Genomic DNA, 44121 nt, shown 5'->3' on the forward strand with positions numbered 1-44121 from the left:
GGTGGGGGTCGGCCCCGGCCCGGCCCTCTGCCGGGGGCTCGGTGGCGTGGGTCAGGCTCGGATGACCTCGGCGTGCTGGGAGGTCGCGACAGAGGCGTACAGGGATGTCCAGGCGTCGGTGGAGCGCACGAGGGCGTCGACGGCGTCATCCAGGTAGAGGATGTCGGCACTCACGCCACGGGCACCCTGGCGGTACGAGCGGATGAAGACCTCTCCCCCTGTGGTGGGGTAGCTGATCCTCTCCGCGCCGTTCGCTCGGCGGACCGTGATGTCCACGCCGAGAGGTGCGGCCTGAGCGATCTGCTCGAGCGCCTCCCGCGAGGCCTTCCCGTCTCGTGTGATGACGATGATGCGCTTCCCTTTGAGCGCGTCCCCGTTGATCCCTGCGGCTGCGTATCGGTTCATGAGAACCACGCGTCCCCGGCGGGGCCGTCGAGGTGCATCACCTGCATGGCGTTCTCCTTGGTCGCGTGCTCCTCGCAGAGCACGGCGAGTGCGTACCCGTCGCCCTCGATCTCGAAGACACGCCGCGCGGGTGCGGTGCAGCCCTTGAGCATGCAGGTCGTCCAGCTCGCCTGGCCGCGCTCGCGCACTCGATCGCGCTGGTACTGGCCGAAGCACTCGCGCGCCTCCGCCTCCGTTTCATGCGGTGCGTGGTCGGCGCAGTAGCCCACCGGGTGGCGGCCGTTGACGACCATGTGGAATCCCGAGTGGTCGGCGCGCTCCAGGACGGTGCGGTGGTTCATGGGTGTCTCCTCAGTCGTCGAGGTCGTCGCCCATCTCCAGGCGAGCGAGGCTTCGTTCGGCGCGCTCTGCGTCGAGCTGTCGGTGCGCGCCGTGGTGAGTCGCTGCGCGGCGGCGGTCGTACGCGAGCTGCTCGGCATCGCGTAGCTCTTCCCAGGTGGATCCGGCCATGCTCACCACCAGTCGGGGACGAGCTCGCCGAGCCCTCCCCCGTCGATCGAGCCGTTGCCGCGGGTCTGGTTGCACAGGGTGTGCGCGTGGCGGAAGTTGTCCCAGTCCTCCTGCAGCTCGGGGTGCGTGCTGACCGGGTAGTAGTGGTCGAGGTTGTGCGACTCGGGTGTCGTGCCGGGGGCGGCGTCGTAGTCGATTCGGGCCTTGCAGATGTGGCAGTTCGCGTCCGGGTCGCCCTCAGCGTCGAGGCGTTTCCCCTCGTCGAAGAACTCGGTGCGCAGCTCGTGCATGCGGCGAGTGTTCTTACGCGCCGCGACGACGCCGTGACCGAGGGTCGCGCCGGGCGGCGTGTAGTCGTCGTCCACGTGCCCTCCCTGCTGGTGTGGGAGGGGCGCCGGCGCCGTGGTCGGTCCATCGGCGCCCCTCAGGGATGGCGCAGGTACCCCGCTCGAGAGCATGGTGGGGTCCTTCGCGGCAGGCAGCTCCGCGTTCACGCCGGTCAGACACCGGCCGGGAGGAGTGGGGGCGCGCCCGAACATGCACGCCTGCCGTCTCGGAACTCCCGGCCGGTGGATCAGATGGCGACGCTGTCGCCGAGGTTGGTGGTGGCGGTGTGCCCGTCGGTGTCGATGACGACGCCCTCGAGCGTGTATCCGTCGCGCTCGTAGCGGAGGATGTCGCCTACGCGGATGCCGTCCGCATCGTGGGCGTCGAGGGTGCGCGGTGTGGTCGTGTCGATCCAGTCGACCGCGGCGCGGGCTTCCCGCGCGATGGCGGGCCCGTCGGAGTGGGGTGACGTGTCGAGCACGTCGGCGAGTTGGGTGAGGCCCGCACGGTCTCGCTGCTCCTGAAGACGGGCGATATTGGCCCGGTTGACGGAGGCGAAAGTGCCATGTCGGTGCCCGTGGGTAGGCTCCACGGCAGCCCTCCGATCGATTGGCGTCGATGGTGGGTCAGACCCCGATCGGCGTTGGCGCGCTGGTCGGGGTCGTCCTGGTTCGGGTGGGACGGCGAAGGCCCCGGAGCGGGTGTGCTCGGCGGGGCCTTCGGGGTGGTGTCCGTGTCAGACACCTTGCTAACCATGAATGTAGGGGCGGCAAACGGGGCGGTGTCAACATCAGCTCGAAATTGGTTCTGAGGAGTCTCGTGCGGCTGCCTGCGCGGCGCGTTTCGCGCGTAGGCGCTGCTGGTGCACGGGGTCGTTCTTGAGCCTCTGACGCCACCAGGCGAGCAGCACCTCCAGCTCGACGACGCGCACGCGCTGACCGTCTCGGACCTCCCAGCCCATCCGCATCCCGTGCAGCCGCCAGTGGCGGATGGTGCGGCGGGACCGGTGGACGCGGGTCGCGGCCTCGCGGTAAGTGAGGGTGACCACGGGCTATCCGTTCACGAGGATTGCGACGCGGTTGAGCGGGATGCCGCTGAGCTCGGAGATGCGTTCCAGGGAGAGGCCGTAGCGCGCGGCGGCGCACAGGTAGTAGGTGTCCGTGGCGGCGGTGGGATTCGGGTCGGCGCGGTGGATGCGGAGGAAGTTTTCTGCGATGAACATGCGCTGCTCGGTCTGCACGCTGACCTCCTTTCAGGTCGGTGCGATCATCGTCCTCGCGAACGCACGTTCGAGCAAACGGCCCTGTGGATAAGTCTGTGGAGGGTTTGGTCGACACGCCGAAAAGCGTGTGTACGACTGCTGTGGACAAGTTTCGGTTCGATGGGAAATACGAAACTACATCCGCGTAATTCCGCGGCAAAAGCTCTCCACAGGGGTAGTGGGGAAACTCTGGTTGAAGTGGGAGTTGAAAGTTTCGGGTTGTGGACCGAGTTGTGCACACCTCGGGGATAACTTCTGCAAGTATTCGACGGCCGCAACACGCTACGAGTCCGCCCGACGAGCCGCCTCGCAGTCCTTGCAGACCACCGCCGCCCAGTCCGAGGTGATCTTGGCTCCCGCCGCTTTGCGGCCGCAGTATCCGCGCCCAGGCTCGTTTCCTCGTGCGCAGACGCGAGCGGAGTCGGTCGTTGATGCGAACGGTACGACGTGGGCGCGACGGTCCTTCGCGATCGGCCCGTCGCTCACGCGTCCCCCGGCCGATGGTGGCAGCGCTGACACGCCTTCACGAGCTCCGCGCCGTCAGGACCGTCCACCCAGTCGACGGTCACGGCATCCTCCCCGCACAGCTCGCACTCCTCTGGCTTCGCGCGGCGAACGGTGCCCGCGTCGAGGCGCGTACGCGCGCGGCGAATGAGGCGGAACAGCTCGTTCTCCGCGGCCGCGAGATCCTGCCAGTCCAGGAGGTGATCCACCCACGCCGCCATCCACTCGTTCGCGACGAACGCCCAGCGCCGAGCGAGGTCGACGTCGTCGGGCAGCCACTTAGGCAGTTCGGGCGCCTCGACGCCGAGCCGAGAGGACGCGACCGTGAGGTAGGCGCGGAGGGCATTCCAGACCGCGGCCGCGTAGCGCGACTCGGGGCCGTCGACGACCGGCATGTTGTCGATGAAACCGCCTCCGGAGACTCGCTCGCGGAGCTGCGCCGCACGGAGCATTTGCGGGGCCATGGCGACCGTCCCGACGGCCTGTAGGACGTTGGGGAGCTGGTCGACGTGCCAGAGGTACTGGGCCTTCCACTCCTGGAATCCGCGCTCCGCTGCTTCTTCGTCGGTGAGCAGGCCTTCGATGTCGTTCATGCGGTCGCCCTCAGGTGCGCGACGAGCTCGAACCCGCACATCGGCTCGTGCTGGTACGAGATCCGGCCGGCACCGCATGTGCACCCGTCGACGGGTCCGATCAGCGCGTCACCGTGCACGCTGAGCGGCAACCGGCGTAGTCCGAGCCCGCCCTTCCACGGCAACGGCTCGTCGAGCGCGCGCGGGTTCGCGAGCACGAGGTGGTAGCCGGAGCGCTCGCTCCACTCCGAGCAGACCTTCCAGTCGCCGTCGTGTTCCTGCGTCATGCAGTCGAGCGCAGCGTGCACGTCAACGAGGTCGACGACGCCGATGATGTGTCCGCGGGGTTCGCGGTGGCTGCCGTCTTCGTCGATTGCGAGCGGCGTGGGCACCGGTCCCGTCCAGATCACCGCGTCCTCGTCGTAGGCGAGACCCGCATGGATGGCGACCGGCCCGCGGTAGCTGCCCGCGAGGTTGCGTGTCCGGTTCTCGACGGTCTTGCCGCCGTGGATGATCGCCCACGCCCACGGCTGGCGAACGGTCAGGACTCTCATGCTCTTCCCCTCCTCGCCGGGGCGAATTCGCAATGCAGCGCGAACAGCTCCGGGTCCTTTCTGATGTGCTGGAAGTCCGACCGCCAGGCCGCGACCTCCTCCGGGTTCGCCGGCGTCATGCTCTGGACGGTGTGCGTATGCACGCGGAGGTCCTCCGCGATCCATGACGCCGGCACACCCTCTGCGCGCAGCGCTTCGATGCGCTCCTTGTCGATTGCCGTCAAGCGGCGCGTGGTGGTCATCGCGACACTCCCGATACAGTTCGGGCATGACTGATGTCGCTGGCACTCCGCCCTTCGAGCCCATCTACCGCGCTGCGGTCAACGACGCACAGGAGAGGCAGGACGCGATTGAGAACGCGCACACGGCAGAGCCGAACTCGTGGCGGGCGCTCCGTCTGCGGCGCTACTGGAATGGTTGGAGCACCGTCGCTCTTCTCAAGCCCGTTCGAGCGAACCCGGTCGATCTGGAGATCAAGCTGGACGGTCAGCCCCAGGAGTACAGCAACGGCCCCGGCATGGTGCCCGTGCTGCTCCGCGGTGAAGGCGACACGCTCCACATCACGTGGACCGACGGCGAGCGGATGACGATCGCAGTTCTCATCGAGGACGACGTCGTTTAGGGCGTTCATGCGGCACTCCATTCGGCGTCGAGCAGGTCGAACAGCGTCGGAACGTCCTGCTCGCGGTCGTGGCGCTCGAGGTACACGAGCGAGTCGGCGACGGATGCCGGGTTCAGCTCGGAGCCGTAGCCACGGCGCCCCTGGCGGACCGCTTCAAGGACGGTTGAGCCGATGCCGCTGAACGGGTCGTAGACGAGGTCACCGGGGTTGGAGTACTCGGCGATCAGGCGGCGCGGGATTTCGAGCGGGAACGGGCAAATGTGGTTCTCGACGGCGCGGCGCTTCTGTTCGCTGTTCAGCGTCTCGATGCGGAGGACGTCGTGCCAGACGTTCGGCGCGGGCGACCCCGGCACGAGCGCGGCGAAAGTGCCTGGCAGCGCGTTGGCGGCGAGCATCCGCTCGGCGAGCGCGACGTGCTGCTCGTAGTCGTAGACCGAGCGGAGCGACTGCTCGGTGAAGAGCTTCGTGCGCAGGCCCGGGGCGAGCGCGGCAATCTCGTCGAGGCTGAGCAGGCGGTCGCCGGATGCGCGCCAGTCCGCGGCCGCGTCGATCTGCCACCGGCCGACGGAGTACTGCGCGCGGTCCTTCACGACGCGGACGTCGCCCCAGCCCTTCGACCGGTCGCTCTGCGGCTTGTGGAAGAGCAGCACGTACTCGGGTGAGCCGACCCCCATGGGCGTGTGGTCGCGGAGCATCTTCGAGTAGGCGAGGCGGTACGTCTGGTTGTTCTCGCGGACGACGTCGGTGGTGACGGTGATGGCGCCGTAGTAGTCGAACCCGTGCTGGCGGTAGTGGGCGATCGCCTCCGCGTGCAGCTCGCTGACCGTGTAGACGCCGGCGCCGGTCACGGATCCGAAGAGCTGACGGTCCTTCACGTGTACGGCGAGGATCCGGCCGGGCATGAGCGCGCGGTACAGCGACGGCGTGAGGTAGTCCATCTGCCACCAGAAGTGCGCGTTGTCGTCCGTGTGGCCGAAGTCGGCGTAGTTCGGGGAGTACTCGTAGTGGTTGCCGAACGGGATGCTCGTCACCATCAGGCCGACGGAGTCCGGCTCGAGGTGGTCGCGCGCCTCGACGACCGAGTCGTTCAGCGCGATCATCCACGCCTCGCCGGTGTGCACCTCGCGCTCGACGCCCATGGCACGGGTGAGCTCGGCGGAGATCGCGGATGCCGACAGCCCGAACTCGCGGAGGACGTCGGACATCGTGTCGGTGAGGCGATCGTCCTCCGCCCACTTCGTCTGCAGCGTCGCACGGACCTCGGACTCGGTCTCGGCGTAGATCAGGTGAACGTCGCACTCCTGCACCTGGCCGAAACGGTGGATGCGGTGCACGGCCTGCACGACCTGCTCGTACTTGTGCGTGATGCCGACGAACACGGCCGTGCTGCACTGCTGCAGGTTGAGCCCGCGTCCGAGCTGCACCGGCTTGCCGATGAGTGCGTACGTCTCCCCCGCGAGCCAAGCACCGAGTTGCTGCTCGATCTGGTCGTCAGTGAGGCCGCCGTGCACGGACGAGAACGCCAGCCCCTCGTCGACGAGCGCTCTCTCGAGCGCAGCCTGCTCGTCGTTCAGGTCGCACCACAGCAGGATCTGCCCGGGCACGGGGCGACCGAAGTGCTCGCGCACGATCGACATCGCGCGAGCGACACGGGCGTCGAGGGTGCGACGCTTCTCGCGCGCGGCATCGACGAGCGACATGGCACCGCCGCGGACGAGCACACCCTGCCCGTCACGCTCGACCTGGTCGGAGAGGATCCCGACCTCCACCTCGTCCCAGTGCACGCGCAGCTCGGGCAGCACGTAGCCCGCGTCGGAGTAGCCGAGGTCGGACGGGCGCTGGATGAAGCACGCCCACGTGTTGAGCCACAGCCAGAACTCGCGGCGCTTGTGGGGGTGCAGGCGCAGGTTGTTCGCGTCGGAGGAGTCGCGCTTGAAGAACCGGGTGAGGGCCTGGCCGGTGTCCATGATGCCGAGGAAGTCGGCGTAGTGGATGAGCTCCTTGTGACGGTTCGGCGAGGGGGTGGCGGTGGCGACGAAGCGGAACGGGACGACAGCGAACGCGGGCCCGAGCTTCTGGTACGTCTCGGAGTCGAACGAGCGGAGGACCGCGGCTTCGTCGAGCGACACGGCGACGAACAGGCTGACATCGAGCTTGGCGTCGCGCACGGACTCGTAGTTCGTGACGTACAGGCCGGACCAGGCGAGGTCGATCTCGGCGGTGGTGCGGACGAACCGGACCTCGGTGTCGAGCAGGCGGCGGCCGTCGTTGATGATGTCGAAGCGGACGCCGAGCGGTGCGACGATCAGCCCGCGGCGGACGAGCCGACCGAACGCATCCGGGGTGCCGTGGTCGGTGGCGCGCTCCACGATGAGGCGGAGTACTTCGAGCTGCATGACCGACTTGCCGAGCCCGTACCGGGCGAAGATCGCGCGGCGGCCGCCCTCGACCGCCCAGTGCACGATGGCGGCCTGGTGCGGCTGGTACAGCGGGTGGTCGGGCTGGAAGATCGGCGACAGGGCGTCGTCGGGGACGGTGAAGCCGTAGGACCGGTCGAAGCGCACCTTCTCGCGCAGGAACGAGTCGTAGTCGCGGCCGTCGTTGCCCGTGTTCAAGGTGAGGAGGGCGTTCATGTCTGCTCCACGTGGTGGTCGGATCGCCAGAGGTCGATGACCTCGCCGATCTCAGAAGGAAGTAGCCCGGGCACGGCCTTGACGCTGTACTCGGTGATGGGGGTGGATGCCAGGCCGCGCCGTTGGAAGCGCTTCAGGTCTTCGGCGGCATCCGGCGCGGAGAGGTCGCGCTCGACGAAAGGGACCTTCGCCGCGGTGAGCGCGGTCTTCACGGCCGCGCACGGGCCGCACCCGGGCTTCGTCCAGACGGTGACGACGCTCATGATCCGATCGCCTTCTGCTGCTCGACGAAGAGCGCGTGCATGGTGCCTCCCGACGGAGCGACCATCCAGGGGAAGAAGATCTCGTCGAGAGATACCGAGCCCGCGTCAATGAGCGCGAGCTGCGCGCGGAGCCAATCCCGCACGAGACGCCACGCGACGCGCTCCGCCTGATGCAGAGTCAGGTAGCGCTTCTCGGCCCGATCGCGCTTCAGCGTGGCGAGCACGCCCTCCGCGCGAATGGGCAGAGCGAACGCCCGAACGCCGACCTCCGTCCGCAGCTCGAACGAGAGGCCAGTCGCGTTGCCCTGCTGGTCGTAGTCCGTCGTGACCCGGGCGGCGCCGCGCTTCGCGAGCATGCCCGTGATCTCGTTCGCAGTCTTCGACGCATCGACCGTCGTCGTGTATCCGGCGATGGGCATCACGACACCCCTGGCCAGTCGATGTCGAAGCCGTGGCTGACCTTGGCATCCGCGCGCGCGACGTCGTCCTCCGCGCGGGCCTCACGCGCGGCCGCCGCCGTCGTGCGCAGCTCATCGATCAGCTCTGCCACCTGGTCAGGCGTGAGCGAGGTGGTGGTGGCGTCCTGGTCGGGGTGGAGCGGGTCGCGCACCGTGAGCAGCACGTCGTACTCGTCGCCCACCTCGACCTCGACGAGCGTCACGGTGATGTCCGTCTGGATGCTCACAGTCCGAGCCCCTCTCGAATGTCGGGGCGGATCTCAGGCACGTCATCGGGGCCGCTGAAAGGTGTGGCCGGCGTGCGCACGTACTCGATCAGCGCGTGCATTCCGGCGGACGCCAGCGTCGAACCTTCATCGAAGCTCGACTCCTGCACGCTCTCGTTCCCGCTCAGGGCGACGAGAGCGATGAGGTTGGCGATGCGCTGCTGCTCAACGAGCGCGAGCGTCGCGTGCACGAGAGCGGCGGTTGCGGTTACCGCCGCCACCTCTGGCAGCATGGGTCTGCTGCCGACGACGTCGAGGTTCTCTTGCGCAACTCGCGCGTGGTCGATTCGCTTGGTCATGACTGCTCCCATCCGAGGGCGGCGCGCACAGCCGCGCGGCGCCGGTTCTTCTCCTCGACCTCGGCCTTGGTGACCGGGTTCGTGTAGTTCTTGTCGTCGTGCCTCAGCACCGCCACCGGCAGCGAGAGGGCGACGACTTCCGTGTGCAGGCGTATCTCGGCGGCGAGGTTGTCGATCGCCTCTACCTGCGTGCGGCGCGGCTTCGCGGTCGCCATCAAAACGGCTCCCCCGAGTTGGCCGGCGTCGTCCAGTCGCCACCGCCCGACTGCTGAGGCTTCGCCTCACGCACCACCTGGCCGACCGCGCTCGCGCGCACCACGACCTTCCGGACCTGCTTGCCGGTCTCGCGGCTCTGGTACGACGCGTCGCGCTCCTCACCGACGACGATCACGAGCGTTCCGCGCGTGAGCTGCGCGATCGCGTTCGGCGCATCCCACGACTCGACGTCGTGCCAGATCGTGAAGTCGTCCTCCCACTGGTTCGTCTCGCGGTTGTAGCGGCGCTTCGTCTCGGCGACGCTGAACGCGGCGACGTGCTTGCTGCCGGCGGCGCGGACCTCGGGCACTCCCCCGAGTCGGCCGACGATCGTCTTCACTGCCATGTGCTGTTCCCTCCGTTGTCGTCGACGAGCGTCGACGGTGACCATTGGCGCGACACGACGCGAGAGAAGGTGCCCTCCCACGTCAGCGACACGCGCCCGTTCTGCCCCTGCCTGTTCTTTGCGATGTCGACGTCGAGCCGACTCGGGGCGTTCTCCTCGTCGCGGTGCAGCAGGATCACCGCATCCGCGTCCTGCTCGATCGCGCCGGACTCACGCAGGTCCGCGAGCGTCGGCCGGTTCGACTTCCGCGTCGTCGACCCGCGGTTGAGCTGTGACAGCGCGATCACCGGCACACCGAGCAGCTGCGCGAGGAGCTTCAGCGACCGGGAGAACCCGGCGACCTCGATCTGTCGGGACTCGACGCGCTCCCCCGACGTCAGGAGCTGCAGGTAGTCGACGACGACACCCGCGAGGCGCTGCCCCTTCGGCGCACGGCGCGCGACCGACCGGGCGAACGCGCGGACCTGGGTGATGGTCGCGACCTCGTCCGACGTCGACACGAACAGCGGCGTCTCCGCGATCTGCGAGCGCACCATCGCGAGGTTCTGCCACGACGCCTTCGACACCTCGTGGTTCACGAGCGAGTGCAGCGACACCTGCGCGAGCTGCGACACCCAGCGCGACATGATGTCGTCCCTTGACATCTCCAGTGAGCAGAACGCGACGGGCCCTTCCTTCGCCAGGCGCAGCGCCATCTGAAGCCCGAGGATCGACTTGCCCTGACCGGGGCGCGCGCCGACGACGTACAGGCCGCCCGCGCGGAGCCCGCCGAGGTGGTTGTTGATCTCCCACCACGGGGTGGGCACGTACTTCGGCTTCTCCTCCAGCCCGTCCACGTAGGACGAGAGGTACTCGCCGAACTGGCGGACATCGACCGACGCGTTCGCTCCGATCCCGTCGACCTTCTCGCGCGACATCTCGACGGCCTCGAGGGCGCTGATGCCCGTGTTCGACGCGAGCTGTGCGATGTTCATGCCGACCTCGAGCAGACGCCGACGGATCGCGTGCTGGTGGACGATGTCGCCGTAGTAGGCACCGCTCGCCGGCGTCGCGACCGCGGAGGTCAGCTCGTGCACGTACCCGACGTCGAGGGTGCCGCGCACCTCCTCCGAGCGCAGCAGGTCATCCACCACGGCGACGACATCCGTCGGCGCGCCGACCTCGTGCAGGCGTCGGATCGACGCGAACACCGTCTCGTGCTTCGGGTCATACATGTCGCCCGGCTCGACCACCGACAGCACATCGTCGAGGACGGCCGTGGACAGCATCGCCGAGCCGAGGACCGCGCGCTCCGCCGCGACGTCGTACGGCACCATGACGTCACTCACCGGGCACCTCCACACCCAGCTCGCGCAGAACACGCGCCGGACGCTCACCCGCCTCAACGCGGGCCTGAAACTGTTCGGCGTTCACACCGTGCGCGCGGAGCCATGCCGGGCCGTCAGCGAGGCGCACACCGTCAGCCGGGGCCATGTCCTCCGTGATGACCAGCACGTCGGCGGGCATCAGCATCTGCACGTTGCCGCGGTAGTGGATCCGCACCGCGTCGATCGCGGCATCCAGGGTCACGTCAGAGAGGACGACCGACCACTCGATCGCCATCTGCGCGAGATCCTCGGGCGCGCGACGGAACCGCCCATCGAGGAGCGCAGCCTTCGTGAGCAGCACGTTTGCTTCTTGCGCGTTCACGCCCCGACCGCCAGACGGTCGTGCTCGGCCAGGATCTCGGCGGCGCGACGGCCAGCGTCGACAGCGCCCATCCGCTGCTCACGGGGCTCGGGCAGCTCGTCATCCCAGCCCGCGCGGTTCAGCCACGTCGCCGGGTAGGGGATGAACTGCCGATCCGGGATGCCGGGGTTGTCTCGGTACGCGATCGCCGCGGCGATGATCTGCTCGCCCTCGACGACCACCGTGACCTTGTCCCACGCGCGCTTCGCATCCGGCTTCGCGACCTTCTTCGGCCACACCGCCCAGAAGTCTTCGAACGACGCCATCGCGCGAAGCTCAATCGCTGCTTCTTCTGGATGGTCTTCTTCCAGATGGTCTTCTATAGGACTGGTGTTCTTATAGGGTGCGGATTTTCCGCTAGCGGTTGATCCGCCCGCGGTTGACCCGTTAGCGGCAAATCCGTCAGCGGTGGCACCGTGAGCGGATAATCCGTCACCGGTCGCCGGGTCATGCAGCTCGTACTCCACCTCGCCGAACCGGCCACGCTCACCGCGGCCCTGCGACACCACGAGGTAGCCGTTCTCCTTCAGCTCCACGAGCGCCGACTTGATCGCGTCCCGGCCCTCGGTGCCGGCATCTTGAAGCCCCGACACCGACACGTGCCACCCGACCCGGTGCGACATGATCTCGACCAGCAGCCCGCGCGCCTTCCGCGACAGCCTCTCGTCGCGCGCCCAGGCATTCGGGACCTGCGTGAACTGCCCCTCGAACTCGAGGTGCGTGCGCCTCACGCCCATGACTTGCTCTCCACTTCGATTGCTCGGCCGCTCTCCGTGAGCAGCCACCACGTCTTGTCATTCCTCTGCACCCGCACCTGCGGCGGGTCGAACGCCGGGCCCCTGCCGAGGCGCGAGATCAGCACGCCCCGATCGAGCGCGACGTCCCGGTTCTTCTCGGCCTCGCCGTGGCATCCGGTCGTCCCGGATCCGCAGAGCGTCAGCGCGTTCGCGGCGGAAGAGAACACCTCCGCCCCGCGGCCCTTCACGCCGCCGGCACCGCGCGGCTTCCGGTGATGCATCGACCAGCCGATGCCGCGGTCCTCGAAGCGGAGCGGCGCGCGACAGAGGAAGCACGCCGCCCCGTCCCGCTCGAAGAACACGCGCCGCACCGTCGCCGCGGTGAACTCCCCCGCGGCCATCAGGCACCCCCGCCGTAGCCCTGCGCCGACGCCCGGTCGACGGCACGCGAGTCGGCACGGTCGGTGCGGTGGTTGTCGAGCGCCGCGTCGAGCGCTTCGAGGAACTTCCGCATCGCGCGCTCGCGCTGCTCGGCCACGAGGTACGTCAGCTTGAGCTCGTACAGCTCCGCCTCGGCCATGTGCTCGGCGAGCCCGAGCGTGATCTTCCGCTCTTCGAGCGCAGCCTTCTCGGTGATCTCGACGACCCGCTTCGACTTCGTGACCTCGTACTCGCCCTTCGCGTCGCCGAACACCTTCCCCGCCGTGCGCAGCTCCCACGCGAAGTCGAACCGCAGCGCCACGATCCGCTGCCCGTAGGTAGCGCCCGGACCCAGGTCGGTGATCGTCTTCGCGAGCTTCCGGTGCAGCGGATCCGCGTCATCGACCTCAAGGCCGATGATGCTGCGCAACGTCGCCGCGACGGCGGGGTGGATGGTGTTCACGCGGCCGTCGCCCCCGAGATCACGTGCACGCGCTCGGTCGTCCGGAACTCGTGCACGACCTCAGCGCCACCGTCCGTGCGCGTGCCGATGTACACCGACCCGGGTCGACCGTGCTCGCGCTTCGAGATCACGGTGGCCTCACCGTGCACGACGCGAACGCGGTCGCCGATCCGCAGCAGACGAGCCTCGATCGGACCTGGGATGAGCCCGGCCAGCACTCGACCGTCGGTGTGGGCCTGCGCCCACTCGACGCCCGCGCGGAACGCATCGGCCTCCGCGACACGCTGCCGCTCGGTGTCCTCACCGAAGTTGACCGGGGTCCATAGGTAGTCGCGCACCCCGTCCTCGACGGGAGCGGTCAGTGCGCTCACGCGGGCACCTCGGCGGTGGGCCAGTCGTGCACCGGCTCGGCCGCGGGTTCGTCGGGCACGACCTCGGCGTCCACGACGTCCTCAGCCTTCTCGGGCAGCCGCTCGCGCAACTCCCACAGATACGCGCGGAGCGCGCGGCCATCGCCGATCATCACGTCGAGATCGCCCGCATCCTGCGCCGCAGCGAAGACCGGGCGCAGCTCCTCGCGCGAGCGCGCGGCGTTCGCCTGCGCGAGCCAGTCCTGAGACGGCATCCGCGCCTCAGCCGGGGCAGCCTGCTGTTCCACGGGAGGCGTGGGCGCGACCTGGCTCTGCTGCTCGGCCGGCGCGGGCCGGTCAGCCTGAGCCATCTCCTCCGACGAGTACAGCCCCGACAGATCCTGCGGGAACGCCTTGCGCAGTGCGAGCATCTCGGCGCACTTCGCCAGCATCAGCGGGCCCATCTTCCGCCACATCTCGGTGACGTCGCCGTTGTACGTCTTCTGCACGTAGGCGTCCCAGAGCGCGATCGCGTAGAGCGCGTCCCGGAACCCGCGGCGGTACACGCCGACGCGGGCAGCCTTCGGAGGCTCGGCGGCCAGCCAGACCTGCGTCCAGGTGATGCCGTCGGCGGTGAACTCGGGCGTCGTCTGTCCCTCGTACTGACCGGAGCGCTCGGCGACGAGGCGGGCGCCGTCGATGCTGATCTGGATCTGCCACTTGAGCTGACCCTTGGACTTCCGCGCGATCGAGTAGATCTGCCGCGCGATCGGGTCCAGGCCCGTCCGGGCGCAGTGCTGAAGGAACGCCGCGACGACGGGGCGCTCGGCGAGCGTCTTGGTCCCCGACTGCGCGTCCGTGTGCACCAGCCCGGCGGCCTCGACGAGCGCGCGCTCCTCCGGGCTCCAGGTGCTGTTGTCGCTGCTGGTCGGCAGCGTCGCGAGAGCGGTCATGCCGCGTCCCCCTTCGTCTTCACTTCGGTGACCGTCAAGCTCGGCTTCGACGTCACCGGCTGATCGGTGGTGGTGGTGAAATCCGCCAGGCACTCGGCCCAGTAGCTCTCGACCTCGGCGAGCTGCGCGCGAGCCGCCTCGACCGCGGCCCACGCGACCGGGTGCGCCTTCTGCGCGCCCACGCTGTCGACGAAGCGCGTCGGCACGGTCGACTCGACCCCGGGCACCCAGGTGACCTGCGCTGCGGACGACCGCTGCGACAGCTCGTCACGGTCGGCGAGCTCGGCCTGGAGCTGCTTCCAGGCCGTCTCCTTCTTCCGCTTCCCCGCGGCCTCCTCACGACGCCCCGCCAAGACGTCGATCGCGAGGACGTCGAGCACCGGATCGACGACGGGCGCCGTGACGTTCCCTGCCTCGACCTCGGCCCGCTTCTTGTCGAGCGCGGTGAAGAACCGCTTCGCGATCGTCACCAACCGCTTCGCCAGCGCCTCGTCGAACTCGATCCAGTACTCGTACTGGCGGCCCGCCTCGAAGCCCGTCTCCGGCGTACCGAGGCGCTCCTCCCAGATGAACAGGCAGCGGCGCGCGCCGGCGACGAGCATCGCCCACGTCATCTGCTCGAGGTAGCCCGTGCGGTCGAACGTCGGCGTGCCCGGCGTCAGGTCGTGACCTGACGTCTTGTACTCGCCGAGCTGCAGCTCACCGTCGAAGTTCGTGCCGACACCATCGGGGGATGCCAGCCACCGACGGTTCTCGGCGTGGTGGAAGACGCGCGACTCGGGCAGGATCCCGCGGCGCTCGGCGGCGGACGCGAGGAACGGTTCGCGCAGCTTGCCCCACTCGGTGTACGCGTTGCCGTTGAACGTGTCCTCCTTGAGCCCGAGCTTCAGGTCGACGAGCTCGCCCTGGCGCTTCTTCCCGACGGCGAGCCCGGCCACCTCGGTGGCGGTCAGCCCGGCGAGGCGCTCGGCGAGCCACGCCGCGCGGTCCTGGTCGGAGGCACCGGCGCGCGCCATGAGGGCGGCGACGGCGGGCGGAGTGAAGACGGATGCCGTGGTCATGAGGCCTCCCGAGTCCAGAAGTCGGGATCGTTGTCGGGGCTCAAGCCCTCACCGCCGTCGTCGGGCGGGAACTCGGCGACCATCGCGGAGAACGAGTCGAACAGCGGCACGTCCGGGTAGTTCCGCGTCACGAGGCGTCGGGTACCCACGCTGATGTCCGAGGGGATGTGCATCGCCACGATCCGCGCCTTCGACGCACGGAACCCGCGGGTGCCGATGACCGTCTCGCCGTACGCCTCGACGACAGCCATGACGCGACCCGGCTCGTAGTAATCGTTCGAACCCTCGTAGTAGCCGTAAAAGCCATGCGGGCAATCAGCGAGCGAGTGGGGCGCACGGGACGCCTCGCGCAACTTCCCGGGCTCCCGACCGGTCAGGTAGGCCATGGGGTCAGGACGCTGCATGCAGCGCGCGATGTTCTCTCCTGGCCGCCACACTGTCGCGAAGGCGACACCGATGAGGCGACCCAGCTTGTCGACGTCGAATGAGCGAGTGCCCGTTACGACGCCCGCAGCGAACTCTCGCTCGTGCCCGTCGAACTCACCCGCGGGGCGCTTGGTCGGCGCCGGCGCCGCGGAAGCCTTGGAAGCGACCTGCGGGGGGTGACCCATCAAGGCGCGGATCGTGGCCTCATCGAGCGCTCGCGTGAAGAAGTTCGGGTTCACGCCCCTCGGGCCGCCCGGGATGCTCCGGCCGCTCACGCTGGCACCGGCTCTTCCACGGGCGCCTCGACCGGCGCGGGTGCTGTCGCCGGTGCCTCGACCGGCTCCAGCTCGATGTGCTTCAGGGGCTTTCCGATATCGCCCATTGGTGTTTCCTCTTTCGGTAGATGACGTGCAGTGCAATCGATGTGATGAGGGCGAGAGCCGCGATGATCGCGAAGCCAGCGCCCGCGTGGGTGTTGCTGGGAGAGCCGATGAGATAAGCGACGACCGCCAGCAGCGCCTCGCCTGCCGCGACGTAGCCGAGGTAGCTCGCCTACCAGCGGAGGTGGCTCATCAGTCGTCGGCGTCCGGGATGTCGAGCGCGTCCTGACCGGTGCGCTTCTTGTACGCCGCGTCGCGGAGCTTCAGCGCCGCCGTCGACGCCTTCTCGTCCCACAACGGCTCGAGGTGCTTCATCGCCACGACGGGCCACTCCTCCCCCGCGCGACGCTTTTCCATGACTTCGTCGACGGAGAACGTGACGACGGCGACGATCTGGTCACCGGGCGCCATCTCGATGAGCTGGTCCTCGACGCCGTACAGGCCGTTCGCCTGCTCCGCCGGGACGCCGCGCTTGAACGCGGTCGGTTTGATCTCGGTCATGCTGCTGTTCCTTCCTCGACGGCCGCAGCCGCCTGTTCGACCGGCGGCACGAGGTCCGCGACGTCGGAGATGGGGGTGATGGTCACGTGCACGCCCGGCGTCGGCCCGAAGACCTTCGACGCGTGCAGCTCCGCGACCCGGGAGTCGTCCGCCCACACGTTCCCGGCCTGCGTGATGCCGTCGAGCAGAGCGCGCACGAGCTTGTCGACGTCGCCGTCACGAGCGCCGATCGGGAGCGGCCTCGTCACCGACGGCTTCCGCGGGAGAACGAACGCCGCGTCGACCCGCACCGCGCCGTCTATCGGAGGGCCGAAGGCGAACGCGCTGAACGCACGCCGCGCGATCTCGCCCCGCCAGGCGCCCAGCAGCTCCGGCTTCACGTCGACGATCACGGCCCGCTTGCCGACGACGAACGCCTTCTTGGACCCCTGCGGGACCGGGATGCCGGGGACGAAGAACGTGACGGCGGTCACGAGCGGGCCTCCCAGGTCGTGTTCAGGCGGTTGAACTCGCGGTCCCACGCCTTCGCCGGGTCGGTCAGGTCAGTGACGGTTTCCCCGGAGGAGACGTCGATCGTGATGCCTCGGCGCCGGAGTGCACGGTCGTAGCGGCGAACAGCGCGGCGCGCGTGAGTGGCGAGCGTCGGGTAATCCCCAGCGCATTCCCGCGCGCGCTCGATCAGCGCGAGTACCACATCGGGCGAAGCTGCCGCGATGTACTCCGCGTTCGGGCCGTGCCCGTCCTCCGAAGTCGCGATGATGTCGGGACCATCGACTGCTCCGATGAAACGGTGCGCCCAGTAGTTCACCTCGGGCTCGTCCTCGCCCATGCCGTCGAGCACCCACGGGCCGGGCGTCGCCGCGCGCGCCTTCGCTTCGAGCGCACTCAGGTCGTCCAGCGCTTCGCGTACGTCGTCGGCGGGCGAGGAGGACAGGTGCGCGTCAATCGCCGCACGCAGCCGCACCAACTCACCGCGGGTGACCGTCATCGATGTGCTGCAAGAACCGTTCACGACGGTGATGTCGACTCGACCAGATCCGCGACCACCTTCGGTGACAAGAACCTCGTCAGCCTCACGAGCGGTCATGCGATCACCGCCAGCCCGACGATCAGCTCGACGACGACGAGCACCGCGAGAGCGGATGCAAGCACGAGCAGCCACCGAGGGGCGGTGCGCTCGGCCGAGTACTCGAGCGGGGCGTGCGCGATGACAGCGCGGCTGGCACGGTACGGGCGGCGCCGAAGCGACTTCGGGGCGCGCAGAAGAGGACGGTTCACGGGTGCTCCTGAGAGAGGTGAGGGGTGTTCGGTGAGAGGGGCCGCCGGGGATGCGTTCGGCGACCGTCGCCGGCATCAGTGGTGGGGGCAGCACCCCCGGCGGAAGATCAGGGGTAGGTGCGGTCGAGCGCGTCGAGCTCCGCGTCGATGCGGGCGCACTCGGCGTCCTGCTCGGGGGAGCCGAACCAGACGTCGCGGGTGAAGGCACCGCAGGTCCAGAAGAGGACGAGGGCCAGGAGGGCGGCGGAGGCGAGCAGCTCCCACGAGCGGTAGCCCTGGAAGAACACGCCCATGATGAGGATGAAGAGGAAGAGGGAGAGCCAGCGGAGAGTGATCACGGCTGCTCCGTCGTGGACTTACGCGAGCGCTCGACCCACGCGATGACATCGGACTGCTTGTAGACGGTGACCTTGCCGCTGTCGCCCGTCGGCTTGCAGAACGCGGGGCCCTTGCCGCTCGCGCGGAGATCCTTGAGGTTCGCGACGGTCATTCCCGGCACGAGGTCGCAGACCTGCGACGGCGAGAGATACACCTCCGAGGTCGCGACGCCGGGACGGATCGGCGTGACCTTGGCCGTGGCGGTCACGACGCCACCGGCTGCGCCACGGCGGGCTCGTCCTCAACGACGACCACGACCTCACCCATCGCGAGGCCGAAGGCGTGAGCGATCCCGAGCACCGTACGGAGGCTCGGCTCCCCGCCCTTCTTCGCGTTGTCGAGGGTGGCGCGGCTGATGCCGATGGCCCGAGCGAAGGCGTCGTCGCTGCGGATGCCAGAGGTTTCCTTGAGTCGGTCGAGCAGGCCCGGCCGCACCTTGATGGTGGGGGGCTGACTCGCCGACTGCTCATCTGTCCGATTCATGCGTCAACTGTGCGATGAGTTGGACGAAGTGTCAAGCAGGCTAAACAAATGTCTTGCTAGCGAGGCATCTGTGTCTCATGATTGAGTCATGAACCCGAGCATGAAGTGGATCGACGACGTCCGTGGAACGGACTCCATCCGCGAAGTCGCCCGTCGCGTGGGCATGAACCAGGGCACCCTGAACCGGCAGGTGAACCTCGACCAGCTCACCTTCGAAGTGGTCCGCGACATCTCGCGCGCTTACGGGCGACCCGTCCTCGCCGACCTCGTCAACCTCGGTCACCTCTCCCACGACGACCTCGGTATCGACGACGTCGCGAGCTTCCTCCGATCAGTCACCGAAGAGCAGCTCGTCTACGAACTCGGCTGCCGACTCGGCGTGTCGGGTTCGATCCTGTTCGACGCCCCCATCTCGGTCGCGGTATCGACGGCCTCGAACGTCGTGCACGGCCGCTTCCCCGCCGCCGATGTCGGACCCTCCGAGGATGATCAGGAGGCAGTTGCGCGACCGACAGACGCGGACAGGGGGGAAGACCATTGACCATCGATCGACACCTCGAGCTGATCGCAGCAGCGGCGGGCGTGCGCATCGAGTACGCGCTTCTACCGCCCGACCGTGACGGGGAATACCGGCACCGTCACAACGTCATCCGCCTTCGCCGCGGAATGTCGAGCCGACTACACCGATCGGTCCTCGCCCACGAGCTGGCACACGCCGTGTTCGGCCACGTGCCCAGCCGCTTCGGACCCGTAGCGGCTAAGCAGGAACGGGTCGCTGAGGAGTGGGCGGCACTGCGTCTCATCCGTCACGAGGACTACAGGCGAGCCGAGGAGCTGCACGAGGGGCACCCCGGCGCGATCGCACACGAACTCGGCGTCGTGCTGAGCATCGTCGAGGCATACCGCGCAGTACTCCTGCGCATCCAGGTCGAGGGCGAATCGCCCGACGTCGTCTACGTGCGACCTCGGCTCGGCGCAGGCGGGTGGACCGAGCGGCTCGAGGCACGAGAGAGCGCCTGATGGCCGGCACGATCACTCCATACGACACCGCGGCGGGGAAGCGATACAGGGTCCGCTACCGCAAGCCCGACAAGACTCAGACCGACAAGCGGGGCTTCCGCACCAAGCGCGACGCCGAACTGTTCCTGGCATCCGTCACCGTGTCGAAAGCGACCGGGCAATACGTCGACCCCACGGCCGGCCGCGTCACCGTAGCCCACCTCGGGCCTGCCTGGCTCGCGAAGAAGGAGGGGCTCAAGCCGTCGTCGTTCCGGCCACTCGATCTCGCCTGGCGCGTCTACGTCCTCCCGAAGTGGGGGCGCGTCCCCGTCGCCGACGTGAAGGCATCCGACGTCGAAGCCTGGATCACCCAGCTCGGCGCCGGGAAGGCCCCCGCAGAGCGACTTGGCGGGCGGAAGAACGGCAAGCCACTGTCCGCCTCGAGCGTGCTCCGCGCCGTCGGAATACTTGCCGGGATCCTCGACGACGCAAAGCGCGACGGCCGCATCCACAGCAACCCCGCGCGCGGCACCGAGAACCTCCCGAAGAAGACCGGGAAGGCGCACCGCCGCTACCTCACCGACGCCGAGGTGATGCGCCTCGCCGGCGCAATCGCTGACCCAACACGGTCCACCCTCGTCGTGCTGCTCGCGTACACCGGCCTCCGATGGAGTGAAGCGATCGGCCTCCGCGTCCGCGACCTCAACATGCTCCGCCGTCGACTTCACGTGCGCCGCCCCGTCGTCGAGATTGACGGACTCTTCCACGAGGGAGAGCCGAAGTCCTGGGAACGGCGCACCGTAGCGTTCCCCGCCTTCCTCGACCACGCCCTCGCCGCGCTCTGCATCGGCAAGGGCCCCGACGACACCGTGTTCACGGACGGGGCGAACTACCTCCGGCAGCCGCACACGTCCAAGTCATGGTTCCTCACCGGCCTGCGCGCCGCGGGCATCGAGCGCCTCACCCCCCACGATCTGCGTCACACCGCGGCATCCCTCGCCGTGTCGGCCGGCGCCAACGTGAAGGTGCTGCAGCGGATGCTCGGGCACAAGTCGGCGGCGATGACGCTCGACACCTACGCGGATCTCTTCGACGACGACCTCGACAATGTCGCCGCGCTGCTCGACGCCCGCGCGACCTCCGCAGCGGATGTGGGCAAAGTGTGGGCAGACCTCGGATTCCGAGCGTCCTGAGGCAACAAAAAAAGCCCCCCGATCAGGCATTGCCTGTCGGAGGGCTTGAGTAGGGCGGGTGGGACTTGAACCCACGATCGTCGGGTTATGAGCCCGCTGCCTTGACCAGCTTGGCCACCGCCCCTCGCGACGACGAGCCTACCGGCATCCGCGTGCGTGGACCGAAAGCGGCGCAGGGCTGCGCCGACGCCGAGACCGCACGGCGTTCACCGAGACCGCATGGTGTCGCCCTCCGGCGTGCGCGGTTTCGGCGAACGCGTGCGGTCTCGCGAACCCGCGTCAGTGGACGCGCGGTTGCTTCGGTTTGCCGTCGGCGGTGACCTGGGGGTGGTGCCTGGTCAGCTGGATCACGCCCCACGTGGCGATGGCACCCGCGATGACGAAGCCGATCAGTGCCCACGCGGGAGCCGTCGAGGCCTCACCCAGCACGAGCAGGCCGATGAGCACCGCGACGATCGGGTCGATCACGGTGAGGCCGGCGATCACGAGGTCGGGCGGGCCGACCGAGTACGCCGTCTGCACGAAGTACGCACCCACGGCCACGGCGGCGAGCAGCGCGACGAGGCACAGCAGGGTCAGCCACTCGAAGTTGCCGGCCTGCGCGCGGCTGATGACGACCTTGGCGAGGGTGGCGACGAAACCGTAGATGACGCCCGCGGCCATGATGTAGAACAGCGCCTGCGCCTTGCGACGCACGAGGACCCAGAAGACGCCAAAGACGATCACGACGACGGCCAGGATGCCGAGAATGATGAGCAGTTCGCGCTCGGTGACGACGTGCTCGGTGGCGAAGAAGGCGGCGATCGTGACGAAGATGAAGATGCCGCCGACGCACGCGGCGATCGCGATGAGCGATTGGCGGGTCGGCTTGTGGCGGGTGACCCGGGCGTTCAGCACCGTGGTGAGGACGAGGGCGATCGCCCCCAGCGGCTGCACGAGGATCAGAGGGGCGACGGAGAGAGCCGCCAGCTGACACACGATCGCCAGGCCCAGCATGAGGGTGCCCGCGACCCACGACGGACGCGTCAGCAGCGAGGTGAGCTGCCGGCGTGACAGTCCCCCGGTGGTCTTGCCCGAGAGACGTTCGACCTTCTGGACCCCGCGGTGCTGGTACTGCGCCCCGAACGACATGAACACCGCGCCGAGAAGGGCCAGCGGGATGCCGAGCAGGATCCGGGGGTCGCGGAAGACACCGACGAGTTGGTCGATTCCGTCGCTGAGGGAGACATCGAGCGGGATCACCCTCCGACGATAGCCGCCCGCTCGCTGGATAGGCTGGTGACGTGGCCGTTCTCCCGATTCGCATCATGGGTGATCCCGTGCTGCACGCCCCCGCCGCCCGCGTCGACGAGATCACCGAGGAGGTGCGCACCCTCGTCGCCGACATGTTCGAGACGATGGACGCCGCACCGGGTGTGGGCCTCGCGGCACCCCAGGTCGGCGTGGGGCTGCGCATCTTCACCTACACGTACGAAGACGACGAGGGCCTCCCATGGCGCGGCGTCGTCATCAACCCCGAGTTGTGGATCCGTCCTCTCGAGCCCGGCTACCCCGACCCCGACGACGAGTCCGAGGGCTGCCTGTCCTTCCCCGGTGAGCGCTTCCCGCTGCGGCGTTCAGATGCTGCGCTGCTCACCGGCGTCGATCTCGACGGGCAACCCGTTCGCATCGAGGTGACGGGCTGGCGGGCGCGCATCCTCCAGCACGAGTTCGACCATCTCGACGGCATCCTGTACGTCGATCGGCTCGACGAGGAAGACAGCCGCGTCGTCGCGAAGATCGCGAAGAAGCGCAAGTGGGGCAAGCCGGGCGCCTCCTGGATGCCGGGGGTCGACGACATCGACGCGTGAGGCGTCACGTCCGGGCGAAAGCGGGGGCGAATTGCGCGCGCACACCTCGGCGGCGATGCGCGGGCGATCATCGCGTTGATCGGGTTTTTCTTGGCGCACCACCGAACCGATGTCATTTTTACATGCGCGCTTGGTGTTGTGTCGCATGAAAACTGAGCCTTCCGGATCGACCGTTTCGACCACACCGATGGGCTTGCGATGACTTCTCCTTCGACCCCAGGGACCGCCCCCGGTCCTCTTCTTCCTCGTCGCCGCACGGTGGTCGTCGCGGGTGCCTGGGCTGTTCCCATCCTCGCGGCGGCGACGGCGCTGCCCGCCCACGCGGCCTCCGACAGCGTCGTCGAGGCGACGACCGCTGATCGGTCCCTCCAGAGGAGCGGGACGACCGTGCTCGAGGTGAAGGTCACCGACGCCGACGGCACGCCCCGCTCGGGACGCGCCGTGTCGATCTCGTTCGATTCGCCGGGGCTCACGGCGTCGCCCGACACGGGCGCCACCGATGCGCAAGGCGTCTTCACGAGCACGCTGACGGTGGCCACCGATGCGAGCCCCGGACGACGAGTCGTCTCCGCGACCACGTCCGACGGGGTGGCCACCGCGGTCGTGAGTGTCGCCGGCTCGCTGATGCTCACGGTCTCTCCGTCCCGGGTGCTCGTCGGGGGTTCCGCGTCGGTGGTCGTGAGCACCGTCGACGACGAGGGCGGACCGGTTGCGGGCGTGGGCGTCTCCCTCGAATCCTCGGGGGCTGTCGACGTCGTCGATCATGACGTCACGACGGGCGCCGACGGGCGCGCGTCGACCACCATCGTCTGGGGTGACGACGCGCAACCGGGCATGACCACGCTGATCGCCTCGGTCGCCGACGGTTCGTGGGGCCAGTCGAGGACGGTACTCGAGGCTCTCGCGCCGCTCGAGGTCGTCCTCTCCCCGATGCTGCTGTCGCCGGGAGAGACCGGTCGGCTCTCGGTTCTCACGCGCGACGCGTCGACCGCACCGACCGGGGGCATTCCCGTGTCGCTCTCGGTCACCGGATCCGAGGTGACGCTGTCATCGTCGTCGGTGACGACGAACGGCCGCGGGACCGCCGTGGTCGACGTCGTCGTCGCTCCCGGTGCCGCCCGCGGAGCGCGGACCATCACGGCCGCGACCTCCGACACCACGGCGAGCACCGAGGTCCGCGTCACCGACCCGCCGTCATCGACCGAGCTGTCCGGCTTCCGTGCGCCCCGCGCGGTCGCCGCCGCCGGCGCCCGGGCCTTCGTGGTCGACGGGGACTCTCTCGCGAGCCTCGACTCCTCGGATGGGACGGTCACGGCCCGCATGGCTCTCGGCCAGGGGATCGAAGGCCGCGCGCTCACGCTCGACGGAACAACCGTGGCGTACGTCGGAGACGTCGCGGGGCGGGTCGTCGTCTGCGATCTCTCCCAGAACGCCGTGCGCGCGGTGGTATCCGATCCGGCCGTCTCCTCCCCGATCGCGCAGGTGTCGCTGCACTCGTCGGGACGACGCGTGTTCGCCGCCTCTCCCGAGGCGAATGCCGTGGTGATGATCGATCCTCGCACCGACACCCTGGTGCGCACCCTGTCGGCGACGCGCCCGGTCGGCGTGGCGTCGGGGGCCGGTTCGCTCTCGTTCTTCTTCTACGTCGTGGAAGCCGACGGAACCCTCCGGTACTTCGATGAGCGGGACGATCGCGCCTACTCGGTCGTCGACCTGGGCGTCGGAGCGGGTGGACCGATGGTCGTCTCGTCCGACGGCGAGACCGGGTGGATCGCGGCGACGAGCGGGTCGTCGAGTTGGCTCGTGACGGTCGCCCTCCGGCAGGCCACGGTGACGCAGGCGGTGCGCCTCGCCGCGTCGGCACGAGGGATCGCGCGCTCGGCGGACGACGCCTACGTGTACGTCGCGACGGCGGCGGCCTCGTCGTCGATCACCGCTTTCGCGACCGATGTCGCAAAGGTCGCCGGAACGTTCGACGCGGGTGCGGCGGCGCTGTCGGTCGCTGCGACGCCGGATGGGACGCGGTTGCTCGTCCCGACCGAGCAACCCGGGGTGACGCTCATCGAGACGGGGCTCGCGGCTTCATCGTCGTCAGGCGGGGAGTGACCCGCTCTCGGCGCCCACCTCCAGGGGCCGGCTCCGAGCCGACGGCGTCGGCCGCGACCGCTCAGCCCTCGATGATGTTCGGGGCGAATCGGCAGAAGTAGTCGGTGATCGGTCCGTCGGATTCGCGGATGCCGACGCCGTAGGCTTCGTCGTTCACCACCCACGAACCCAGCACCGGGTGGTTGCTGCCGTTCGACCCGGGGAAGTCGGGGAGCTCGTGGTACTGCTGCCACACCCGCTCGCGCCCGGTCCCTTCGCGGCGATACTCCTGCCCGTTCGTGGTCACGCTGCCGTCGGCGCGGTGGACCCGGATGCCGTCGCCCTCGCGACCGAAGACGGGTTTGACGACGTAGTCCGTCATGCCGTTCGGTCCGTCGGCGTACGCGGGCAGGAGATTGGGGTGATCCGGGAACAGTCGCCACAGGGCGACGAGCAGCAGCTTGTTCGACAGGAACATCTTCCATGCCGGCTCGTACCATCGCCCGAAGAGACCGCGCCCGGCGATGAGCAGGGCACCGAACTCCTGGTCACCGACGACGCGATCGTCGCCCGAGACGATGTCTTCCCACGGGTACAGCTTGAAGAGGTTGCGGATCACGGGGTACTGCGTCTCGGGGGCATCTCCCGGCAGCGCATTGACGCTGCGCGAGGATCCCCATGGCTCGGGGACGCCGACGAATTGGCGCGCGCCGTGGTGCCAGCCGATGTCCTTCATCTCGATGCCGGTGTGCTCCCAGCCCGCTTCGCCCGCGAGGTCGCGCATGTACGCGACGGTGTCCCAGTCCTCGCCGTAGACATCGGCATCCGAGTGGGCGACGAAGAGGCGTCCGCCCTCCCCCTCGCTCAAGGACCGGTGCAGAAGGACTCGCCAGCGCTCGACGAGGGCTTCGTGCAGGCCGTTCCACTGGTCGGTGTCGGCGGGGAAGACGCCGCTCTTGATGCGGTCCTGCAGCCAGAACCACTGAGTGAGCGAGGCCTCGATGAGCCCGGTGGGGGTGTCGGCGTTGTATTCGAGCATCTTCGCCGGTGAGCCGTCGCCGGAGTAGGCGAGGTCGAAGCGTGCGTAGACGTCGGGCTCGTCCTGCTCGAGCGACCACTGCGCGAACTCGAAGGCCTGCGGGGTGAGACCGAGGTGACCGAGTTCTCCGGATGCCATGTAGGCCGCCGCCTCACGGCACATGCGGTGCAATTCCTCGGTCTGCTGCTCGAGAGCCTCGACCTCGGAGAGGGTGAAGACGTAGGCCGCGCCGTCGTTCCAATACTCGACGGCGGAGCCGTCGTCGCGGAGCGAGCGCGAGTAGATGAGCCCGGACTGCTTGATGGTGCGCTCCCAGTCGGGTCGGGGCACCAGTTCGATGCGGCGCATCAGCCGCCGTGGCTTCCGTCGGATCCCGATCCGCCGAAACCGCCGCGCGAGACGCTGGCACCGTCGCCGGAGATGCCTTTCGCCGCGGTCTTCCCCCCGGGCAGGGTGTCGACACCGCCGGAGGCGCGGTCGCCCACGGCCGGCACGTTCCGGCTGCTCGATCCGAGGGGGAGGTAGTACCAGTGGGCACTGCCGCCGTGGTTGTTGCAGTCGTCGTCGGGAAGGCGCTTCTCCGTCGCGTTGTCGCGGCAGATCTGCGCGTAGTCTTCCGAGACGTTCGTGCCCTGCCCGCATCCCGTGAGGGTGGCGGCGAGGGCGGCGACAACGCCGATCGTCACGGTGCGTGACGCGCGGCGACGAGGGGCAGCGGGCATCGACTCTCCTGGGAGGGGGTGAGGGGTCATGCAGATGCTCTCATACGCAGCCGGCCCGGGCGCGGTCTGCGGGCGGACAGCCCTCAGACGGCGAAGCTGTGGAGGCCGAGATCGTTGCTGAGAGCCTCGCTCGCGAGGCGTCCGCGCACACTCGTGCCCTGGTCGTCGAGCGGAGGGCTGACCACGCCCGCTCCCAGCCGACCCGCGGCCGACAGGACGAGAGCTCCCGACACACTCGACTTCGCCGGGATGCCGACGGCTCGCATCCAGCGGCCGGAGCCGTCATAGACCCCGCAGGTCGCCATGACCGACACGACATCTCGCGCGACGCGCTCGGGGAGGACGCGCGCCCCGGTACAGGGATTCACCCCGCCGAGCGCGAGCGTGGCCCCCATCACTGCCAGAGTTCTGGCATCCACGAGTGTCGCGCAGGCGCGGGCGTAGACCGCCACGGCATCGTCGGCGGAGACCGTCAGCGTGTCCTCGGCGCGCATGAGGTGCGCGAGGGCGTGATTGCGGTCGCCGAGCAGGTGTTCGTTGTGTGCGACATCCTCGTCGACATCGAGCTCGCGACCGGCGAACGCGGCGAGCCCCCGCGCGATGCGGGTGCTGCGCTCGTCCGGCCCGCCGCCGTCGACCAGGGACGCCGTGAGCAGCGCGCCCGCGTTGACCATCGGGTTCGGGGGTCGTCCGGTCCCGCTTTCGAGCGTGATCGCGTCGAACGACTCTCCCGTTGGTTCGATCCCGACCCGATCGAGCGCTTCGCCGCCGGTGTCGAGCAGCGCGAGCGCGAACAGGAACGGCTTGACCGCGGACTGGATGCTGAAGGCGACATCCGCCTCGGCGCTGTGGAGAACGCTCCCGTCGGGGAGCGCGAGGGCGATCGCGCAGAGGTCGGGGTCGGCCCGCGCGAGTTCGGGGATGCTGTCATCCACCTCTCCCCCGCGAGCGTCGCGCAGGCTTTCGCGCAAGGCGTCGAGGTCGTACCGGCGGGGGTCGGGTGCGGGGGTCACCCTCCCAGCCTCGCAGCCTTCGGAGCGGGGTGGGCCGTCAGATCAGGCCGCGGGCGACCAGCTCGGCGCGAAGAACCGGTGTCAGACGCTCCGCGTACGCGGGCGTGATGTGGATGTCGTCGTAACGGACCGGGGTGTTGCCGGCGAATGCGGGACAGACCCGGTCGACACAGGTGAACGGCAGGGCGCTGATCGCGGCGTCCCCGGTCGTCGCGGCGCGCGCCTCGGCCGCGCTCTGCATATCGGTCCAGATATCGTCGACCGCGGCGAGACACGCTCCCGGCCCCGTCACGCTTGAGACACAGCGCCCGAGATCAGCTCCGTGCGGCGGCGGAGACAGGTAGACCGTGCGTCCCGCCGGTGCCCAACCGGCGATCTCGGTGGAGACCGCGGATGCCAGTGCCTCGGCGTCGAGGTCGCGCCCGTCGATCGTGCGCGCGAGCGTGAAGGCGTTCGAGACGACGAGAAGGTCGGCCGGCGCGGACCGGATGATCGCGGCGACGTCGGCCTTTCGCTGGGCGCAGGTCGCGGTGACCGCGGGATCCCGGCTCTCGATGAGGACGTCGGTGAAGCGGCATCCGTACATCCCGACCGCGGTCACGCGCCACTGCCCTCCGCTGTCCTCGGCGAGTTTGGCGAACGCGGGGGCGTAGGCCATCGCACTCGAGTCTCCGACGAGGTAGAGGTGCCGCGGGGCGTCCGCGCTCCCCCAGGTGCAGCGTCCGATGTCGGGAAGAGGGGCGGGCGTGAAGCAGTCGTGTGCGCGATTCGCGGCGGAGGACTCGCGCATCGCGTCGTCCATCGACGGATGCAGCTCGGGCCAGGCCGATGCCGTGGTCGCGGCGGCGAGGTCGCCTTGCAGCGCGGCGAGCGGGTTCCCGTCGTCGTCGGGAGCGGCGGCTGCGACGGGTGCGGGCGCGCTCGGGAGCGAAGGCGCTCCGTAGGCGACGAAAACGGCGAGCACCGTCGCGCCCGCGCCGATGACGAGGCTCGCCGCGGCCATGCCCATGCGCGGCGCGAAGCGAGCGCGCCAGTCGGCCCAGGCCGGGCCGCGCGAGGAGGACGGAGCGGCCGGCTGTGCGGGAGGAGTGGGGACGGTCTCAGTGGCCGATGCCCGGAGTGCGGGAGACGGGGTTCCGGCCGGTGTGACGGGCGGAACGACGGGGTGAGCGGCTCTGGACACCGCGGGAGTCGAGCCGGGGTGGGGCGTGGCGGCGGGGCGCGAGCCCGGGTAGTACCGCTGTCCGGGCACCCACCCGGCGGGCCGCGAGGCCAGGGCGGAGGGACGGGGAAGCGGCGCGGACCCACGCTGAGGGGCGGTGGTTGACGACGTGGCCTGCATCGAGGGCGTGCGTGCGAGGGGCGCGGCGGAGGACGTCTCCGGCGCAGGTGCCGACGGCTCCGATGCGGGGAGGGCGCCGTCGTTTCGCGACAGCCACGGCGACCTGTGCAGCGGCTGCTCCACGCCGAGGTACGTCGTCACCGTCAGGACGACGAGGACCAACACGGTGATCGGCGTCGCGGCCGGGCCCGGCGGAAGGAGTGCGCCCGCGAAGACGATGACCGGCAGGTGCCAGAGGTAGAGGGAGTACGAGACGTCGCCGACGGCCACCGCGAGAGGGTTAGTCAGCAGGAAGAAGGACCGGTGCCGCGGGTCTCCCCCGATTCCCCCGGCGATCACGAGCGCGGCCCCGGCGACGGGGAGGACGGCCCACGGTGCGGGGAACGGCCCACCGGGGTCGACGACGACGAACGAGGCGGCCACGACCCCCAGACCGATCCACATAGACAGGATGCGGACCGCAGCGGGAAGCCGGCCCAGGATGGGCGCGAGGCAGGCCGGGACGGCGCCGACGCCGAGCTCCCCCGCCCGGGTGAGCGTCGAGAAGTACGCCACCGATGGGTCGCTCGGCGTCTGCACCCACGCGACGATCCCGGATGCCACGACCACGAGCAGCGCGACCGAACCCACCGCCGCGCGCCCCGCACGTCCGCGGCGCGCGAGGGCCGGGACGAGTGCGACCGAGAGCAGGACGATGAGCGGCCAGCCGAGAGAGAACTGCTCCTCCACCGACAGGGACCAGAAATGCTGTAGTGGGGACACATCGACGCTCGAGAAGTAGTCGCGGCCTTCGAGGGCGAACCGCCAGTTCGAGACGAGTCCCCCGGCAGCGAGAGCATCGCCGAGAAGGGACTCCGCCCGCACGCCGGGGAAGACGAGGAACCCCGCGCCGAGGACCACGGCGAGAACGAGCAGCGCCGCGGGGAGGAGGCGTCGGACGCGGCGCGCGAAGAATCGGCGGAGGTGCAGGGTGCCGGTGGACTCGAGATCGCGCAGCAGGATGCCGGTGACCAGGAAGCCCGAGAGGACGAAGAACACATCGACGCCGACGAACCCGCCCCGCGGCCAGCCCGTCAGATGGGTCGCCACCACCGCGAGGACGGCGATCGCGCGGAGTCCCTGGAGGTCGCGGCGCACGCGCGGTGTCGCAGCGTGCACGGGCGGCGTCCTCTCCGGCCGCGGGCGTCGGCCGGAGCGAGTCTAGTGGAACCGCTCCCATGGGCGGGGGCCGCGGTGAGTGAGCGGGTGAACCGTGGCCGCTCTCCGGGAAAAGGTAAGGCCCGGGGTGGAAGCCCGGGCCTAGGTTGAGAGCCACGCTAGATAGGCGTGGACTTCTCGCTCCCCGGCTTGGACTCGAACCAAGAACCTATCGGTTAACAGCCGATTGCTCTGCCAATTGAGCTACCGAGGATCATGCACACCTTGCGGCGGGCAACCACACGATACTAACAGCACCGCGGGGTAGTCGAAAAATCAGGGCGTCGAAACGCGTCGGTCGGGCGCGCCGCCCGGGGTCCACTGCAGGTCCTCTGCCCCGTGACCGAGCGCGACGGCGTGTCCCCCGTGCAGCACCAGCACATCGGCATCCAGATCCGTCGGCGCATCGGCGTCGTTCGTGACGACCAGCGTGGCCATTCCCCGCTCATCCCGCCGGCGCACGATCGACGCGCGGGCGGCGGCGCGCACCTCGACGTCGAGGTTCGCGTAGAGGTCGTCCGCGACGAACAACCGCGGTTCGAGCACGAACGCACGGGCGAGCGCGACCCGCTGTCGCATGCCGGCGCTGAGCTCGTAGGGATACTTCGGCGCCGTTCCGAGCGGCAGCTCCATCTCGTCGAGAAGGGTCGCGACCCGCACCGCGAGCGCGCGCGTGTTCACGCGGCGGTCACGACTCGTGATGGGCTCGGCGATCACGTCTTGCACGGTCAGACGCGAGGGCAGCGAGGCTCCGGCACCCTGCGGAAGATAGCCGGTGTGGAACGTCCACTCGCGATGCGCTCGACCCGGACGCCGCGCGGAGATCCCGTGGATGTACGCCTCTCCCCCGACCACGCTCAGCCCCTCATCGGGTCGACCCGCGAGCATCGATACGAGGGAGGTCTTCCCCGAGCCGGTCGCTCCTCTCACCACGAGCGTCTCGGCGAACGGCAGCGTCAGGGTGATGCCGTCGATCACGCGGACGCCGTTTCGGGCGAGCGAGAGATCGTCGGCGCGGATGGCGACGTCGGTGTCGATGGTCCGGGGCATTCCCTCATCCTCCCCGAAGAGCCGCGCGGACGCATCGGGCTTCCCTCCCGACACGCCGGTGGGGTAGCGCGCGGTCGCGAGCGCGTCTCTACGAGGCGATGAGACGCTGGCGATCCGCCTCGAGGTCGCGCAGGCGGAGCCCGAGCCGACGCCCCTCGTCGGTGTCGGCCGGGACGCGCTGCACCTCGCGCAGCAGCTCGGCTTTCTGCCGCTCGAGTTCGCGGACGAGCAGGCGCCGGGAGAGATCGTTCGCCGCGACGACCGCTCCTTCTTCGGTACGCGCGGGGAACTCGGCCGTGAGCAGCTCGGCTGCGAGGGAGCGGAACGGTTCGCGAACCGCCTCGACGGCCGTCACCGCCCACCCGGGCTGGGACAGATCCGTGGATGCCAGAGTGCTCCGCACCGCTTCGAGGGCGGGGTGTCCGAACGGTGTCTGCAGCGCGCGCAGGAACAGCTCGGGTTCGATCCGATGCCCGTACTGGAGGAACGCCATCATCGCGCCGCGCTCCAGAGCGACGTCGCGGGTGTTGGGCAGCGACGCCATGGTCACGGCCACCGCGACGGGTGCTGCGTCGGCTTCGCGCGCCGACTCGCGCTTCTCCGCGCGGTCGGCTCCGCGCGCGGCGCGCTCCACCGCAGCCTGGACCTCGGGCATGTCGAGACCGAGCCGCCGGGCGAGCACCCGGACGTACCCGGGGCGCAGAGCGGGGTCGCGGATGTCGGCGACGATCGGGGCCGCGGCCCGGAGCGCCCCGGCGCGCCCCTCGACGCTGCCGAGGTCGAAGTCCTTCAGGCGCTGGTCGATGACGAACTCGAACATCGGCGCCTTGTTGTCCATGAGCGCCCGCACGGCGCCGTCACCGCGCTGCAGACGCAGATCGCACGGGTCGAGGCCTTCGGGGGCGATGGCGACGTACGTCTGGGCGGCGAAGCGTTTCTCGTCGGCGAAGGCGCGCAGCGCCGCCTTCTGGCCCGCGGCATCGGGATCGAAGGTGAAGACGACCTCGCCCGAGGAGCTGTCGTCGCCCATGACACGGCGGAGGACGGTGATGTGGTCGCTGCCGAACGCGGTTCCGCACGAGGCGATCGCGGTGGTCACGCCGGCGAGGTGGCAGGCCATGACGTCGGTGTAGCCCTCGACCACCACGACCCGGTGCGAGCGCGAGATGTCGCGTTTGGCGAGGTCGAGGCCGTACAGCACCTGCGCCTTCTTGTAAATGGGCGTCTCGGGGGTGTTGAGGTACTTCGGGCCCTGGTCGTCGTCGAAGAGCTTGCGGGCCCCGAACCCGATGACCTGACCGGTGACGTCGCGGATGGGCCAGACGAGACGGCCGCGGAAGCGGTCGTACACCCCGCGTTGCCCCTGCGACACGAGTCCCGCCTGCAGCAGCTCGTCGCGCGTGAACTTGTGCGCGAGCAGGTGATCCATGAGGTGCGACCAGCCCTTGGGGGCGTAGCCCACTCCGAAGTGCGCCGCCGCTCCCGCGTCGAACCCGCGGTCGCCGAGAAACCGTCGGCCCGTCTCCGCCTCGGGCGTCATGAGCTGCGCGCGGAAGTACTCGGCGGCCGCCGCGTTGGCGGCGTACAGGCGCGAGCGCCCGGTGGTCTCCGGCGCGGGGCCGCCGTCTTCGTAGTGGAGGGTGTAGCCGACGCGCGCGGCCATCCGCTCGACGGCCTCGGTGAACGACACATGGTCCATCGCCCGGAGGAACGAGTAGACGTCGCCCGATTCGCCGCACCCGAAGCAGTGGTAGTACCCGACCTGCGGCCGGACGTGGAAGCTGGGGCTGCGTTCGTCGTGGAACGGGCAGAGCCCCTTCATCGAGCCCACACCCGCCGACTTCAGGGCGACGCGCTCACCGACGACGTCGGCGATGTTGACCCGCGCTTTGACCTCGTCGATGTCGGACTGGCGGATGCGGGCCATCAGGCATCCGCCCCGCGGGGCGCACGGGATCCGGGCGCCCAGACGCCGAGCTCGGCGGCATCCACTTCTCCCACGAGGCGGTTGTGCCAGGCGATCGCGAGTTGGTCGGTCAGGCTCGCGACCTGATCCACGATGACGCGGCGGCGGGCGGTGTCGTCGGCAGCGGCGGCGAAATCAGGAGCGTGCAACGCGTCGAGGGCACCCGGGTTCTCCCAGAGGGCGGATGCCAAGCGCTTGAGGACGTGCCGCTGCTCCCGGTACAGCACCTTGCGGCCGTCGATCGAGACCACGGTCGCACCGATGATGCCCTTCAGCACCGCCATCTCGGTCTCGACCTCGACGGGCACGATGACCCGCGCACGGTAGCGGGTGAGCTCGTCGGCCGGGTACGCCTCGCGGGTGGCCGCGGTCGCGGCGCGGGCGAAGCGTCCGATGAGATCGGAGGTGAGGTTCTTGAGCCGGGCGAGAGCGGGGCGCGTGCCGTCGAACGAGTGGATCCACTCCGGCATCGCCATGAGCCGGTCGAGCCCCTGTGCGAGGTCATCGCGGACGAAGTCGTAGCCCACCCAGCGTTGGATCGCGTCCAGCAGACCCTCGCGCCCGACCCGGGATGCCAGCCGGGCGGGGTCGACGTAACGGTTGACCACCGCGTCCTCGAAGTCGTGCACGGAGTAGGCGATGTCGTCGGAGAGGTCCATGACCTCGGCCTCGATGCAGCGCTGCCGCGCGGGTGCTCCCCCGCGCATCCAGTGGAACACCGGCTCGTCGTCGGGGTACACGCCGAACTTGAGGCGCCCGCCCGGGTCGGGGACGGGCTCGTCGACCGTCCACGGGTACTTGCAGGTGGCGTCGAGGCTGGCGCGCGTGAGATTGAGTCCGAATGGTTCGCCGTCGGCACCGAACACCTTGGGCTCGAGGCGCGTGAGGATGCGCAGGGTCTGCGCGTTGCCCTCGAAGCCGCCGATGTCCGCTGCCCAGTCGTTCAGCGCCCGCTCGCCGTTGTGGCCGAAGGGCGGGTGTCCGAGGTCGTGGCTCAGGCACGCCGTATCGACGACATCGGGTGAGAGCTGCAGGGCCGTCGCGAGCTCGCGTCCGACCTGGGCGACCTCGAGCGAGTGCGTGAGGCGGTTGCGCGCGAAGTCGGCGGGGCTCGCCGGGCTCAGCACCTGCGTCTTCGCGGCGAGACGGCGCAGGGCGGCGGAGTGCAGCACGCGAGCGCGGTCGCGGGCGAAATCGTCGCGCTGCGAACGGTGCTTCTCTTCGTGGAACCGGGCGGCATCGGCATCCGCGTACCCGAGCGGGCGGGCGGACGCCACCGTCACCTCAGCCGCCACTGTGGTGCAACTCCGCTTCGGCGAGCTCTCGACCGGCGGCGTCACCGATCTCGTGCGAGTCGAGCCACCGGTCCGGCAGCGCCGGGCGCTTCGGCGTGCCGGCGCGCCCGCGCTGACCCTCGGCGGCGGCTCCCGGGTAGGGCGCGTCGAGCTCCATCGTGGCGAGCAGCTCGTCGATCTCGTCGAGGGTCGACGCCGTGGCGAGGCTCGCGCGCAGCTCTCCGCCGACCGGGTACCCCTTGAAGTACCAGGCTACGTGCTTGCGGATGTCTCGGCATCCGCGGCCCTCGTCTTCGAAGAACTCGACGAGGAGTTCGGCATGGCGGCGGAAGGCGTTCGCGACGAAGCCCAGGGTGGCGTCGACGGGCTCGCCGTGGGCGGCTCCGGGCTCGCCGAGTGCGCGGGCGAGGTCGCCGAAGAGCCAGGGGCGTCCGAGGCAGCCGCGGCCCACCACGACACCGTCGCAGCCGGTCTCGGCCATCATGCGCGCGGCGTCGTCGGCCGACCAGATGTCGCCGTTGCCGAGGACGGGAACGCTCGTGACGGTCTCTTTGAGCTTCGTGATCGCCGACCAGTCGGCGTGGCCGGAGTAGAACTCGCTCGCGGTGCGCGCATGCAGGGCGATGGATGCCACGCCGGCCCCCTCGGCGATCCGACCGGCCTCGAGGTAGGTGAGGTGATCGGCGTCGATGCCCTTTCTCATCTTGATCGTGAGGGGCTTCTCGCCCGCGGCGCGGACGGCGCGCTCGACGATCTCGCGGAACAGGGTGGTCTTCCAGGGCAGCGCGGCTCCGCCGCCGCGGCGGGTGACCTTGGGGACGGGGCAGCCGAAGTTGAGGTCGATGTGGTCGGCGTGGTCTTCGTCGACGATGATGCGCACGGCCGCCTCGACCGTCGCCGGGTCGACACCGTACAGCTGGATCGAGCGCGGAGTCTCGGACTCGTGGTGGCGGATGAGCCGCATGGTCGTGTCGTTGCGCTCGACGAGGGCGCGCGTCGTGATCATCTCGCTCACATAGAGCCCGGCACCGTATTCGCGACACAGGCGACGGAACGCCGTGTTCGTGATGCCGGCCATCGGAGCGAGGACGACGGGAGCGTCGAGCTCGATGTTGCCGATGCGGAGCGTCCGCGCCGGAGCCAATGCCGTGTTCACTGTCTCATTCTCCCAGACGTCGTGCGACAGCGGTGCCCGCGCCGACGTGAGCCGGGAGCGGACACCGCTGTGGAGGGGAAGTCAGACGTCGGCGGTCGCGGATGCCTCGCGGCGCTCGCCCCACACCTGGCGGGCGATCTGCGAGAACGCCTCGACCGGCTGCGCCCCGCTCACGCCGTATTTGCCGTCGATGACGAAGAACGGCACGCCGGTGATCCCGAACTGCTGCGCCTGCTCCTGGTCGGCACGGACGGCGGCCCGGTAGCGCTGCGACGCGAGCGCCTCGCGGGCGGCATCCTCGTCGAGACCCACTTCGACGGCCAGGGCGACGAGGTCGTCGTCGCGACCCACGTGCTTGCCCTCGAGGAAGTACGCCGACATGAGCACCTCGGCCAGCTCGAGCTGCTTGCCGTTCTCTTTCGCGAAGTGCAGGAGCTCGTGCGCCTTCACGGTGTTGGTGTGCTGGAGGATGTCGAAGCGGTACGCGAGACCGGCGTCGGCGGCGACACCGGTCACCCGGTCGAGCATCTCGCGCGCCTGCGCGGGCGAGATGCCCTTGTGCTGCGAGAGGTAGTCGACCTCTCCCCCGTCGAAGTCTTCGGGGGTGTCGGGCGAGAGCTCGAACGAGTGGTACTCGATCTCGACGACCGGGGCGTCGTCGTCATCGGCCGTCGCGGCGAGGCCGTTCTCGAGGTTTCGCTTGCCGATGTAGCACCAGGGGCAGGCGATGTCGCTCCACACGTCGATCTTGATGGCATCCGTCATACCGCGTAGAACCCTTCAGACGAGCGATCTATTCCGATCGCGGCATTCATTTCCCGGTGGGGGTGTCGATCGCCCCGCCGAAGCGCCGATCGCGCGAGAGGTAGAGCCCGATCGCGTCCCACAGGTGCGTGCGGCGGAAGTCGGGCCACAGCGTGTCGAGGAAGACCATCTCGGCGTACGCCGACTCCCACAGGAGGAAGTTCGAGGTGCGCTGCTCGCCGCTCGAGCGCACGAACAGATCGACGTCGGGCATGTCGGGCTGGTAGAGGTGCTTGCGGATGAGCTTCTCGGTCACGGCCGAGGGCTTGAGCTTCCCGGCGGCGATGTCGTCGCCGATCCGGCGCATGGCATCCACGATCTCCACACGTCCGCCGTAGTTGACGCACATCGTCAGTGTGAGGGTCGAGTTGCCCTCGGTGAGACGCTCGGCGTGCTGCAGCTCTTTGATGACCGAGCCCCACAGGCGCGGTTTACGGCCCGACCAGCGAATACGGACGTCCCACTCGTTCAGCTGGTCGCGGCGGCGGTGCAGGACCTCGCGGTTGAAGCCCATGAGGAAGCGCACCTCGTCGGGCGAGCGCGACCAGTTCTCGGTCGAGAAGGCGTACACCGACAGGTGCTTCACCCCGGCCTGGATGGCTCCGGCGACGACGTCGAGCAGGGCCGCCTCGCCGGCACGGTGACCCTCGACGCGCGTGAGCCCCTGGCGGTTGGCCCAGCGGCCGTTGCCGTCCATGACGATCGCGACGTGCTCCGGCACCGCTCCCTTCGGGTACGCGGGCGGGTACTCCCCCGTCCAGTCGAGGGGGCGGTACGGCACGGCGTCGCGGTGCGTGAACGGCTTCGGTGTCATCGATGCGACTCCAGGTGCGAGAGGGAACGGATGCCACGCTCCAGATGGAACTGCGCGTACGCGGCCACGAGGCCCGAGGCCGCCGAGATCGTGCGGCCCGGGGCGGCGTCGATGGTCTCCCACTCCCCCGCCATGAGCGCGCGGAGCATGTCGACCGTGTCGCGCGCGACGCGGGGCGAGCCCGCGGGGGCGCACGTCGAGCAGACGACACCGCCGAGCTGGGCGAGGAAGTACGGGTGGTCGCCGATCGTGCCGCAGCGCGCGCACTCCGTCAGCCCCGGCGCCCAGCCCGACAGGGCCATGGCGCGCAGCAGATACGAGTCGAGCACGCTGCGCTCGGCGTGGTCACCGCGAGCGAGCGAACGCAGGCCGCCGACCAGGAGCAGGTACTGCTGGGGCGTCGCCTCGGCCTCGTTGAGGCGGTCGGCGGTCTCGACCATGGCGCTGGCGGTCGTGTAGCGGTCGTAGTTCACGACGATGTCGGCGCCGTACGAGCCGAGCGACTCGGCCTGCTGCACGATGTCGAGGTTGCGCCCCTTGAACAGCTGCACATCGGCGACCATGAACGGCTCGAGCCGCGAGCCGAACTTCGACGACGTGCGGCGCACGCCCTTCGCGACCGCGCGGATCTTGCCGTTGCGGCGGCTGAGGAGGGTGAGGATGCGGTCCGCCTCCCCGAGCTTGTGGGTACGCAGGACCACGACCTCGTCGCGGTAGGTGGGCACAGTCCATTATCGGGCCCGGATGCCGTGAGTCGGCGGTGCGCCGCGCCTCAGGACGAGGGCGTCAGGGAGACGAGAACGCTGCTCGCCTCGCCCGGGACGTCGACGGACACGGTCGCGAGAAAGGCGCCGGTTGTCGGCAGTGGCATCCGTTCGACCTCTCCGGACAGGAAGCTGCCGAAGGCGACGACACCGTCGCGAAGCGTGAGCGTCGTGCCGAGAACTGTCGTGAAGCCGTCGAGGGCGGCCGCCTCGGTGCAGACGCGAACCGTGACCGGACCCGCGAGATCATCGCGCGTGGCCACCAGGATCGCGGTCGTCGTGGCGACCGCGGGTTCTTCGCCGGTCCCCCACTCCGGAAAATCGGGAGCGCTCGGCGAGAAGACCGCGACCTGCGCGTTGAGCGGGGTCACGCGGAGCTCTCGGTCCATGTCAGTCATTGTGTTCCGCCGGCGCGTCGGTGAGGAAAGCGACGGTGTCGTCGAGGCCCATCGCGCGTCCGACGGTGAGGAGGCGGCCCCGCTGCGCGACGTTGAGAGGAGCGTTCGCGTCGAGGAGTCTGTCGCAGAGCACGTCGAGCGCGATCCCGGGCTCGACGTGGTCGGCCAGAGTCGTCACATCGTGCAACACCGCCGGATCCAGGATGCAGCCGAGGCCGCCGCAGAGCGAGGCTTGATACCCCCACTCGACGCCGCAGCACGGACAGTACTCGTAGGTCAGGCAGGATCGATCGAGCCCCCACGGAGGTTCTTCTGAGAAGTACCCGCAGACGCGACACAGGTGCGCGTGAGAATGGGGCATCCGCACACCTCTCGAGCGGGGACAATCTTGAGCGCGTCTCGATGGAACCGGCTTACGGTCAACGAGTTCGCGAAAGTGATGCGGCCAGGCTGGATGGATCTCACCGGGGCGTTCCTTCCCGTCAGGGACCCCCGATTGCCAGATCGCCGCCCGGCATGGGCGCTCATGTCCGACTCACAATGTTCCGAAGACGTCGACGGATTTCGGTTGGTTACGCACGAGAAGATCATCGAATGTCGGTAGCCACCGTTCCAGACCGGCGTGGGCTCGGACAGCGTTCTCCAAGACCAACGGCGAGTTGAACGTCCTGCGGGGGAAGACGTCTGACTCCTCTGGGGTGGCCTCGCGCATCTTGGTTCCCCGGAAGTTCAGGATCTTCATGCCTCCGGCGCGCGGATCTCCCATCCTGTACGCGGGGGCGAATCGTTCCGGCTGCGAGTCGGAATGCCCGATCAGTTCCCACATGCCCGGGCGGAACCTCGCGTCGAACACGATCGCGCCGAAAAGGGGACGCGAGGCGAGTGCGTGCGTCGGGCTCGCGCGCGTTTCGGATGCTGTCCTGGATTCGTCGAAGACAACAACGAACCACGCATGCAGGTACTCGCAGATGACATGCCCCACGTACACCTGACGATCGTCGATGGCTATCGTGAAGATGTCACCCTCGCGAACGGCGTACACAGGGCTACTCTTCGCCAACTCAGACTCCTGATGCTCTCACGTCTTCGATGAAACATCCGAGCGGCCGACTACTCGTCGACCACTGCGATGGAGGGGTAGGAAACCCAGCGCGGGTCCCCCGCGACTGCGAGTCTCGTCGCCATAGTGAGACATTGCTGGAAATCTGTATTGCGTCCGCCGCCGCAGAGCTCTGAAAGCTCCTCGAGGTCCACGATCCGACGCTCGGGCGCCTCCCCTTCAACCTCATACCGCCGGGATTTGAAGCGCTCGGGCATCCACTGAGGACCGACACCGGCGGTTCGCCGAAATCTTACGGATGTGAACATTTTCTGCCCCTCGTACGGGTCCACTGAAGACTGCTGGTCTTGCGCGTCCTAGTCGTCCATGGGGGCGGCGAATGGAAAGCCCACCCATCGTGAGTCGTGGGCGTCAGCGAGCCGCCCGGCAAGTGTGAGGCACATCTGAAAATCAGTACCACCGCCCAGACAGCGTTGAGCCAGGCCGTAGAAGTCGACGATGGAGTTCGGCGGACAATCCTGTTTGACCTCCAAACCGACGTCGTCGCAACCGTGACGGGAGCCACCGAGGGCCCTCTGGGGGTGCATATCTGAACTTGACAGTTTCGATGTCTGGCATGTGTGGCCTCACTTCTCTGCTCTCCGCCGTTTCCTGTTGGTGCGACGGGATCAGGAACCCGGAACGATCTGCTACTTCCGCTGCTGTTCTTCAAAGGTGGTGATGGTGCCGAGCGCGCTGGGATCAACGTGCTTCTCCACCAGATAGCAGGGTCCGGGATAGAAGTCTTCGTCGAAGGGGTCGATTCCGAGCTCACGACAGTACCGCTCCAGCATCTTGGGCGTGAATCGGTCTTTCACCCGGAGAAGAATGCGATCCCCAGCCGCGATGCGGTCATCGAGGAAAGCCTTGTTGAGCAGCTAAGGATCCGTGCCTTCGTCCTTCAAGATATTCCAGTTGTCGTTTCCTGTGTCAAAGTAGCTTGCTCCCTCACTTCAGTTTCTGAATGTATTGGGGGAATTCGCCTATAACGTTCCGGACGTCCTGGAGAATCGACGGTCGGCGTGAATGCAGACTCAAGATTGCTCTTCGACGCTCGCAAGATCCACGCCGATTCGGCTCAGCCTCTCCGCCACCGTGAGCCCGTCCGGGACGACGTGAGGGTCTTGCCACACGCCCCCTCGGTTGAGCCAGTCCGCGCGAAATCGCGCAGCGGACGACGGCAGAGAATCTTGATACCCCCACTCAACGCCACAGCAGGGGCAGTACTCGTAGGTGGGGCAGCACCCGTCCTCTCCCCATGGGGGGTCCTCAGAGTAATAGCCGCAAACGCGACAGAGATGAGTCTGGTATTCGTCGTATTCGCTACTGGGCATTGAAATAGTCCATGTTCGACGGGTAATCGTGGCCGGAAGGGACAAAGAACGTTCGCGGTGCTCCATCGCTTCTCATGACTCCGAACCAATCTGACGCGGGGTCGTATCGGACGACATCGCCGTTGGTGCGCACACGCGTCAGCGCGCTGGGGGGAGGCTCCCGCAGGAACCTCTGAGCCTCCGCAACGTACTCAAGCGAATTCTGGACGCGTGGAAAGTCCTGCCCATGATCTTGATAGTGACGGAAAGCATTCTCCGCAGGCGTGGCACGTCGCGTTTCGGTCCAGATCGGGCTTGAGATGAGGTTCGATGTCGGCGGGGTGGGCACGTCATCGCCGAGCCTGTTGATGGTGTTGCTGGCCGGGACCCGGCTGAGGGCGCCGGCGCTCACGGCTGAGATGGCGGCCCCGGAGGCAGCGTTCGAAAGCAGCCCACCGGGCGTTATCGGTTGGCCGCTGATGAGGTATTGGGCGGTGTTCTCGACCGCGCCTTCGGCGGCGTTGACGCCGGCGTGGACGAGGAGGCCGCTGGCGGCCCCGGCCCCCGGGACGAGGCCGAAGGCGCCGCTGAGCGCGACCTGGCCCCAGTTGACCTCTCCTGTGGTCGCTTTCTGGATGATGGTGTCGGCACCGGCGCCGATGAGGGCGGCTCCGATGGGGCCGCCGACGCCGGTGGCGATCATGACGCCGCCGGCGATGACCATGGCGCCGCCGGCGACGTACTCCCAGTTGTCGTTCCACCATTCGCCGATGGCGTTGCCGGCGGTGGCGAGGGCGCCCTGGTGGGCGTTGGCGTAGGCGGTGAGTTGTTCGTCGGTGACGGGTTGGAGGCCGAGGGGGTCGGTGGCGTGGAGGGGGTCGTTGCCGGCGAAGGAGTACGGGTTTGCTGACCAGGCGGCACCGGCGGGCGCGGTGATCGGGTCGGTGCTGAGGAATCCGCGGGTGGTGGGGTCGTAGGCGCGGGTGCCCATCCACTCGAGCCCCGCGACGTCGAGGCCACCGGCGGGACTGATGCCGACGGCTCCCCCGCCGAGGGCGTTGGCGGTGGTGAGGGCCTGCCAGGGGTCGTCGGTGGTGGTGGTGCGGGTGCTGCGCCATCCGCCGGTGGTCCAGGTGTCGCCGATGCCGGTGAGGGAGCCGGGTGCGTGGAACACGTCGGTGTCCCCGACGGTGAGCGGGGTGGACGCGTAGGTGCCGGCATCCCAGGTCAGGGGGATGCCGTCGACTTCGGCGAGCTCGCCGAGCGCGTTCACGCGCAGGTCGGTGCGACGCTGTCCGTCGGGGGTGTGTGCGGTGATCGTGCGGATCCAGCCGCGGTCATCCCACGCGTACTCCGTCGACCCGGTCGGGGTGGTCTCGCGGGTGCGGCGCCCTTGCCCGTCGTAGGCGTAGGTCGTGGCACCGTCAGCGTCGGTGAGGGTGAGGAGTTGCCCGGCGAGGTCGTACGCGAATGCCCGCGACACGTCATCGCGGGTTTCGCGGATGAGGCGGCCGGCGGTGTCGTACTCCCACGTATCCGCCCGTCCGTCACGGGTGGCCGAGACGAGCTGGCCCGCGTCGTCGTGCGCGTACCGCGTGGTGCCGTCGGGTCCGTCGATGGCGGTGATGCGGCCCTCGTCGTCACGGGTGATGCGGGTGAGGGTGGCACCGTCGGCGTCGGTGCGGGTGTGCGCGACGGGGAACCCGTCCTGGTACTCCCAGGTCTGCAGGCTGTCGCCGGCGCGGGCTTCGAGGATCCGCCCGAACGCATCCCTTGTGTAGTGCACCGCACCGAGACGGGAGTGATCGATGCGCGTGAGGTGCCCTGCGGCATCCCTCGTGTAATCCACCGTCACCCCGTCGGGGGTGGTGAGGCGGGTGCGGGCGCCGTCCGCGTCGTACTCCCACCGGGTCGACCGCTGCCCGGTGGGGCCGGTCGTGGTGCGTTCGGCGAGGCGGTCCAGACGCGTGAACCGGAGGGTGTGGGTGGTGGGTTCGTCGGTGGTGTGGTCGATGATCGTCGCCGTGCGTGCCCGCGCATCGCGACGGACCTCGGTCACCCGCTTGCCGTTGACGGTGAGCCCGGATTCGAGGCCGGCGTCGTCGTACGACCACTCCGTCACCGTCCCGTCGGGGCTGGTCTGACGGACCTGGCGACCGGCGGCGTCGTAGTCCGCGGTGGTGACACGGCCGAGCGGGTCGGTCTGGGTGGCGACCTTGTCGAGCTGCGTGTAGGTGCGGGTGGTGATCCCGCCGGCGGGGTCGGTGATCGACACCACCCGCCCCCGCTCGTCGTACGCGTACCGGGTGACACCGCCGATGCCGTTGGTCGCAGCGACGAGTTGACCTGCGGCGTCGTACGAGAAGCGACGGATGCCGAACCGGGTGTCCTGCGCGAAGATCGGGCGGCCGACCTTGTCGTAGCCGAAACGTGCGACCCCGGCCCCGGGAACTCGTTCGCGCACCACCCGACCGACCTCGTCGTACTCGATCTCGACCCGTTCCCCCGTGGGGAGGATTCGGGCGATCACGCGGGAATCCGCGTCGTACTCGAGCATGGTGCGGGCGTCGTTGCCGTCGATGGCGGCGACCGGCCGGCCGCAGTGGTCGTACTCGTACCGGGTCGTGCGCCCCGCAGGGGTCGTGATCGCGGTGACACGCCCCGCGAGGTCGCGGTCGAGGCGGGTGAGGCCGCCGTCCGCATCGAGGACCTCCACGGGACGCCCACAGGGGTCGTAGGTGATCAGTGACGCGTCGCCCGCGGCATCCTGCACCCGCTCCGGCCGACCGAAGGAGTCGTACCGGACCGCGGTCTGCTCGAACGCCGACTGCACCGTGCGGGTCGTATCCGCGCGAGACACCTCCGCCGACACACCCGTGGGATCCGTCGTGCGCGCCAGCTCGCCCACGGCGTCGTACTCGCGGGTCCAGACGCCACCCGCGGGGTCGGTGATGGCGCGCAGGCGGGAGAGGGCGTCGTGGGTGAAGCCCCACGCGGCCCCGTCCGGCAGGGTGACGCCGGTGACGTTGCCGAATTCATCGAACGACCGGTCGATCACGCGGCCAAGAGGGTCGGTGGTGCGGGTGAGGTGCCCGTGGGGGCCGTACTCGAGTTCCGTCCGAGCACCGAGGGGGTCGATGATCGCGGTGATCTGGCCGCCGGGGCAGTGCTCGTACCGCCAGATCGCGCCGTCGGGATCTTCGCGGGATGCCAACACCCCGGCGTCGGTGTAGACATACCGCGTGACCGCGCCGAGGGGCGTGATCGCCTGGGTGACCCGACCGGATCCGTCGCGGACGAGCTTCGCGACCGCACCGTCCGCGTTCCGCGTCGCGACGAGCTCCCCGTGCGCGTCGTACTCGAAGCGCACGACGACACCCTCGGGGTCCTCCACCCGGCGGAGCAGCCCGTCGGCCCAGTCGAGTTCGGTGATCCCGCCGCCGGGGTCGGTGATCCGCGACGGATTCCGCTCGAGGTCGTTCGGGTAGTCGTACGTGACGACACCGCCGTCCGCGGTCACCACTGTCGTGACGCGGTCGTGGTCGTCGTACCCGTAGGTGATGTCCGCCCCGTCGGGGGTGACGGTGCG

At 69.1% G+C, this 44121-nt stretch carries 56 protein-coding genes and 2 tRNA genes; 7 read left to right on the plus strand and 51 right to left on the minus strand.

The features are described from left to right. Positions 1-51: 51 nt before the first annotated feature. Both NS220_RS05975 and NS220_RS05980 read right to left on the minus strand, forming a co-directional pair. Entirely contained in the window at positions 52-405 is a 354-nt protein-coding gene (locus NS220_RS05975; protein WP_058623174.1) for a hypothetical protein, read from the minus strand. Further along, positions 402-746, minus strand: coding sequence for a hypothetical protein (locus NS220_RS05980; RefSeq protein WP_058623175.1), 345 nt, complete (start codon positions 744-746; stop codon positions 402-404). The genes NS220_RS05975 and NS220_RS05980 overlap by 4 nt, the downstream gene beginning before the upstream one ends. Here NS220_RS05980 and NS220_RS20015 point away from each other — a divergent pair. After that, positions 745-891 carry a hypothetical protein gene (locus NS220_RS20015; RefSeq protein ID WP_193755283.1) on the plus strand — a complete coding sequence of 49 codons (147 nt, stop codon included), beginning with the start codon at positions 745-747 and terminating at the stop codon, positions 889-891. The two genes, NS220_RS05980 and NS220_RS20015, sit on opposite strands and share 2 nt — an antisense overlap. 26 nt (positions 892-917) lie before the next feature. Here NS220_RS20015 and NS220_RS05985 read toward each other — a convergent pair whose 3' ends face one another. The 7 genes from NS220_RS05985 to NS220_RS06015 all read right to left on the minus strand — a co-directional run bounded on the left by NS220_RS05985 (position 918) and on the right by NS220_RS06015 (position 4375). Then, entirely contained in the window at positions 918-1280 is a 363-nt protein-coding gene (locus tag NS220_RS05985; protein WP_242864544.1) for an HNH endonuclease, read from the minus strand. Positions 1281-1489: 209 nt separating this feature from the next. Beyond that, positions 1490-1834 (minus strand): hypothetical protein, encoded by a 345-nt coding sequence (locus NS220_RS05990; protein WP_206542994.1) that lies wholly within the window; start codon positions 1832-1834, stop codon positions 1490-1492. Positions 1835-2032: 198 nt separating this feature from the next. Next, positions 2033-2290 (minus strand): hypothetical protein, encoded by a 258-nt coding sequence (locus tag NS220_RS05995; protein WP_058623177.1) that lies wholly within the window; start codon positions 2288-2290, stop codon positions 2033-2035. A gap of 3 nt (positions 2291-2293) precedes the next feature. Beyond that, positions 2294-2482 carry a hypothetical protein gene (locus tag NS220_RS06000; protein WP_058623178.1) on the minus strand — a complete coding sequence of 63 codons (189 nt, stop codon included), beginning with the start codon at positions 2480-2482 and terminating at the stop codon, positions 2294-2296. Between the two features lie 503 nt (positions 2483-2985). Beyond that, the gene (locus tag NS220_RS06005) at positions 2986-3600 is read right to left on the minus strand and encodes a hypothetical protein (RefSeq protein ID WP_058623179.1); all 615 of its coding nucleotides are present in this window, start codon (positions 3598-3600) and stop codon (positions 2986-2988) included. Next, positions 3597-4133: an ASCH domain-containing protein gene (locus NS220_RS06010; RefSeq protein WP_058623180.1), complete on the minus strand. Its 537-nt coding sequence runs from the start codon at positions 4131-4133 to the stop codon at positions 3597-3599. The genes NS220_RS06005 and NS220_RS06010 overlap by 4 nt, the downstream gene beginning before the upstream one ends. After that, the gene (locus NS220_RS06015) at positions 4130-4375 is read right to left on the minus strand and encodes a hypothetical protein (RefSeq protein WP_058623181.1); all 246 of its coding nucleotides are present in this window, start codon (positions 4373-4375) and stop codon (positions 4130-4132) included. Before NS220_RS06015 ends, NS220_RS06010 begins: the two co-directional genes overlap by 4 nt. Positions 4376-4401: 26 nt before the next feature. Between NS220_RS06015 and NS220_RS06020 the strand changes: the two genes are divergently transcribed. After that, positions 4402-4755: a hypothetical protein gene (locus NS220_RS06020; protein ID WP_058623182.1), complete on the plus strand. Its 354-nt coding sequence runs from the start codon at positions 4402-4404 to the stop codon at positions 4753-4755. Between the two features lie 5 nt (positions 4756-4760). On the opposite strand, the gene NS220_RS06025 is transcribed toward NS220_RS06020, so the two are convergent. The 23 genes from NS220_RS06025 to NS220_RS06135 all read right to left on the minus strand — a co-directional run bounded on the left by NS220_RS06025 (position 4761) and on the right by NS220_RS06135 (position 18433). After that, entirely contained in the window at positions 4761-7388 is a 2628-nt protein-coding gene (locus NS220_RS06025; RefSeq protein WP_058623183.1) for a DNA methyltransferase, read from the minus strand. Beyond that, positions 7385-7651 (minus strand): glutaredoxin family protein, encoded by a 267-nt coding sequence (locus tag NS220_RS06030; protein ID WP_058623184.1) that lies wholly within the window; start codon positions 7649-7651, stop codon positions 7385-7387. Before NS220_RS06030 ends, NS220_RS06025 begins: the two co-directional genes overlap by 4 nt. Further along, positions 7648-8070 (minus strand): hypothetical protein, encoded by a 423-nt coding sequence (locus tag NS220_RS06035; RefSeq protein WP_058623185.1) that lies wholly within the window; start codon positions 8068-8070, stop codon positions 7648-7650. The genes NS220_RS06030 and NS220_RS06035 overlap by 4 nt, the downstream gene beginning before the upstream one ends. Further along, a complete protein-coding gene (locus tag NS220_RS06040) occupies positions 8070-8336 on the minus strand; it encodes a hypothetical protein (protein ID WP_058623186.1) in 267 nt (88 codons plus the stop codon). The genes NS220_RS06035 and NS220_RS06040 overlap by 1 nt, the downstream gene beginning before the upstream one ends. Then, entirely contained in the window at positions 8333-8674 is a 342-nt protein-coding gene (locus tag NS220_RS06045; RefSeq protein WP_058623187.1) for a hypothetical protein, read from the minus strand. Before NS220_RS06045 ends, NS220_RS06040 begins: the two co-directional genes overlap by 4 nt. Then, a complete protein-coding gene (locus tag NS220_RS06050) occupies positions 8671-8889 on the minus strand; it encodes a hypothetical protein (protein ID WP_058623188.1) in 219 nt (72 codons plus the stop codon). The genes NS220_RS06045 and NS220_RS06050 overlap by 4 nt, the downstream gene beginning before the upstream one ends. Further along, positions 8889-9275 carry a single-stranded DNA-binding protein gene (locus NS220_RS06055; RefSeq protein ID WP_193755284.1) on the minus strand — a complete coding sequence of 129 codons (387 nt, stop codon included), beginning with the start codon at positions 9273-9275 and terminating at the stop codon, positions 8889-8891. The genes NS220_RS06050 and NS220_RS06055 overlap by 1 nt, the downstream gene beginning before the upstream one ends. Further along, positions 9266-10603, minus strand: a complete 1338-nt coding sequence (locus NS220_RS06060; protein WP_058623190.1) for a replicative DNA helicase — start codon at positions 10601-10603, stop codon at positions 9266-9268. The genes NS220_RS06055 and NS220_RS06060 overlap by 10 nt, the downstream gene beginning before the upstream one ends. Beyond that, positions 10596-10943 carry a hypothetical protein gene (locus NS220_RS06065; protein WP_153004176.1) on the minus strand — a complete coding sequence of 116 codons (348 nt, stop codon included), beginning with the start codon at positions 10941-10943 and terminating at the stop codon, positions 10596-10598. The genes NS220_RS06060 and NS220_RS06065 overlap by 8 nt, the downstream gene beginning before the upstream one ends. Positions 10944-10960: 17 nt before the next feature. Next, positions 10961-11791 carry a hypothetical protein gene (locus tag NS220_RS06070; protein ID WP_206542995.1) on the minus strand — a complete coding sequence of 277 codons (831 nt, stop codon included), beginning with the start codon at positions 11789-11791 and terminating at the stop codon, positions 10961-10963. Then, positions 11731-12141 (minus strand): hypothetical protein, encoded by a 411-nt coding sequence (locus NS220_RS06075; protein ID WP_058623193.1) that lies wholly within the window; start codon positions 12139-12141, stop codon positions 11731-11733. The genes NS220_RS06070 and NS220_RS06075 overlap by 61 nt, the downstream gene beginning before the upstream one ends. Continuing rightward, positions 12141-12623, minus strand: a complete 483-nt coding sequence (locus NS220_RS06080) for a hypothetical protein (protein ID WP_058623194.1) — start codon at positions 12621-12623, stop codon at positions 12141-12143. Before NS220_RS06080 ends, NS220_RS06075 begins: the two co-directional genes overlap by 1 nt. Then, entirely contained in the window at positions 12620-12994 is a 375-nt protein-coding gene (locus NS220_RS06085) for a hypothetical protein (RefSeq protein ID WP_058623195.1), read from the minus strand. Before NS220_RS06085 ends, NS220_RS06080 begins: the two co-directional genes overlap by 4 nt. Next, a complete protein-coding gene (gene bet, locus NS220_RS06090) occupies positions 12991-13926 on the minus strand; it encodes a phage recombination protein Bet (protein WP_058623196.1) in 936 nt (311 codons plus the stop codon). The genes NS220_RS06085 and bet overlap by 4 nt, the downstream gene beginning before the upstream one ends. After that, a complete protein-coding gene (locus tag NS220_RS06095) occupies positions 13923-14987 on the minus strand; it encodes a YqaJ viral recombinase family protein (RefSeq protein ID WP_058623197.1) in 1065 nt (354 codons plus the stop codon). The genes bet and NS220_RS06095 overlap by 4 nt, the downstream gene beginning before the upstream one ends. Then, positions 14984-15688, minus strand: a complete 705-nt coding sequence (locus NS220_RS06100) for a hypothetical protein (protein ID WP_153004177.1) — start codon at positions 15686-15688, stop codon at positions 14984-14986. The genes NS220_RS06095 and NS220_RS06100 overlap by 4 nt, the downstream gene beginning before the upstream one ends. A 297-nt stretch (positions 15689-15985) precedes the next feature. Next, entirely contained in the window at positions 15986-16294 is a 309-nt protein-coding gene (locus tag NS220_RS06105) for a hypothetical protein (protein WP_058623199.1), read from the minus strand. Continuing rightward, positions 16291-16767 carry a RusA family crossover junction endodeoxyribonuclease gene (locus NS220_RS06110; protein WP_058623200.1) on the minus strand — a complete coding sequence of 159 codons (477 nt, stop codon included), beginning with the start codon at positions 16765-16767 and terminating at the stop codon, positions 16291-16293. Before NS220_RS06110 ends, NS220_RS06105 begins: the two co-directional genes overlap by 4 nt. Beyond that, positions 16764-17381, minus strand: coding sequence for a hypothetical protein (locus NS220_RS06115; RefSeq protein WP_153004178.1), 618 nt, complete (start codon positions 17379-17381; stop codon positions 16764-16766). Before NS220_RS06115 ends, NS220_RS06110 begins: the two co-directional genes overlap by 4 nt. Beyond that, a complete protein-coding gene (locus tag NS220_RS06120; RefSeq protein WP_058623202.1) occupies positions 17378-17572 on the minus strand; it encodes a hypothetical protein in 195 nt (64 codons plus the stop codon). Before NS220_RS06120 ends, NS220_RS06115 begins: the two co-directional genes overlap by 4 nt. Positions 17573-17679: 107 nt before the next feature. Continuing rightward, positions 17680-17910, minus strand: a complete 231-nt coding sequence (locus tag NS220_RS06125) for a hypothetical protein (protein WP_058623203.1) — start codon at positions 17908-17910, stop codon at positions 17680-17682. Further along, on the minus strand, positions 17907-18158 hold the full coding sequence (locus tag NS220_RS06130; protein WP_206542996.1) for a helix-turn-helix transcriptional regulator: 252 nt from the start codon (positions 18156-18158) through the stop codon (positions 17907-17909). The genes NS220_RS06125 and NS220_RS06130 overlap by 4 nt, the downstream gene beginning before the upstream one ends. Further along, the gene (locus tag NS220_RS06135) at positions 18155-18433 is read right to left on the minus strand and encodes a helix-turn-helix domain-containing protein (protein ID WP_058623204.1); all 279 of its coding nucleotides are present in this window, start codon (positions 18431-18433) and stop codon (positions 18155-18157) included. The genes NS220_RS06130 and NS220_RS06135 overlap by 4 nt, the downstream gene beginning before the upstream one ends. Positions 18434-18521: 88 nt before the next feature. Between NS220_RS06135 and NS220_RS06140 the strand changes: the two genes are divergently transcribed. The 3 genes from NS220_RS06140 to NS220_RS06150 are packed head-to-tail and all read left to right on the plus strand — an operon-like array spanning position 18522 to position 20625. Beyond that, positions 18522-18974 (plus strand): hypothetical protein, encoded by a 453-nt coding sequence (locus NS220_RS06140; RefSeq protein ID WP_058623205.1) that lies wholly within the window; start codon positions 18522-18524, stop codon positions 18972-18974. Beyond that, on the plus strand, positions 18971-19453 hold the full coding sequence (locus NS220_RS06145; RefSeq protein WP_058623206.1) for an ImmA/IrrE family metallo-endopeptidase: 483 nt from the start codon (positions 18971-18973) through the stop codon (positions 19451-19453). Before NS220_RS06140 ends, NS220_RS06145 begins: the two co-directional genes overlap by 4 nt. Then, the gene (locus NS220_RS06150) at positions 19453-20625 is read left to right on the plus strand and encodes a site-specific integrase (protein WP_058623207.1); all 1173 of its coding nucleotides are present in this window, start codon (positions 19453-19455) and stop codon (positions 20623-20625) included. Before NS220_RS06145 ends, NS220_RS06150 begins: the two co-directional genes overlap by 1 nt. 50 nt (positions 20626-20675) lie before the next feature. Here the strand turns inward: NS220_RS06150 and NS220_RS06155 are convergent. Continuing rightward, positions 20676-20749: transfer RNA gene (locus tag NS220_RS06155), tRNA-Ile, on the minus strand. A gap of 155 nt (positions 20750-20904) precedes the next feature. Then, positions 20905-21867 (minus strand): DMT family transporter, encoded by a 963-nt coding sequence (locus NS220_RS06160; RefSeq protein WP_193755285.1) that lies wholly within the window; start codon positions 21865-21867, stop codon positions 20905-20907. Positions 21868-21908: 41 nt separating this feature from the next. Between NS220_RS06160 and def the strand changes: the two genes are divergently transcribed. Both def and NS220_RS06170 read left to right on the plus strand, forming a co-directional pair. Continuing rightward, the gene (gene def / locus NS220_RS06165) at positions 21909-22475 is read left to right on the plus strand and encodes a peptide deformylase (RefSeq protein WP_081323007.1); all 567 of its coding nucleotides are present in this window, start codon (positions 21909-21911) and stop codon (positions 22473-22475) included. Positions 22476-22673: 198 nt separating this feature from the next. Continuing rightward, entirely contained in the window at positions 22674-24581 is a 1908-nt protein-coding gene (locus NS220_RS06170; protein ID WP_153004179.1) for an Ig-like domain-containing protein, read from the plus strand. A 61-nt stretch (positions 24582-24642) separates the two neighbouring features. Here NS220_RS06170 and NS220_RS06175 read toward each other — a convergent pair whose 3' ends face one another. From NS220_RS06175 to NS220_RS06255, 17 genes are all read right to left on the minus strand, one after another. Further along, entirely contained in the window at positions 24643-25947 is a 1305-nt protein-coding gene (locus NS220_RS06175) for a glutathionylspermidine synthase family protein (RefSeq protein WP_058623209.1), read from the minus strand. Continuing rightward, positions 25947-26321, minus strand: a complete 375-nt coding sequence (locus NS220_RS06180) for a hypothetical protein (RefSeq protein ID WP_058623210.1) — start codon at positions 26319-26321, stop codon at positions 25947-25949. The genes NS220_RS06175 and NS220_RS06180 overlap by 1 nt, the downstream gene beginning before the upstream one ends. A gap of 83 nt (positions 26322-26404) precedes the next feature. Beyond that, entirely contained in the window at positions 26405-27334 is a 930-nt protein-coding gene (gene glsA, locus NS220_RS06185; RefSeq protein WP_058623211.1) for a glutaminase A, read from the minus strand. A 37-nt stretch (positions 27335-27371) separates the two neighbouring features. Next, positions 27372-29834 carry an acyltransferase gene (locus NS220_RS06190; RefSeq protein WP_242864545.1) on the minus strand — a complete coding sequence of 821 codons (2463 nt, stop codon included), beginning with the start codon at positions 29832-29834 and terminating at the stop codon, positions 27372-27374. A gap of 180 nt (positions 29835-30014) precedes the next feature. Continuing rightward, positions 30015-30087, minus strand: a tRNA-Asn gene (locus tag NS220_RS06195). 62 nt (positions 30088-30149) lie between these two features. After that, a complete protein-coding gene (locus NS220_RS06200) occupies positions 30150-30923 on the minus strand; it encodes an ATP-binding cassette domain-containing protein (protein WP_058623213.1) in 774 nt (257 codons plus the stop codon). 88 nt (positions 30924-31011) lie between these two features. After that, positions 31012-32850 carry a DNA primase gene (gene dnaG / locus NS220_RS06205; RefSeq protein WP_058623214.1) on the minus strand — a complete coding sequence of 613 codons (1839 nt, stop codon included), beginning with the start codon at positions 32848-32850 and terminating at the stop codon, positions 31012-31014. Then, the gene (locus NS220_RS06210) at positions 32850-34172 is read right to left on the minus strand and encodes a deoxyguanosinetriphosphate triphosphohydrolase (RefSeq protein ID WP_242864546.1); all 1323 of its coding nucleotides are present in this window, start codon (positions 34170-34172) and stop codon (positions 32850-32852) included. Before NS220_RS06210 ends, dnaG begins: the two co-directional genes overlap by 1 nt. Before the next feature lies 1 nt (position 34173). Then, on the minus strand, positions 34174-35340 hold the full coding sequence (gene dusB / locus NS220_RS06215) for a tRNA dihydrouridine synthase DusB (RefSeq protein WP_058623216.1): 1167 nt from the start codon (positions 35338-35340) through the stop codon (positions 34174-34176). 81 nt (positions 35341-35421) lie between these two features. Then, positions 35422-36105 carry a DsbA family oxidoreductase gene (locus NS220_RS06220; RefSeq protein ID WP_058623217.1) on the minus strand — a complete coding sequence of 228 codons (684 nt, stop codon included), beginning with the start codon at positions 36103-36105 and terminating at the stop codon, positions 35422-35424. 46 nt (positions 36106-36151) lie between these two features. After that, on the minus strand, positions 36152-36958 hold the full coding sequence (locus tag NS220_RS06225; RefSeq protein ID WP_058623218.1) for an isoprenyl transferase: 807 nt from the start codon (positions 36956-36958) through the stop codon (positions 36152-36154). Further along, the gene (recO, locus tag NS220_RS06230) at positions 36955-37683 is read right to left on the minus strand and encodes a DNA repair protein RecO (protein ID WP_058623219.1); all 729 of its coding nucleotides are present in this window, start codon (positions 37681-37683) and stop codon (positions 36955-36957) included. The genes NS220_RS06225 and recO overlap by 4 nt, the downstream gene beginning before the upstream one ends. A 47-nt stretch (positions 37684-37730) precedes the next feature. Next, on the minus strand, positions 37731-38111 hold the full coding sequence (locus NS220_RS06235) for a hypothetical protein (protein ID WP_058623220.1): 381 nt from the start codon (positions 38109-38111) through the stop codon (positions 37731-37733). Between the two features lies 1 nt (position 38112). Continuing rightward, the gene (locus NS220_RS06240) at positions 38113-38481 is read right to left on the minus strand and encodes a hypothetical protein (RefSeq protein WP_058623221.1); all 369 of its coding nucleotides are present in this window, start codon (positions 38479-38481) and stop codon (positions 38113-38115) included. A gap of 174 nt (positions 38482-38655) precedes the next feature. Further along, positions 38656-39162 (minus strand): Imm26 family immunity protein, encoded by a 507-nt coding sequence (locus NS220_RS06245; RefSeq protein ID WP_058623222.1) that lies wholly within the window; start codon positions 39160-39162, stop codon positions 38656-38658. A 707-nt stretch (positions 39163-39869) separates the two neighbouring features. Continuing rightward, positions 39870-40037, minus strand: a complete 168-nt coding sequence (locus NS220_RS20020) for a hypothetical protein (RefSeq protein ID WP_193755286.1) — start codon at positions 40035-40037, stop codon at positions 39870-39872. Between the two features lie 505 nt (positions 40038-40542). Then, positions 40543-44121, minus strand: a 3579-nt coding sequence (locus NS220_RS06255) for an RHS repeat-associated core domain-containing protein (RefSeq protein ID WP_275934670.1), incomplete at its 5' end; no start/stop codon positions are given.

The organism is Microbacterium testaceum, from assembly GCF_001476655.1.
In the GTDB taxonomy this organism is placed as follows: Bacteria; Actinomycetota; Actinomycetes; order Actinomycetales; family Microbacteriaceae; genus Microbacterium; species Microbacterium testaceum_C.

Coding starts and splice junctions, on each gene's coding strand:
- NS220_RS05975 (WP_058623174.1), bottom strand. CDS start 405: ATGAACCGATACGCAGCCGCAGGGATCAACGGGGACGCGCTCAAAGGG.
- NS220_RS20015 (WP_193755283.1), top strand. CDS start 745: ATGGGTGTCTCCTCAGTCGTCGAGGTCGTCGCCCATCTCCAGGCGAGC.
- NS220_RS05980 (WP_058623175.1), bottom strand. CDS start 746: ATGAACCACCGCACCGTCCTGGAGCGCGCCGACCACTCGGGATTCCAC.
- NS220_RS06005 (WP_058623179.1), bottom strand. CDS start 3,600: ATGAACGACATCGAAGGCCTGCTCACCGACGAAGAAGCAGCGGAGCGC.
- NS220_RS06010 (WP_058623180.1), bottom strand. CDS start 4,133: ATGAGAGTCCTGACCGTTCGCCAGCCGTGGGCGTGGGCGATCATCCAC.
- NS220_RS06015 (WP_058623181.1), bottom strand. CDS start 4,375: ATGACCACCACGCGCCGCTTGACGGCAATCGACAAGGAGCGCATCGAA.
- NS220_RS06020 (WP_058623182.1), top strand. CDS start 4,402: ATGACTGATGTCGCTGGCACTCCGCCCTTCGAGCCCATCTACCGCGCT.
- NS220_RS06025 (WP_058623183.1), bottom strand. CDS start 7,388: ATGAACGCCCTCCTCACCTTGAACACGGGCAACGACGGCCGCGACTAC.
- NS220_RS06030 (WP_058623184.1), bottom strand. CDS start 7,651: ATGAGCGTCGTCACCGTCTGGACGAAGCCCGGGTGCGGCCCGTGCGCG.
- NS220_RS06035 (WP_058623185.1), bottom strand. CDS start 8,070: ATGCCCATCGCCGGATACACGACGACGGTCGATGCGTCGAAGACTGCG.
- NS220_RS06045 (WP_058623187.1), bottom strand. CDS start 8,674: ATGACCAAGCGAATCGACCACGCGCGAGTTGCGCAAGAGAACCTCGAC.
- NS220_RS06050 (WP_058623188.1), bottom strand. CDS start 8,889: ATGGCGACCGCGAAGCCGCGCCGCACGCAGGTAGAGGCGATCGACAAC.
- NS220_RS06055 (WP_193755284.1), bottom strand. CDS start 9,275: ATGGCAGTGAAGACGATCGTCGGCCGACTCGGGGGAGTGCCCGAGGTC.
- NS220_RS06075 (WP_058623193.1), bottom strand. CDS start 12,141: ATGGCCGCGGGGGAGTTCACCGCGGCGACGGTGCGGCGCGTGTTCTTC.
- bet (WP_058623196.1), bottom strand. CDS start 13,926: ATGACCGCTCTCGCGACGCTGCCGACCAGCAGCGACAACAGCACCTGG.
- NS220_RS06095 (WP_058623197.1), bottom strand. CDS start 14,987: ATGACCACGGCATCCGTCTTCACTCCGCCCGCCGTCGCCGCCCTCATG.
- NS220_RS06105 (WP_058623199.1), bottom strand. CDS start 16,294: ATGACCGAGATCAAACCGACCGCGTTCAAGCGCGGCGTCCCGGCGGAG.
- NS220_RS06115 (WP_153004178.1), bottom strand. CDS start 17,381: ATGACCGCTCGTGAGGCTGACGAGGTTCTTGTCACCGAAGGTGGTCGC.
- NS220_RS06135 (WP_058623204.1), bottom strand. CDS start 18,433: ATGAATCGGACAGATGAGCAGTCGGCGAGTCAGCCCCCCACCATCAAG.
- NS220_RS06140 (WP_058623205.1), top strand. CDS start 18,522: ATGAACCCGAGCATGAAGTGGATCGACGACGTCCGTGGAACGGACTCC.
- NS220_RS06150 (WP_058623207.1), top strand. CDS start 19,453: ATGGCCGGCACGATCACTCCATACGACACCGCGGCGGGGAAGCGATAC.
- NS220_RS06170 (WP_153004179.1), top strand. CDS start 22,674: ATGACTTCTCCTTCGACCCCAGGGACCGCCCCCGGTCCTCTTCTTCCT.
- NS220_RS06175 (WP_058623209.1), bottom strand. CDS start 25,947: ATGCGCCGCATCGAACTGGTGCCCCGACCCGACTGGGAGCGCACCATC.
- NS220_RS06180 (WP_058623210.1), bottom strand. CDS start 26,321: ATGCCCGCTGCCCCTCGTCGCCGCGCGTCACGCACCGTGACGATCGGC.
- NS220_RS06200 (WP_058623213.1), bottom strand. CDS start 30,923: ATGCCCCGGACCATCGACACCGACGTCGCCATCCGCGCCGACGATCTC.
- dnaG (WP_058623214.1), bottom strand. CDS start 32,850: ATGGCCCGCATCCGCCAGTCCGACATCGACGAGGTCAAAGCGCGGGTC.
- NS220_RS06220 (WP_058623217.1), bottom strand. CDS start 36,105: ATGACGGATGCCATCAAGATCGACGTGTGGAGCGACATCGCCTGCCCC.
- NS220_RS06225 (WP_058623218.1), bottom strand. CDS start 36,958: ATGACACCGAAGCCGTTCACGCACCGCGACGCCGTGCCGTACCGCCCC.
- NS220_RS06235 (WP_058623220.1), bottom strand. CDS start 38,111: ATGGACCGAGAGCTCCGCGTGACCCCGCTCAACGCGCAGGTCGCGGTC.
- NS220_RS06240 (WP_058623221.1), bottom strand. CDS start 38,481: ATGCCCCATTCTCACGCGCACCTGTGTCGCGTCTGCGGGTACTTCTCA.